The sequence below is a fragment of the Winogradskyella sp. PE311 genome, from assembly GCF_046545555.1.
Taxonomy (GTDB): Bacteria; Bacteroidota; Bacteroidia; order Flavobacteriales; family Flavobacteriaceae; genus Winogradskyella.
Genome location: NZ_JBHZTH010000001.1, coordinates 1,087,181 through 1,144,851 on the forward strand (window position 1 = coordinate 1,087,181; position 57,671 = coordinate 1,144,851).

The 57,671-nt window shown below is 32.2% G+C and carries 56 protein-coding genes and 1 riboswitch (2 of these 57 running past the window's edge); of the genes, 23 read left to right on the forward strand and 33 right to left on the reverse strand.

Annotation, left to right across the window (positions count from 1 at the left end; genetic code table 11):
- The 5 genes from ACFWU4_RS04550 to ACFWU4_RS04570 form a co-directional block, all read left to right on the forward strand.
- Positions 1 to 480, forward strand: the 3' portion of a protein-coding gene (locus ACFWU4_RS04550; protein ID WP_411125311.1) for a mevalonate kinase. It extends 450 nt beyond the left edge of the window; only the last 480 of its 930 coding nucleotides appear in the window; the start codon falls outside the window, past its left edge; it ends in the stop codon at positions 478 to 480.
- A 52-nt stretch (positions 481 to 532) separates the two neighbouring features.
- On the forward strand, positions 533 to 1,435 hold the full coding sequence (locus tag ACFWU4_RS04555; RefSeq protein ID WP_411125313.1) for a geranylgeranylglycerol-phosphate geranylgeranyltransferase: 903 nt from the start codon (positions 533 to 535) through the stop codon (positions 1,433 to 1,435).
- Positions 1,436 to 2,380 (forward strand): carbon-nitrogen hydrolase family protein, encoded by a 945-nt coding sequence (locus ACFWU4_RS04560; RefSeq protein WP_411125315.1) that lies wholly within the window; start codon positions 1,436 to 1,438, stop codon positions 2,378 to 2,380.
- 41 nt (positions 2,381 to 2,421) lie between these two features.
- Entirely contained in the window at positions 2,422 to 3,258 is an 837-nt protein-coding gene (locus ACFWU4_RS04565) for a pseudouridine synthase (RefSeq protein ID WP_411125317.1), read from the forward strand.
- 161 nt (positions 3,259 to 3,419) lie between these two features.
- Entirely contained in the window at positions 3,420 to 5,717 is a 2,298-nt protein-coding gene (locus ACFWU4_RS04570) for a response regulator (protein ID WP_411125318.1), read from the forward strand.
- Positions 5,718 to 5,727: 10 nt separating this feature from the next.
- Here the strand turns inward: ACFWU4_RS04570 and ACFWU4_RS04575 are convergent, their stop codons facing one another.
- Both ACFWU4_RS04575 and ACFWU4_RS04580 read right to left on the reverse strand, forming a co-directional pair.
- The gene (locus ACFWU4_RS04575) at positions 5,728 to 6,738 is read right to left on the reverse strand and encodes a transglutaminase domain-containing protein (RefSeq protein ID WP_411125320.1); all 1,011 of its coding nucleotides are present in this window, start codon (positions 6,736 to 6,738) and stop codon (positions 5,728 to 5,730) included.
- A 116-nt stretch (positions 6,739 to 6,854) separates the two neighbouring features.
- A complete protein-coding gene (locus ACFWU4_RS04580; protein ID WP_411125322.1) occupies positions 6,855 to 7,268 on the reverse strand; it encodes a carboxypeptidase-like regulatory domain-containing protein in 414 nt (137 codons plus the stop codon).
- Between the two features lie 245 nt (positions 7,269 to 7,513).
- Between ACFWU4_RS04580 and ACFWU4_RS04585 the strand changes: the two genes are divergently transcribed.
- Positions 7,514 to 7,837: a hypothetical protein gene (locus ACFWU4_RS04585; protein WP_411125324.1), complete on the forward strand. Its 324-nt coding sequence runs from the start codon at positions 7,514 to 7,516 to the stop codon at positions 7,835 to 7,837.
- Between the two features lie 36 nt (positions 7,838 to 7,873).
- Here the strand turns inward: ACFWU4_RS04585 and ACFWU4_RS04590 are convergent, their stop codons facing one another.
- A complete protein-coding gene (locus ACFWU4_RS04590) occupies positions 7,874 to 9,247 on the reverse strand; it encodes a mannosyltransferase (RefSeq protein ID WP_411125326.1) in 1,374 nt (457 codons plus the stop codon).
- Between the two features lie 85 nt (positions 9,248 to 9,332).
- Here ACFWU4_RS04590 and ACFWU4_RS04595 point away from each other — a divergent pair, with 85 nt between their 5' ends.
- Both ACFWU4_RS04595 and ACFWU4_RS04600 read left to right on the forward strand, forming a co-directional pair.
- Positions 9,333 to 9,761, forward strand: a complete 429-nt coding sequence (locus ACFWU4_RS04595) for an SRPBCC family protein (RefSeq protein ID WP_411125328.1) — start codon at positions 9,333 to 9,335, stop codon at positions 9,759 to 9,761.
- A 188-nt stretch (positions 9,762 to 9,949) separates the two neighbouring features.
- Positions 9,950 to 11,716, forward strand: coding sequence for an adenylate/guanylate cyclase domain-containing protein (locus ACFWU4_RS04600; RefSeq protein WP_411125330.1), 1,767 nt, complete (start codon positions 9,950 to 9,952; stop codon positions 11,714 to 11,716).
- Here the strand turns inward: ACFWU4_RS04600 and ACFWU4_RS04605 are convergent.
- Genes ACFWU4_RS04605 through ACFWU4_RS04625 form a run of 5 tightly spaced genes read right to left on the reverse strand, consistent with a single transcriptional unit; the run spans position 11,706 to position 17,611 of the window.
- Positions 11,706 to 13,139, reverse strand: coding sequence for a cellulose synthase family protein (locus ACFWU4_RS04605; protein WP_411127228.1), 1,434 nt, complete (start codon positions 13,137 to 13,139; stop codon positions 11,706 to 11,708). The two genes, ACFWU4_RS04600 and ACFWU4_RS04605, sit on opposite strands and share 11 nt — an antisense overlap.
- Before the next feature lie 56 nt (positions 13,140 to 13,195).
- On the reverse strand, positions 13,196 to 13,885 hold the full coding sequence (locus tag ACFWU4_RS04610; RefSeq protein ID WP_411125332.1) for a glycosyltransferase family 2 protein: 690 nt from the start codon (positions 13,883 to 13,885) through the stop codon (positions 13,196 to 13,198).
- Positions 13,885 to 14,715, reverse strand: coding sequence for a toxin-antitoxin system YwqK family antitoxin (locus ACFWU4_RS04615; protein WP_411125334.1), 831 nt, complete (start codon positions 14,713 to 14,715; stop codon positions 13,885 to 13,887). Before ACFWU4_RS04615 ends, ACFWU4_RS04610 begins: the two co-directional genes overlap by 1 nt.
- Complete coding sequence (locus ACFWU4_RS04620) at positions 14,715 to 16,304, reverse strand: 4Fe-4S binding protein (RefSeq protein WP_411125336.1); 1,590 nt, start codon at positions 16,302 to 16,304, stop codon at positions 14,715 to 14,717. The genes ACFWU4_RS04615 and ACFWU4_RS04620 overlap by 1 nt, the downstream gene beginning before the upstream one ends.
- Before the next feature lie 2 nt (positions 16,305 to 16,306).
- Positions 16,307 to 17,611, reverse strand: coding sequence for an NAD(P)/FAD-dependent oxidoreductase (locus tag ACFWU4_RS04625; RefSeq protein WP_411125338.1), 1,305 nt, complete (start codon positions 17,609 to 17,611; stop codon positions 16,307 to 16,309).
- A 199-nt stretch (positions 17,612 to 17,810) separates the two neighbouring features.
- Here ACFWU4_RS04625 and ACFWU4_RS04630 point away from each other — a divergent pair, with 199 nt between their 5' ends.
- The 5 genes from ACFWU4_RS04630 (at position 17,811) to ACFWU4_RS04650 (ending at position 22,572) form a co-directional block, all read left to right on the forward strand.
- On the forward strand, positions 17,811 to 18,521 hold the full coding sequence (locus ACFWU4_RS04630) for a DUF547 domain-containing protein (RefSeq protein ID WP_411125340.1): 711 nt from the start codon (positions 17,811 to 17,813) through the stop codon (positions 18,519 to 18,521).
- A 39-nt stretch (positions 18,522 to 18,560) separates the two neighbouring features.
- On the forward strand, positions 18,561 to 19,460 hold the full coding sequence (locus ACFWU4_RS04635; protein WP_411125342.1) for a hypothetical protein: 900 nt from the start codon (positions 18,561 to 18,563) through the stop codon (positions 19,458 to 19,460).
- 34 nt (positions 19,461 to 19,494) lie between these two features.
- Positions 19,495 to 20,502 carry a glycoside hydrolase family 113 gene (locus ACFWU4_RS04640; protein WP_411125344.1) on the forward strand — a complete coding sequence of 336 codons (1,008 nt, stop codon included), beginning with the start codon at positions 19,495 to 19,497 and terminating at the stop codon, positions 20,500 to 20,502.
- Positions 20,502 to 21,245, forward strand: a complete 744-nt coding sequence (locus tag ACFWU4_RS04645; protein WP_411125346.1) for a hypothetical protein — start codon at positions 20,502 to 20,504, stop codon at positions 21,243 to 21,245. The genes ACFWU4_RS04640 and ACFWU4_RS04645 overlap by 1 nt, the downstream gene beginning before the upstream one ends.
- Positions 21,246 to 21,309: 64 nt before the next feature.
- Positions 21,310 to 22,572: a POTRA domain-containing protein gene (locus ACFWU4_RS04650; protein WP_411125348.1), complete on the forward strand. Its 1,263-nt coding sequence runs from the start codon at positions 21,310 to 21,312 to the stop codon at positions 22,570 to 22,572.
- On the opposite strand, the gene ACFWU4_RS04655 is transcribed toward ACFWU4_RS04650, so the two are convergent.
- Positions 22,569 to 24,101, reverse strand: a complete 1,533-nt coding sequence (locus tag ACFWU4_RS04655) for a carboxypeptidase-like regulatory domain-containing protein (RefSeq protein WP_411125350.1) — start codon at positions 24,099 to 24,101, stop codon at positions 22,569 to 22,571. The two genes, ACFWU4_RS04650 and ACFWU4_RS04655, sit on opposite strands and share 4 nt — an antisense overlap.
- Before the next feature lie 166 nt (positions 24,102 to 24,267).
- Between ACFWU4_RS04655 and ACFWU4_RS04660 the strand changes: the two genes are divergently transcribed.
- Complete coding sequence (locus ACFWU4_RS04660; protein ID WP_411125352.1) at positions 24,268 to 24,996, forward strand: metallophosphoesterase family protein; 729 nt, start codon at positions 24,268 to 24,270, stop codon at positions 24,994 to 24,996.
- On the opposite strand, the gene ACFWU4_RS04665 is transcribed toward ACFWU4_RS04660, so the two are convergent.
- The 13 genes from ACFWU4_RS04665 to ACFWU4_RS04725 all read right to left on the reverse strand — a co-directional run bounded on the left by ACFWU4_RS04665 (position 24,997) and on the right by ACFWU4_RS04725 (position 35,029).
- Entirely contained in the window at positions 24,997 to 25,557 is a 561-nt protein-coding gene (locus ACFWU4_RS04665) for a YceI family protein (protein WP_411125354.1), read from the reverse strand.
- A gap of 2 nt (positions 25,558 to 25,559) precedes the next feature.
- Positions 25,560 to 26,051 carry a hypothetical protein gene (locus tag ACFWU4_RS04670; RefSeq protein WP_411125356.1) on the reverse strand — a complete coding sequence of 164 codons (492 nt, stop codon included), beginning with the start codon at positions 26,049 to 26,051 and terminating at the stop codon, positions 25,560 to 25,562.
- A gap of 128 nt (positions 26,052 to 26,179) precedes the next feature.
- On the reverse strand, positions 26,180 to 27,289 hold the full coding sequence (locus tag ACFWU4_RS04675) for a helix-turn-helix domain-containing protein (protein WP_411125358.1): 1,110 nt from the start codon (positions 27,287 to 27,289) through the stop codon (positions 26,180 to 26,182).
- A gap of 24 nt (positions 27,290 to 27,313) precedes the next feature.
- Complete coding sequence (locus ACFWU4_RS04680) at positions 27,314 to 28,006, reverse strand: TIGR04283 family arsenosugar biosynthesis glycosyltransferase (protein ID WP_411125360.1); 693 nt, start codon at positions 28,004 to 28,006, stop codon at positions 27,314 to 27,316.
- A 32-nt stretch (positions 28,007 to 28,038) separates the two neighbouring features.
- Positions 28,039 to 28,926 (reverse strand): DUF547 domain-containing protein, encoded by an 888-nt coding sequence (locus ACFWU4_RS04685; RefSeq protein ID WP_411125362.1) that lies wholly within the window; start codon positions 28,924 to 28,926, stop codon positions 28,039 to 28,041.
- A 47-nt stretch (positions 28,927 to 28,973) separates the two neighbouring features.
- Positions 28,974 to 29,855: a sterol desaturase family protein gene (locus ACFWU4_RS04690; protein WP_411125364.1), complete on the reverse strand. Its 882-nt coding sequence runs from the start codon at positions 29,853 to 29,855 to the stop codon at positions 28,974 to 28,976.
- A gap of 26 nt (positions 29,856 to 29,881) precedes the next feature.
- Complete coding sequence (locus ACFWU4_RS04695) at positions 29,882 to 30,694, reverse strand: purine-nucleoside phosphorylase (RefSeq protein ID WP_411125366.1); 813 nt, start codon at positions 30,692 to 30,694, stop codon at positions 29,882 to 29,884.
- 5 nt (positions 30,695 to 30,699) lie between these two features.
- The gene (locus ACFWU4_RS04700) at positions 30,700 to 31,299 is read right to left on the reverse strand and encodes a TIGR04282 family arsenosugar biosynthesis glycosyltransferase (RefSeq protein ID WP_411125368.1); all 600 of its coding nucleotides are present in this window, start codon (positions 31,297 to 31,299) and stop codon (positions 30,700 to 30,702) included.
- On the reverse strand, positions 31,292 to 31,798 hold the full coding sequence (locus tag ACFWU4_RS04705) for a rhodanese-like domain-containing protein (RefSeq protein ID WP_411125370.1): 507 nt from the start codon (positions 31,796 to 31,798) through the stop codon (positions 31,292 to 31,294). Before ACFWU4_RS04705 ends, ACFWU4_RS04700 begins: the two co-directional genes overlap by 8 nt.
- Positions 31,799 to 31,815: 17 nt before the next feature.
- Entirely contained in the window at positions 31,816 to 32,784 is a 969-nt protein-coding gene (gene arsM / locus ACFWU4_RS04710; RefSeq protein ID WP_411125372.1) for an arsenosugar biosynthesis arsenite methyltransferase ArsM, read from the reverse strand.
- Positions 32,785 to 32,898: 114 nt separating this feature from the next.
- On the reverse strand, positions 32,899 to 33,579 hold the full coding sequence (locus ACFWU4_RS04715) for a DUF2064 domain-containing protein (RefSeq protein ID WP_411125373.1): 681 nt from the start codon (positions 33,577 to 33,579) through the stop codon (positions 32,899 to 32,901).
- 3 nt (positions 33,580 to 33,582) lie between these two features.
- Complete coding sequence (arsS, locus tag ACFWU4_RS04720; RefSeq protein WP_411125375.1) at positions 33,583 to 34,638, reverse strand: arsenosugar biosynthesis radical SAM (seleno)protein ArsS; 1,056 nt, start codon at positions 34,636 to 34,638, stop codon at positions 33,583 to 33,585.
- Between the two features lie 55 nt (positions 34,639 to 34,693).
- A complete protein-coding gene (locus ACFWU4_RS04725; RefSeq protein ID WP_411125377.1) occupies positions 34,694 to 35,029 on the reverse strand; it encodes an arsenosugar biosynthesis-associated peroxidase-like protein in 336 nt (111 codons plus the stop codon).
- A gap of 169 nt (positions 35,030 to 35,198) precedes the next feature.
- On the opposite strand from ACFWU4_RS04725, the gene xdhC reads away from it, so the two are divergent.
- From xdhC to ACFWU4_RS04740, 3 genes are read left to right on the forward strand one after another with little or no spacing between them, the layout of a single operon-like run.
- Positions 35,199 to 35,978: a xanthine dehydrogenase accessory protein XdhC gene (xdhC, locus tag ACFWU4_RS04730; protein ID WP_411125379.1), complete on the forward strand. Its 780-nt coding sequence runs from the start codon at positions 35,199 to 35,201 to the stop codon at positions 35,976 to 35,978.
- A complete protein-coding gene (locus ACFWU4_RS04735) occupies positions 35,978 to 36,982 on the forward strand; it encodes a hypothetical protein (protein ID WP_411125381.1) in 1,005 nt (334 codons plus the stop codon). Before xdhC ends, ACFWU4_RS04735 begins: the two co-directional genes overlap by 1 nt.
- Positions 36,979 to 37,470, forward strand: coding sequence for a nucleoside-triphosphatase (locus ACFWU4_RS04740; protein WP_411125383.1), 492 nt, complete (start codon positions 36,979 to 36,981; stop codon positions 37,468 to 37,470). Before ACFWU4_RS04735 ends, ACFWU4_RS04740 begins: the two co-directional genes overlap by 4 nt.
- On the opposite strand, the gene ACFWU4_RS04745 is transcribed toward ACFWU4_RS04740, so the two are convergent.
- From ACFWU4_RS04745 to ACFWU4_RS04760, 4 genes are all read right to left on the reverse strand, one after another.
- Positions 37,448 to 38,695: an NAD(P)/FAD-dependent oxidoreductase gene (locus tag ACFWU4_RS04745; protein WP_411125385.1), complete on the reverse strand. Its 1,248-nt coding sequence runs from the start codon at positions 38,693 to 38,695 to the stop codon at positions 37,448 to 37,450. The two genes, ACFWU4_RS04740 and ACFWU4_RS04745, sit on opposite strands and share 23 nt — an antisense overlap.
- A 2-nt stretch (positions 38,696 to 38,697) precedes the next feature.
- The gene (locus tag ACFWU4_RS04750; protein WP_411125387.1) at positions 38,698 to 39,708 is read right to left on the reverse strand and encodes a 4-hydroxyproline epimerase; all 1,011 of its coding nucleotides are present in this window, start codon (positions 39,706 to 39,708) and stop codon (positions 38,698 to 38,700) included.
- On the reverse strand, positions 39,709 to 41,292 hold the full coding sequence (locus tag ACFWU4_RS04755; protein WP_411125389.1) for an aldehyde dehydrogenase (NADP(+)): 1,584 nt from the start codon (positions 41,290 to 41,292) through the stop codon (positions 39,709 to 39,711).
- A gap of 73 nt (positions 41,293 to 41,365) precedes the next feature.
- A complete protein-coding gene (locus ACFWU4_RS04760; RefSeq protein ID WP_411125391.1) occupies positions 41,366 to 42,322 on the reverse strand; it encodes a dihydrodipicolinate synthase family protein in 957 nt (318 codons plus the stop codon).
- Positions 42,323 to 42,469: 147 nt separating this feature from the next.
- On the opposite strand from ACFWU4_RS04760, the gene ACFWU4_RS04765 reads away from it, so the two are divergent.
- Positions 42,470 to 43,300 carry an AraC family transcriptional regulator gene (locus tag ACFWU4_RS04765; protein ID WP_411125393.1) on the forward strand — a complete coding sequence of 277 codons (831 nt, stop codon included), beginning with the start codon at positions 42,470 to 42,472 and terminating at the stop codon, positions 43,298 to 43,300.
- Between the two features lie 54 nt (positions 43,301 to 43,354).
- Here ACFWU4_RS04765 and ACFWU4_RS04770 read toward each other — a convergent pair whose 3' ends face one another.
- The 4 genes from ACFWU4_RS04770 to ACFWU4_RS04785 form a co-directional block, all read right to left on the reverse strand.
- Positions 43,355 to 44,362, reverse strand: coding sequence for an alpha/beta fold hydrolase (locus tag ACFWU4_RS04770; RefSeq protein ID WP_411125395.1), 1,008 nt, complete (start codon positions 44,360 to 44,362; stop codon positions 43,355 to 43,357).
- A 9-nt stretch (positions 44,363 to 44,371) separates the two neighbouring features.
- Positions 44,372 to 44,824 (reverse strand): OsmC family protein, encoded by a 453-nt coding sequence (locus ACFWU4_RS04775; protein WP_411125397.1) that lies wholly within the window; start codon positions 44,822 to 44,824, stop codon positions 44,372 to 44,374.
- 33 nt (positions 44,825 to 44,857) lie between these two features.
- On the reverse strand, positions 44,858 to 46,156 hold the full coding sequence (locus ACFWU4_RS04780; RefSeq protein WP_411125399.1) for an O-acetylhomoserine aminocarboxypropyltransferase/cysteine synthase family protein: 1,299 nt from the start codon (positions 46,154 to 46,156) through the stop codon (positions 44,858 to 44,860).
- Positions 46,157 to 46,276: 120 nt separating this feature from the next.
- Positions 46,277 to 46,400: riboswitch (SAM riboswitch) on the reverse strand.
- Positions 46,401 to 46,503: 103 nt separating this feature from the next.
- On the reverse strand, positions 46,504 to 48,054 hold the full coding sequence (locus ACFWU4_RS04785) for a hypothetical protein (protein ID WP_411125401.1): 1,551 nt from the start codon (positions 48,052 to 48,054) through the stop codon (positions 46,504 to 46,506).
- 144 nt (positions 48,055 to 48,198) lie between these two features.
- Here ACFWU4_RS04785 and ACFWU4_RS04790 point away from each other — a divergent pair, with 144 nt between their 5' ends.
- From ACFWU4_RS04790 to ACFWU4_RS04810, 5 genes are read left to right on the forward strand one after another with little or no spacing between them, the layout of a single operon-like run.
- Positions 48,199 to 49,374, forward strand: a complete 1,176-nt coding sequence (locus ACFWU4_RS04790; protein ID WP_411125403.1) for a 2-isopropylmalate synthase — start codon at positions 48,199 to 48,201, stop codon at positions 49,372 to 49,374.
- The gene (leuC, locus tag ACFWU4_RS04795; RefSeq protein ID WP_411125405.1) at positions 49,375 to 50,760 is read left to right on the forward strand and encodes a 3-isopropylmalate dehydratase large subunit; all 1,386 of its coding nucleotides are present in this window, start codon (positions 49,375 to 49,377) and stop codon (positions 50,758 to 50,760) included.
- Positions 50,760 to 51,350, forward strand: a complete 591-nt coding sequence (gene leuD / locus ACFWU4_RS04800) for a 3-isopropylmalate dehydratase small subunit (RefSeq protein WP_411125407.1) — start codon at positions 50,760 to 50,762, stop codon at positions 51,348 to 51,350. Before leuC ends, leuD begins: the two co-directional genes overlap by 1 nt.
- A gap of 10 nt (positions 51,351 to 51,360) precedes the next feature.
- The gene (gene leuB, locus ACFWU4_RS04805; protein WP_411125409.1) at positions 51,361 to 52,479 is read left to right on the forward strand and encodes a 3-isopropylmalate dehydrogenase; all 1,119 of its coding nucleotides are present in this window, start codon (positions 51,361 to 51,363) and stop codon (positions 52,477 to 52,479) included.
- Complete coding sequence (locus ACFWU4_RS04810) at positions 52,479 to 55,061, forward strand: phosphoenolpyruvate carboxylase (protein ID WP_411125410.1); 2,583 nt, start codon at positions 52,479 to 52,481, stop codon at positions 55,059 to 55,061. The genes leuB and ACFWU4_RS04810 overlap by 1 nt, the downstream gene beginning before the upstream one ends.
- A 246-nt stretch (positions 55,062 to 55,307) precedes the next feature.
- Here ACFWU4_RS04810 and ACFWU4_RS04815 read toward each other — a convergent pair whose 3' ends face one another.
- The 3 genes from ACFWU4_RS04815 to ACFWU4_RS04825 form a co-directional block, all read right to left on the reverse strand.
- Complete coding sequence (locus tag ACFWU4_RS04815) at positions 55,308 to 55,643, reverse strand: P-II family nitrogen regulator (protein WP_411125412.1); 336 nt, start codon at positions 55,641 to 55,643, stop codon at positions 55,308 to 55,310.
- Positions 55,644 to 55,732: 89 nt separating this feature from the next.
- On the reverse strand, positions 55,733 to 57,034 hold the full coding sequence (locus ACFWU4_RS04820; protein ID WP_411125414.1) for an ammonium transporter: 1,302 nt from the start codon (positions 57,032 to 57,034) through the stop codon (positions 55,733 to 55,735).
- A gap of 28 nt (positions 57,035 to 57,062) precedes the next feature.
- Positions 57,063 to 57,671, reverse strand: the 3' portion of a protein-coding gene (locus tag ACFWU4_RS04825) for an outer membrane beta-barrel protein (RefSeq protein WP_411125416.1). The gene runs 414 nt beyond the window's last position; 609 of the gene's 1,023 nt are visible here — the last part of the coding sequence; the start codon falls outside the window, past its right edge; its stop codon occupies positions 57,063 to 57,065.

Consider the following 57,671-nt stretch of genomic DNA (forward strand, 5'->3'; position numbering starts at 1 on the left):
AGTTACTTAAGTCTTCCTATTTTAATAAAGTCTAAAAATAATATTGAAGCAACAGGTATTCCTTCGCAAAAGGCTGAAGGGAAAGGAGCTGTCTTTTTATTAGATAGTGGTATTGTCGGTGAGACTGCACCAATGGTTAGTATTTTTATGGAAAACATGAAAAACGAAGGATTCCGTAGTATGCTTAAAGATCAATTTATAAAACATACTGATGCTTGTGTAGATGATTTCCTAAAAGGAGATATTAAATCTTTATTTAAAAATACAAAGCAGTTGTCTAAAATTGTACTTAACAACTTTAAGCCGATGATACCTAAACAATTCCATGAACTTTGGAAAAAAGGTATCGATACCAATGATTACTACCTAAAGCTTTGTGGGTCTGGTGGTGGTGGCTACATTCTTGGTTTTACCGAAAATATTGACCGAGCTAAAGAGGCTTTAAAAGGTCAGAAATTAGAGATTGTATACAACTTCTAAATTTGTAGTGTTGTCACACTGAGCTAGTCGATGTGTATATAAAAATCTTCCAATGCTTTCGAGACGACAGAAACATATTCTTCTTAAATTTTTCAGCCTGTTTTCAGTTGTTAGAGGTTATAATATTCTAGTAGTAGTTATAGCACAATATTTGGCTTCAATCTATATTTTTGCCCCAGATAAAACTATTAAAGCGGTGCTTTTTGATATTAATTTATTAATGCTCGTACTAGCATCTTCAGCAACAATTGCCGCTGGTTATATTATTAACAATTTTTACGATTCGGAGAAGGATTTAATAAATAAACCAAGAAAGACTATGCTAGATCGATTAGTGAGTCAGAATACTAAATTGTCTTTCTATTTCGTTCTTAATTTTTTAGCCATTGTATTTGCCAGTTATGTCTCATTTAAGGCTGTAATATTTTTTGCTATATATATATTCGCTATTTGGTTCTATTCACATCGTTTAAAGAAACAACCCATGGTTGGTAATATCGTTTCTGCAGTATTAACCGTGATTCCATTTTTTGCAATTTTCATTTATTATAAAAATTTTGAATTAGTAGTTTTTGCACATGCCATATTCTTATTCTTATTAGTATCTGCTAGAGAGTTAACAAAGGATTTGGAAAATATAAAAGGAGATTTAACTTTAGGGTATAGAACAGTGCCAGTTGTTTATGGAGAACAGATATCCAAATATATACTTAGTGCAGTCGTTTTCTTAACCATAATTACTGCGGTGCTGCTGATACTATTTTTTAAAATAGGTTATATGTTTTATTTCTTTTATCTAGGTGTAATGTTATTAATTATTTTTCTACTTATACTTTGGAAATCGAATAGAAAAACGCATTATTTAATACTGCATAACATTCTTAAGTTTATAATTGTAGCTGGTGTATTTTCTATTTTATTAATTGATATATCTGTTGTTTTAAATCGAATTTAAATGAATACTTTAAAGATTGCCATGGCTCAAATCTCACCTGTTTGGTTGGATAAAAGTGCTACATTACAGAAAATTGAAAATTCTATTGAACAAGCGTCTATAGAAAATTGTGAACTCATAGTTTTTGGTGAAGCTTTATTACCAGGTTATCCATTCTGGCTTGCTTTAACTGGTGGTGCGGAATGGGATAAAACGGTTAATAAAGAATTACATGCACATTATGTAAGAAATTCAATTTGTATTGAGAAGGATGAGTTAAATTCTGTGTGTCAATTAGCAAAAGAGAATAAGATTGCTATTTATCTAGGAGTTATGGAAAGACCAATTGATAGAGGTGGTCATAGTATTTATGCCTCTCTAGTCTATATTAATGAAGTAGGTAATATTCAATCTGTTCATAGAAAATTACAGCCTACATACGATGAGCGTTTAACTTGGGCACCAGGTGATGGAAATGGTTTAAAGGTTCATCCTTTAAAGGCTTTTACAGTTGGTGGATTAAATTGTTGGGAAAACTGGATGCCATTGCCAAGAACTGCATTATATGGACAAGGTGAAAACTTACATATAGGTGTATGGCCAGGAAGTGACCATAATACTAAAGATATTACGAGGTTTATTGCAAGAGAATCACGTTCTTATGTGGTTTCTGTTTCAAGCTTAATGTCTAAAGTAGATTTTCCAAAAGATACACCACATATAGACGAGATACTAAAAAATGCACCAGACTCCTTAGCCAATGGTGGTAGTTGTATTGCAGGACCAGATGGAGAATGGATCGTAGAGCCTGTTTTATATAAAGAAGGGTTGATAATAGAGACAATAGATTTTAATCGTGTTTTAGAAGAGCGTCAAAATTTCGATCCAGTAGGGCACTATTCTAGACCAGATGTTACTAAATTGATAGTGAACACCGAGCGTCAAACAACTGTTGAAATTAAGTAGTAAATGTTAACTATTGTTATACCTTTGCAAAAAATGAGATTATGAGTAGACAACAAGATAGCAGAGGAAAGGGAAAAACAAATGGAAGAGGTAATGCTAATAAAACTAAAAGTTTTACTAACAGTAATGCTCTTTTTAAAAAGAAATCTAGAGCAGTAAAATCTTCTAATAAGGATGAGATTCGCTTAAATAAATATGTTGCCAATTCTGGTATGTGTTCACGACGAGAAGCTGATGAAAATATAGCTATCGGATTAGTATCTGTAAATGGAAAAGTAATCACAGAGATGGGTTACAAGGTTAAAAGAACTGATGATGTTCGTTTTGATGGGCAACGTATTATGCCAGAGGCTAAAGTTTATGTGCTACTAAATAAGCCAAAAGGATTTGCTACAACAACTTCAGAAGGTAAAGGAAGAACTGTAATGGATTTAGTGGCAAATGCAACTAACGCTAATATAAAACCAATTGGACGCTTAGGTAGAAACTCTTTAGGATTATTGCTGTTTACTAATGATGACCAAGTTGTTCAGAAATTTACGAATTCTAAAAATGGTGTGGCTAGGTTATTTCAAGTGGAGCTAGATAAGAATTTAAAGTTTGAAGATTTAAAAAAGGTTCAAGAAGGGTTTAAAGTAGACGGTAAATTAATCACAGTAGAGGAGATAAGTTATATCCAAAGGGAATCTAAGAACCAAGTCGGAATCAAAATTAAGAATACAGGGAATACTATCTTACGTACTATTTTTGATACTCTCAATTATGATATTGTTAAGATAGATTGTGTTGCTATCGGCCATTTAACTAAAAAGGATATCCCAAGAGGACATTGGAAACATTTAACCGAGCAAGAGGTTAATACTTTAAATATGTTATAGTTAGGAGACTTAATAATTTAGTATCAAATATTCTTTATAAGCTTACTTTTTCAATACCAATCAGTGGTTTAAATATCGGTTAAAACGCATATTTTTTCGATATCTTACTGATTATAAGCATATAATGTTTATATTGCTGTCCCAAATTATCATAACCTAACATGAAATTCCTGAACAAAACGCTAATTTTAGTGACTTGTCTTATCGGTCTCTATTCATACAGTCAAGAGAAAGCAATTGATATAGATATCAATCCGTCTTATTTTAATTCAATTATAGAAAAATTGCCAAAAATTTCAAAAGACTCAACGTCTGTGGAAATAACTGCACATGTGCAAGCAATGTTAGAATGGATGACAGAAGAGCATTACAAATCTAGTTTTGTGCCAATTTTAATTTATGCAGATAAAGGACTTTCGTTAGCTAAAAAAAGTGAAAATCAAAACCATATACATGATATTAGATCTGTTATAGGTAACACCTTAATAAGAATTAAGGATACAGTAAGTGCTAAAAAGTTATTCCTAAAATCATTAGCAGAAGCAGAAAAGAATAAGGATAGCTCACTCTTACTAAGGTCTAAAGGAAACCTTGCAAATATTTATTATTATACAAAAGGTTATAAGGGTAGAACTATAAAGGCCTATCTCGAAAATATTGAAATAGCTTTAAAATTAAAGGATACCACTAGATTATTTATTTTACATCATAATTTGTGTAGAGCTTTTAATGAAACTCAGAAGCCAGAAAGAAGTGCTTACCATATAGAAAAAACAGAACACTATTTAAATCTTCTTGGCAATCCACCACATTACCAAGCAAGTCATTTTCATAATATAGGCAGGATGCATCTCTTACTTAATCAACCAAATGAGGCTATAGAAAATTTTCAAAAAACAATAAACCTTTGTAAAAACACTGAATTTACGGATGCTTTACTCGAAGGTTATATTGGCTTTAAGGAAGCCTTAGCTATGAAAAAAGATTATAAAGGTGTTTACGAAGTGGCCAATATATTAGAGACTTATGAAGAAGAAAAGGATAAAACTGAAGCCAAAAGTATTATAGAATCTGTAAGTGCAAAACTAAATGTAGAGCGTTTTAAAGATCAGATAAAATCTGAAGAGTTAGAGAAAAAATTATTAGTACAAGAAGCAGAACGGAAAAATATTCTTTTGATTTTAGTTGTTGGAATCGGTTTGTTTCTCGGTGTGATTTTATGTGTAACCTATTACGCTAATAAAAGACGTAAAGTACTTGTCAATGATTTACAAGCAAAGAATAAGCAGTATTTATTAGCAAAACAAGAAAGTGACGAATTAACAAAGGCAAAGGCTAAGTTTTTTGCAACAGTTAGCCACGAGCTGAGAACACCATTATATGGTGTTATAGGTCTAAGTTCTATTTTGTTAGAGACTAACGAATTAAAAAAGCACGAAACCGATTTAAAATCATTAAAATTTTCTGCTAATTATTTATTAGCACTAATTAACGATTTATTACATATTAATAAGATTGAAAATAATAGCTTTTCAGATGAAGAGACTACCTTTAATATAATAGAACTCATAAATACAATAGTCTCTTCTTTTGAATATATTAGATTACAACATCAAAATAAGATTAAAATAAACGTCGATAAAAAAGTACCAAATTTACTTAAAGGAAATTCTGTGAGACTTTCTCAAATTTTAATGAATCTAATTGGGAACGCATGTAAGTTTACGGAAAAAGGAGTCATAGAATTAAATATTCTTACTTTAGAAAATTTAGATAATAAGGTAAAACTTCAGTTTTTAGTTAAGGATACAGGGCCAGGAATTGAGCAAAATAAAATAAGCCAAATATTTAATGAATTTACACAAATTGATTCATCTTCATCTAACTATCAAGGAACAGGTTTAGGCTTGCCAATTGTAAAGAAATTAGTAGAGCAAGCAAATGGAACAATATCCGTAGATAGTGAGCTTGGAAAAGGTACTATGTTTAAATTTACCTTAGAAATCTCTATAGCATCAGAATCAGAACAACTTACAAAAACACCTATTCTAGATTTTAAGCAATTAGCAGAAAAACGTATCTTAATTGTTGAAGATAACCGCATAAATCAAACAGTTACTAAACGCATATTAGAAAATTCTGATGTGATTTGCGATATCGCACAAAATGGGGAAGAGGCAATAACCTTAGTTAAAAATAAGGAGTTTGATTTAATTTTAATGGATATTAATATGCCAGTTAAAAATGGAATTGATGCTACTAAAGAAATTAGAACTTTTAACAAATTTATACCAATAATTGCCTTAACTGCTGTAGAAATAGAAGAACAGAAATATCAAATTTTTGACTGTGGTATGAATGATGTTATTTTAAAACCCTATGATATAGATCAATTTAAAAAGACCATTATCGCTAATATATCTCCAAAAGAAATAGATGGCCTAAAAAAAATGGCTTAGCTAATTGTTGTCATTCGACTTTAACGGTATAGGTAGAAATGAGGTCTTCATCAATATACAAATGAACATCATAGAAGCCCTTTTTATTAAACTGATGCTCTAAAGACATTAGTTTTCCCTTTATTGCTGTATGAGTTGGTTCTGTCTTCCATTGCTTATATCCGCTATCTATATAAAATTTAATATCATTTTTAGAAATTGGTTGATGAAGCTCATACCTAAAAATAACCTTTTCAGTTTCTTTTATAATATGATGCATCTTTACAGGAAGGTAGTGTGTAGCTAAATTTTTATACGCTTTACCATATATTATAGGCGAGGCTAGAAAGTTTTCAAAAGTTGGAATACGATCATCCATTAGCCACCATTTATCTTCTATAGGAAAGTGGTTAATTGCAAATAATGCTGGGTTTGCTAAAAAAAAGCCATCATTGTAGTTAAAAGTGAAGATATTACTTTCTGGATCAGGAATACCACTTGCCCAAGTTGGATCGCATAAATACCATTTATTATTTAATTTTATGGCATTCCATGAGTGATTTGGCAATTCTAAATTTTCAATATCTGTGGTGCTTACTCTGCCATAACCTTGAACAATTTCACATTCTAAATTGGCAAAACGGGCTAATTCTTTAACTAAATAGGCATAACCAGTACAAATTGTTCGTTGGTCTTTTAAAAGTTTTCTAAATAGTTTTTTTCTAAAGATAGCATTCCAATTCGTAAATTTAAGAGAGTCATTTTTAAAACGATCGCGTTTGCGTTTGTTCTGAAAGTATAAGTTATAGTCATTTGCAATATTCTCGCAAACCCACTTATATATAGACCTAAATTGTTCTACTTCAGAATCTAATTCGGCAGTAAGTTTATAAGACAGATTAGGGAGGTTAGAAAGGTTTTCACCTTTTAGTGAAGCGGCAATTTTATCTGCTTTATTAAAATTAATATGAGCAAAATCATCTCTTTGAGCATGAGTATCATATAGACATAAAATAAGGAGTATGAAAAAGAATAATCTCAATATTTAAGTAAAGTTTAGTAAATATAAGTTAGAATGATTTTGATACTACAAAGCACAATCGAATGAATGTATTAATCTTCAATTGTGCTTTTAAAGTTTTAAATCTGATGTAAAGCCTAATTTTTTTTACGTTTAGATTTATATGGTTTTGCTGTGTCTAAGGCGCCAATCATTTCAATCATATCCGTAGTTAATTCTAATTTTATGAATGTTGTATTTGCTGCAATTTTCATTTTTTGGGTTTCATAACCTAAATAACTAAAAATTAAAGTATTTCCAGTTTTAAGCTTTTTGGGAAATGTAAATTTACCATCCTCGTTAGTAACAGCTCCAATTCTAGTACCTTCTAAAGTAATATTTACACCAGGCAGAGGTCCATCTTCGTTAACAATCAGACCTGTAACTGTCCGTTCGTTATTAGAAGAATCTGCTTGTGCGCCAACAGTATTAAAAGTCATAAATACCATTATCACTAAACTCATTAAGCTTAGTGCGCTAATTTTTTTTGGTAATGCTAATTTTAGTTTCATAATATCTCTGTTTTGTTTAGTCTAAATTAATCATGTCATATAAAGATATAAAATATGATTGAGTTATCTCAATGTTTCGATGAGTAAAGTACTGGGTTTAATGAGTAAAGAGGTTTAGATAATTTAAGAATGCGTATTAATTCATTGAAGTAATACTAAAAATAAAATATGCTTGAGATGTGATTTGTGTAAAGGAATAAGTATTATATTTAAAAAAAAATAAGCTCCAAAAAACAGTAAATTAAATGAAGCCAAAAGATGCACATCTAAAAAGAATAATTGTTGATTTTAAAAAATTAACGCCAGAAATTTTAGCACTCTTAGTTGAAAAATATCCGGATGGTTATGATGATGATCAGATAGTGAAATTTAAAAACCTAAAGAATGAACTTATAGAAGCAGTAGAGGTTACCACAGAGGATACTAAATATCTCGTAAAAGTGAGCTCTAAGTTGGAGCAAACGATGGAAAACTATGATGAAGAAGATTATGAGGATTTTGCTGATGATGACCCAGATGCAGTAAGAGATCCTGAGTTAGAGCCTGGAGCGGAAGATGAAGATTTTTAATACTGAATTTATTATAATAAGATTTGAAAAAGACTACTATAAAAATGGTAGTCTTTTTTTTAGTATAACTTCCCAAATAAAAGCCGAAAAGACTAAAAAATATTCTAGACCTATAATCCATAAATTTTCTGATTTGTCTGAAGTTCCTATTCCGCTATAAGACAAATAACTTAGAATAATCACTAAGCTCCAAATTAGAGGAAACCTGTAGTTTGTAAAGACGCAAAGTGCTACTAATGTGCCAACGTACCATGGGTGAACAGTAGTACTTAAAAATAAATAACAAGTAAAAGCTAATAATATTGAAGTAACTAATTTAGGGATAGTGATATTCTTTTTAAATAACGAAAAACCTAATATGATGAGTACTGAAATAATGGGTAAGAATCTAGTGATAATTGCTATTTCATTATAGCCAGTAATACTGTATCCAATACCGCGAGCTATATAATAAATACTAGCATTAAATTCAAAGTTACCAAACCAAAGTCCAACAGTTTTAGAATAGTTATTTATAAATTCCATTGAGAAGAATGGAAGGAAAAAAACTAAAACAGTAAAGATTGTAATTGCGTAAAACAATATAAGTTTTTTGATACTGGCAACAAGCTCCTGTTTCTTTGTAAACCACCAAAAAAACAAAGGCAAAAACATTAACGGAATTAATTTTACAGATATAGAACAGGAGAAAATAACCGCAGCCCATTGCCAGTTTTTAGAGTAAAGCAAATAGAGGCTCCAAACTAAGAAGAAAATCATAACTCCTTCATAGTGAAGATTTCCTGTAAATTCTATAATAATAAAAGGGTTTAGTATATACCAAAAGATTCTATTTGAAGGTAATTTTAATCGCTCTAAAAGTTTTTTACCAAAATATAATGTGCCCAAATCAGCTGCAATAATTAATAATCTCATACCAATTACAGAACTTAAGATACTTTTGCCTGGGAAAAGATTTCCAATTACAAAGCAAAGTTGGTTAATTGGTGGGTAATTTGTAAAATGAGAAGAGCTTAAAGAACCCATGCCCTTATATAATTCTTGCGCATGAGCTACAGGAAATTCATTATTATTAATAAATGAATCTGGTGTAAATAGATAAGGGTTAAAGCCTTCTAAAATCATACGACCATCCCATATAAAGCGATAAAAATCTTGAGATAGATTAGGTATAGCGAATAAAAATAGAAGCCTAAAGAGTATAGCAGTAATAACTAATATTCTAAAGTAGAAACCTGAAGTCTTAATTATTCTAAAGGCAAAAATGAATAATGCGATATAAAGTAATACTAGTTTTAAAATATCAGTTCTAACCAGATCGTAAGCAAACCATAGATAAAAAATAGCGCTTACTAAGATAAAAAGTAAGGTTGATTTCTTGTATTTAAAAATATTAGTGAGTCCTAGCATAAAATCAAATATAAAGTTATTTAGAGTTGATAGGTAGTCGCATAAAAAAAAGATTAATAACTTTAATGAAACGAAAGTTTAAAATATGAGCCATTCCATATATTTCAATTTTATAATCAAAAGTGATAAGTTTAGTGTTTACAGAGCGATTTCACAACCCGAACATTTAGAGAAATGGTGGCCTCTAAAATGTTCAGGTATTCCGGAATTGGGTGAAGAATATAATTTTAATTTTACAGATGAGTATAATTGGTTTGCTGAAGTAAAAAGCTGTAAGCAATGGGAACATATTCATTTTAAAATGACAAAATCTGATGCTGATTGGGATCCAACAACTTTTGGTTTTAACCTAAAAGTAAAAGATAAAGGTACCTGTCTTAATTTTTTTCATAAGGATTGGCCCGAACTTAATAACCATTTTAAGCATTCTTCATTTTGTTGGGCTATGTTACTAAAAGGCTTAAAGGATTATTTAGAAAAGGGGATTGTTATACCTTTTGAAGATAGAAGCTAAGTTTACTAACTATTTAAAATTTGGAATTTTAAGATAAATCTTCTAACTTAAGTGTTTCTTTTATTACAGCCCTAACTGTATCCTAGACATTTTATACCTGCTTCTAATAAGTAAATATGCGGTATTTATTTGTGCCTCTATTTTTTTTAGTATTTGTTTTTAATTTTTCCTTTTCTCAACAGGAAAAAATGCTAGATTCGTTGTATCTCACTTGGGAAAATGAGAGTCTAAATAATTTAGATAGGGTTTTAGCTTATGATAAATTTATTTGGAATAACTACATAGATGCTAAACCAGATAGCGCTCTATTATTGTCGAAAAAATTAATAAAATTTTCAGAGGATAATAATTTTATTAAAGCCAAAGCATTAGCATTATCCACTCAAGGACAAATATTTTATAATCAAAGTAATTTTCCAAAGTCTATAGATTTACTGAAGGAAAGTTTAGAAATAAATAGGAAGTTGAATGACAAAAAGGGAATTGCTAGTGTTTTGAATAAAATTGGAAACGTGCACAAAAGCAACAATGAATATGAAATTGCGCTTGAGTTTTATGAAGAAAGTGAAACACTTTTTAGGGGTATAAATTATAATCAAGGATTAGCTGATGTTCTAGAGAATATAGGTTCTACAAACATTTATCTTGGTAATTACGAAAAGTCCTTAGTATTTCATAAAAAAAGTTTAAGGCTTGAAAGAGAGCTTGGAAATAAAAAAGGTGAAGCAACTTCATTGAATAATATTGGAATAAACTATGGAGTTCAGGGTAAGTATGATTTAGCTTTGGAATATTTTATAAAATCCTATGAAATAGAAAAGCAGTTAAATAATTATAAGTCACAAGCTTTAAGTCTGTATAGTATCGGGATGGTCCATTTAAGAAAGAACAAGAATGAGAAAAGTATAGAGTTATGTACTGAAGGATTAGAGCTAATAAAAAACACTAAATTAGTTTATGAGAAAGAATCTATGTGCTATTGTTTATACGAGGCATATAAAGCAAAAGGTGATGGGAATAAGGCTTTGTTATTTCACGAACAAATGCTTCAATATAATCAAAGTTTAAAATCAGAAGAAACAGTAAAGAAACTCCAGCAAATGGAGTTCGAAAAACAAGTTCTAGCAGATAGTTTACTTCAAGTTGAAAAAGATCTTAAGAAAGAATTTGAGTACAATACTGAAGTCAAGAAACAAAAAGATAATAGAAACTACGCTTTAGCAGGTGGTATTTTCTTTTTACTCTTATCAGGTGGTCTTTACGGAAGATGGAAGTATGTAAAAAAATCTAAAGCAATAATTGAAAAAGAAAAAGACCGTTCAGATAATTTATTACTAAATATTCTCCCATCTGAAATTGCGGAAGAACTAAAAGCAAAAGGCAGTGCAGATGCCAGAGATTTTGATTTGGTTTCTATATTGTTTACTGATTTTAAAGGGTTTACTGAGGCTTCTGAAAAGATGACGGCCAAAGAGTTGATTGCAGAAATCAACACTTGTTTTAAAGCTTTTGACCATATTTGCGAATCTCATGGAATAGAAAAAATAAAAACAATAGGAGATGCTTACATGGCAGCAGGTGGTTTGCCAGTGCCTTCAAAAGCTGCCGCTAAGGATACGGTATTGGCCGCTTTAGAAATGCAACAGTTTATATGTGATAGATACGATGATAAAACTGCACAAGGCGAAACTGCTTTTAAAATGCGAGTAGGAATCCATACAGGTCCTGTTGTTGCAGGTATAGTAGGTGTAAAGAAATTTCAATATGATATTTGGGGAGATACTGTTAATACGGCTTCTCGAATGGAAAGTAGTGGAGAAGTTGATAAGATCAATATCTCTGAAGTAACTTATAAACTTTTAAAAGATGATTCTGATTTTAAATTTGAATCACGCGGCAAAGTTAAAGCTAAAGGAAAAGGTGAAATAGAAATGTTCTTTGTGTCTAAACTTTAGAACTTAACGACTTAAAAAACACGTAGCCAAAACCAATAAAAAGCATAAGGTGAAATGGGAATAAACCAAAATCACCACCTTGGTCTCCTACAACAAAAGCACTATACATACCAAAACCAAAATAGATCATCAATAGACCTTCGATTATAACATTTGATGATATGTTTTTACGTAGGTATTTGTTGTTTTTCCAGTTGTCTTTGTACTTGCTTAAATTAAATTTTGGTGTACGTACAAAATCACTACGTTTACCTGCATGACCTTCTAATACAGCAATAGAATTATGTAACGAAAACCCCATTGCTATTGAAAAGAAGGTAAAAAACATACCTACATAACTGAAGAATTTTTTAAAACCACTTCCATAAATATTACGATACATAAACCAATAACATACAAAGAAAATTAAAGTGCTTATTATAAAGAAACTCATAATGTAGAAGTAGTCTCTTAGATGTGCATACTCGTTCTTAATATAAAGCATCGGAATACTTAAAATAGCAACTGTAAAAATGCTTAAAAACATAGTACTATTTAGTAAATGAAGTAAACCGTGAATTTTTGTTTTAGTCGATATATTATCGGACTTAACAACACGCCAAAGCATTTTCCTAAAATTTTCCGCACCACCTTTATTCCAACGAAATTGCTGCGATCTTGCAGCGCTAATAACTACGGGTAATTCTGCAGGAGTTTCTACATCTTCAAGGTATTTAAATTCCCAATTTTTTAATTGTGCTCTGTAACTTAAATCTAAGTCTTCCGTAAGTGTATCACCTTCCCAATTTCCTGCATCAATAATGCAGTCTTTTCTCCATACACCAGCTGTTCCATTAAAATTAATAAAGTGGCCTTTACTGTTTCTCCCTACTTGTTCTAAGGTAAAGTGGGCATCTAAGGCAAAAGCTTGTATTTTTGTTAATAAGGAATAATTTCTGTTAATGTGCCCCCATCGCGTTTGCACAACACCAATTTTTTCATTCTTAAAATAAGGAATTGTACGCTTTAACCAGTTGGGTTGCGGTAAAAAATCTGCATCAAAAATGGCGATGAACTCACCTTTAGCTATTTCTAAACCTTCTTTGAGTGCTCCAGCCTTAAAGCCGCTTCTGTCAGTTCTTGTAATATGTTTTATGTCTAATCCTGATGCTGCAATTTTTTCTATGTGCGCTTTTGTTGTAGCTACAGTTTCGTCAGTAGAATCGTCTAAAACCTGAATCTCTAATTTGTCCTTAGGATAGTCAATTAATGCAATATTGTCTAAGAGACGATCCATAACATACATTTCATTGAATACTGGGAGTTGTATAGTTACGTAAGGAATTTCATCTGGATTAGACAAATCAAATATGTCACAATCTTCCCTTTTCTTTTTTGACGATAAATAATTGTAAAGCAGATTTAATTGCGCTAAGGCGTACATAAAAATGAGCACTATGGCAATGGTGTAAACAACTATAATGAAATATTGTAAATAAATCACTTAAAACTATATTTAAAGATCCATGTAAGGATTTTAACGCCAGCAAAGATAGCACCTTTTACCGTACCTGAAACTTTTGAGACACCTATTCTGTTTCTATAATTAACTGGTATTTCTCTGTAACTCAATTTTTGTTTTAATGCTTTGAGTTGCATTTCTACCGTCCAGCCATAAGTCTTATCTTCCATTTTTAAGCCTAATAGTTTGTCGTATTTGATAGCTCTAAATGGTCCTAAATCTGTAAATGTTGAACGGAAAAATAACTTCATTAAACTAGTTGCTAACCAATTACCAAAAATTTGTGGACCTGTCATAGAGCCTTCTTCTCTGAGTTTTTTGTCCCGAGCACCAATTACAAAGTCGATATTCTCTTCAATTATAGGTTGTACTATTTTTGTTAATTCTTCCGGAAAATCACTATAGTCACCATCTAAAAAAACAATAATATCTGGCTTATCTTTTTGTTTAGAGATATAATCCATACCCTTTAGACAAGCATAACCATAACCTTTTCGATGTTCTTTTAAAACAGTTGCTCCAGCGTTTTTAGCATTGATCTCAGTATTATCTGTAGAATTATTACTAACAACAATAACCTCATCAACAATTTGAGGGATATCTTTAATGACAAGAGGAATAGATTCTTCTTCATTAAAAGCAGGAATGATGACTTTAATTTTGGCCATTAACTTTTTAAATCTGATAATTTGTTTTCTTTCTTAAATGACTTTAAGTCTGTCCATTCTTTTATGCGTTCACCTTTAGAATATTTTACAGCAGAAGTTAACTTTTCGTTTGTATACTTTAAGCAATAGCCATTTTTTTGATTGTTGCTTAACTGGCATTTATGATTAATCTTCCCATTTGTATCATAAAATAGCCACCAGTTAGATCTCTTTCCGTTTACAAAATGACCTTCCGACGCTTTATTTCCATTTGGTTGATAATATTGCCAATAGCCAACAAATGTATCTAATTTAAACTCACCATCTTTTTCTAATGCGCCATTTTCAAAATAAAATTTCCAGTAGCCTGAGGCTTTACCATTAATAAAATGACCTTCATCTTTTACAATTCCTGTAGAATAATACGATTTCCAAAATCCTACTTTTAAACCATTTTTGTAATGTCCGTCTGATTTTAAGTTCCCGTTAGAATTATATATCTCCCAGTAATCCGTGCGTTTGTCATTACTGTAATTTCCTTTTTCGATATTATAAATACTATTGTTAATAACCCAATAACCAGTTTTTAACCCATTAGTATAATGGCCTTCTTTAATTAGTTTGCCCTTTGTATTGTAAAATTCCCAGAATCCATCGCGCTTACCATTTTTAAAATGGCCTGCCTCAGAAAGTTGTCCATTTTGGTGATAAGACTTCCAAAAGTCTGTTTTAATCGTGTTTTCAATCCATCCTTCAGATTCTAGTTTTCCATTTTCAAAAGGAATCTTCTGGTAAACCTTCTGTGCAAAGGCATAAGTAGAACATAAAAAAAGAAGAATAATTATTCGCATTATTTTTGATTTACAAGTTCCATTAGGTCAACATCGTTGCCTAATAAAACTTCAGTCGGATTTATTCGTCCTTTCATACTATCATTCTCTAATTTTAATACACCTCTTGGGCAAACTGCAGAACAAATACCGCAGCCAACGCAGCTAGAGCGTACAATGTTTTCACCTTTTTGAGCATAATGTCTTACATCAATGCCCATTTCGCAACTGTTAGAACAATTACCACAAGAAATACATTGTCCTCCATTTGTTGTGATTCTAAATTTAGAAAATAAACGTTGTTGAAATCCTAGAATAGCTGCCATAGGACAACCAAAACGACACCAAGAACGACTTCCTAATATTGGGTAGAAACCCGTTCCGATAACTCCAGAAAATATAGATCCAATATAAATGCCATAAGCAGATCGTAATGCACCTCCTTTAATATAGAACACATTATCTGTTGTTCCTGTAAAATGCATAATTAGTAATAACGCTATGACTGTAAAGAATCCAATAGCTCCGTATTTTGCATCCTTTCCAAGTTCTTGCCTTTTAAAATACATAACTCCTGCAAATACTAAAGTCAAAAATCCTATGACCAGAGAAATAAATACACCTCTTGTGAGCCAAAAATCATTTTTATCATAGCCTAAATAGGTGTAAATCATCGCAGTTGTCATTACTACAGAAAAGACTAAAACTAAATGAATTAACCAACGTTCTATTTTCCAAGCCGACATTTTTTTAGATGATAAATGTCTAAAAGAGTCACCAGCAGTTTCTGCCAATCCTCCGCAACCACAAACCCATGAACAATACCAACGCTTACCGAATTTATAGGTTAAAATTGGTGATATAACAAAGATGGTTATGATACCAAAAAGGATTAATGCTAATCCAATATTTCCATTAGATAGAAATCCATTTACAGACCATTCATCAAAAATATAATAGTTAAGCGGCCACATTGATTTTAAATCATAGTAAGGTAAATCGTTATTCATTACATACATGAATTCAGGAATCAAAAAGGCAAAACCTAATTGAAAAAACATTACTGAAACCGTACGAATTTGCTGGTAACGGTTGTGCCTGTATTTAAGAATGAATTTATAGCCAAAAGCTAAAATTGCAACCGTGTAAAGCGTTCCATATACAAACCATTGACTTGCGTTTCTTCCGCTTAATAATTGACTTAGAGGATCAAATAAACTTATTAGACCTGTATTAGCAGATCCATCTGCCGCTAATCCTAAGTATTGTGGATAAAAGTAAAGTACAATATAAAAACCTGTTAGAATAACACCAACTATCCAGCCCCAAACTCCACGCGAAGAAATAGATTTAAACCATTGACCATCGTTTTTTACCCCTTCAAGTTTTGTTAAATAAGCTTCTCTAGAGTATACTAAGATACCTAAGGCAATAAAGCTAAGCGATAGTGATAAAAACAATCCTTTATTTGGGAAATTTGTATTGAAAAGTGCTAATGTTAATATAAATAGACCAACAACTCCAATTGCTAAAGCTACTTTCTGTTTTGTGGTAATATCTAAAGCATCTGGTTTTGCTAAAGACATACTGTGATTTAATTTATTACTCATTTTTAGACGGTTTGTAGTTGGTTATTGTATGCAGAAAGAATATTAGTTTCAAATTTTGAATAAAATTCAGGGTCAAAATTAGCTTCAGATAAATGATTCATTACGTAATCTATATCTCGTTTCTCAGTTAACCAGTTATCAAAAGTTTCATGACGCATTCTAATTCCGAAGGTATTAATGCCTAAGAATTCATTTGTGTCTTTATGATATGCTACTGTGATACATTTAGTGTCATCTGCGTGTTTCCAATGAAAATGTTGCTCGTGCTCTGGTCTGCCTTTAGCTCCAAATACCCAACCATAGGTTTGATATTCTATATCCATAAACTTGGCAGAGTTAAACCAATGACCTGGTTTATATTCAATGCGATTACCACAAATGGTTTGCGCTAAAGTTTCCCCCATCATTCGGCCAGTGTACCATACTGCTTCAATTGGTCTTCGGTTACCAATGGCTTCGTGTTGTTCTGCGCAATCACCAATGGCATAAACATTAGGAATATTAGTTTCTAAGAAACGATTTACTTTGACTCCGCGACCTGTTTCAATATCTGAATCTTTTATAAAATCAATATTTGGGGAAACACCTGCCGTCAATCCAACAACATTACATGGTAATTCTTCTCCTGTTTCTTCAATAATTACTGATTTAACCTTTCCGTTTTTGTCAGACTTTATTTCTTTTAGATTGGTTGATAATCGTAAATCAATATGATGATTATTAATATGTCTATTAATCATTTCACTTTCACCTTCAGGTAAAACACCATTCCAAAAACTAGATTCACGTACTAAAAATGTCACAGGAATACTTCTCGAATTTAACATTTCGGCAAGCTCAATACCTATTAAACCACCACCAACAATAACTGCACGTTTACAGACATCTTTATTGGGAGCATGCTTTTCAAGATTTTCTAAATCCTGTTTATGATACATCCCCATAACACCATCCAAGTCTTGACCTGGCCAACCAAATTTGTTTGGTTTACTTCCTGTAGCAATGACTAATTTGTCATAGGTTAATAAATCTCCTTCAGCGAAATGCAGTTTTTTAGATTTTGTTTCAACTTTTTTGACATAACCTTTTTTCAGTTCTATTCTGTTCTTTTTCCAGAACCAATCTTCGTAAGGTTGTGTATGCTCAAACTTCATGTGTCCCATATAGACATACATCAATGCAGTACGAGAAAAGAAATAATCTGTTTCGGCTGAAACTATAGTTATCTTTTTGTCTGATAATTTTCTAATATGTCTGGCCAATGTAACTCCAGAAATACCGTTTCCAATTATAACTATGTGCTCCATATGATTGTGGTTGTTAGTTAGTACTATGTCGAAACTAAAGGTAATAACTTAATTGGGTATTCTTATTTATATCAGTTTTAAATTAAAAAATAGTGTAAGGTTTTTTTACAAAGAGAGACGCTAAAAATCTTTTTAAATTCTTGTAAGTCCATGATTTTAAGTACGACATAAGTGCCAAGAAATAACGAAAATCAACATTATGAAATTATATAGCTTTTGCTTAACCGTATTATTAACCTTTAGTTTAAGTGGGCAGAATTTAGAAAATTTCTTTTCTAAGACAGATTCTTTTATGAGCGATCATGTTAAGGATGGGAAAGTAGCTTATAAGGCTATTGATAAAGATCAAACTTCATTAAATGAACTTCTTAAAATTGCTGAAGAAGTTTCAGTTAAAGTAGCGGATGCAAATAATTATCAAGCTTTTTGGATTAATGCCTACAATCTATCTGTTATAAAAGGAATTATAGAGAACTACCCAACTAAGTCACCATTGGATAATAAAGGCTTTTTTGATAAAACAACTTATAATTTGGGCGGAAAAACTATTACTCTAAATGATATTGAACACAAACTACTAAGAGGAAACTTTAAAGATGCACGTTTTCACTTTGTATTAGTTTGCGGTGCAGTTGGTTGTCCACCATTAATAAATAAGGCATATCTGCCAGAATCTTTAGATGTACAATTAGAAAACCAAACTAAGCTAGCACTAAACGGATCTTTCTTAAAAGTAAATGCAAAAAAGAAAAGAGTTGAAGCTTCTGAAATTATGAAGTGGTACAAAGAAGATTTTACAATGAATAATAAATCAGAAATTGATTTTATAAACGAATACAGAATTGAAAAACTGTCAAAAGATTTTAAGCTTAGTTATTTCTCATATAACTGGAGTTTGAACAAACAATAACTGAACAATAAATAATATAAACAACCAAATAAGTTAGTAATGAAAAAATTAAATATAGTATTAGTGGCAGTTATGATCTCTTTCTTGGGATTTGCTCAAGAGGATGAAGATGCACAGAGGAGTGTTATACAAGAATACACTCCCTCAAAACTCCTAAATAAAGGACAATGGGATATTAAATGGTTTAATAATCTTTATACACAAACTGAGAGTACATTTAGCGAAGGAACAGAACCTAGACAGACATTTTTTACCTCTACAGTAGATGTTTTTACAGGAGTATCTGAGAGTAATAGATTTAATATTGGGTTGCTATTAGAGTTTAGATCTAATGTTATTAATGACAGAAATGCATTAGATGTATTTTCTTTTGATGGAGAATCTGGCACAGCACGTTCAGGTTTTACATCTTTTGCGCCAGCAGTAAAGTTTAATCCCTTAAAGAACGTATCAAACTTTACAATACAGACAGCTTTTCATATTCCGTTAATTGATCAGGAAACTGATGGCGGTGTGTTTTTAGATCAGAAAGGATTTATTTTTCAGAATCGATTTTTTTATGATTATACCTTTCCGAGTGGAAACTGGCAAATTTTCACAGAGTTAAATACGGAGTATAATTTTGGAAAAAAATCTGAGCAAGATAGCAATTTTGATACCATAGAAGGAAGTTTTGCTAACAACAGTTTGCTTTTAACGCCAGGTGTATTTTTAAGTTACTTTCCGAGTAGTAAATTTACTATTCTTGGATTAATGCAACATCAACAACGTATAGATACTGGTAATAATTTCGAACAAGATTTTACTGCTATTGGAGGCGGAGTAAAATACCAATTAACTAAGGTTTTAAATATAGAGACTTTATACACAAACTTTGTAAGAGGAAATAATACAGGATTAGGACAAACTTTTAATATAGGATTAAGAGCATTGTTTTAAGATTTACATAAATTAGGCACTTATTACGATTCATATGAGAATTTTTAAGTGCTTAATTATTGGAGTTTTACTTATAGCGTTATCAGCGTGTAACGGTCAGGTAGAAAAAATAAATGGTGTTAGTTTTGTCGCATCAGGTGGTTCAATAGATCAAACAAACGTGCAGCCTGTAGTAAATGTCAATGCTAATTATGCAGCTATAATGCCATTTGGGTTTATGAGAAGCTTAGATCATGCTGAAATTATTCATAATACAGAGCGGCAATGGTTCGGTGAAACGAGAGCTGGTGCAAAACAATATATAGATGAGCTTCGAAAGAAGCAAATTAAGATAATGGTAAAGCCTCAAATTTGGGTTAGAAGAGGAGAGTTCACAGGACTCATTGAAATGGCAGATGAAACTAATTGGAAACTTTTAGAGAAATCTTACACTAGTTTTATTATTGAGTACGCTGAGCTTGCAGAGGAAGTGAATGCTGAAATTTTATGTATTGGTACGGAACTTGAAAATTTTGTAAAAAACCGACCAGAATATTGGAATACTTTAATTACCAAGATTAAAACTATTTATAAGGGTAAATTGACTTATGCAGCAAATTGGGATGAATATAAACGGACACCATTTTGGGATCAATTAGATTACTTAGGTGTAGATGCTTATTTTCCAGTAAGTGATAAACAAACACCGAGTTTTGAAGATTGTATGGAGGGATGGAAAAAGCACAAGCCAGTGATAAAAGATATGTCCATAAAGTATGAGAAGCCAATTTTATTTACAGAGTATGGTTATAGAAGTGTAGATTATTCAGGTAAAAAGCCATGGGTTTCTGATCGAAGCATGAATAAAGTAAATCTAGATGCTCAAGTCAATACAACTAAGGCGTTGTATGAAACTTTTTGGAAGGAAGATTGGTTTGCAGGTGGTTTTATCTGGAAATGGTTTAACAGCTATGAAAAAAGTGGTGGTATAGACAACCCAATGTTTACACCGCAAAATAAACCGGTAGAAAGTACAATTAAAAGTTATTATAAAAACGAGTGATGAAGGTAATTAAGTGTCTATTTTTTCTATTATGTCTAAGTTCATGTATTGTAGATGATCCTGTAAAACTTATTTTAAATGATAATATTACATTATTAGATGAGTTAGAAGGGAAGAACTTTATTACTGATGCTGTAATTGCATGCGCAGCAAATGATATTGATAATACGGATTTACTTAACGTATATTTTTACCCAGAAACTGGTGCAACTAACTTTAAGTTTTATGAAACAAATATCTTTAATGTAGATCCTAATAATTTTGAAAACTACGTTCTACTAAATATTGAAGATGAACCTTTTTTAGATGGTACCCTTAGACAATTTAAGAGAAGTTTTAATAGAGAGCAATGGATCATAGTGACTTACGAACTCAATGATCGTATTAATATTTCTACACCTATCCGTACAAAAAATGTGCTTCAACCAACATTATGGACTGATGAAGTTATGATTAATCAAGACCAAACAGGAATGCCTAGTTTTGATTGGACGGCACATTCTGAAGCTAATAATGCTATATTTTTTGAGATAGTCACTACAGTAAATGATACAGTATTATCTGCTACTTATACTAACGATAGTGAATTTCAATATTATAATTTAAATAACGTTGTTCTAAATATTACAGAAGGTACACCAGAAGGACTAGAACCAGGAGAAATTTTTAATATTACTATAATGGATGTTAGTATAGATAATTGGGTAAATACAGTCTATAAACGTGAGTTTATAGCTGAATAATAATATACCATAAAATTAGTAAGTTTATTAATTGAAGACGACCAAAGAGTCAATTAACCATTACATGAAACGTATACTTCTTTTACTAATTCTAGTCTCTAGTTATATAAATGCGCAAAACTTTAAGGTAGCAGATTTAAAAATACAGGGTAATAAAAAATTGAAATCTTCTTTTATTAAGAAGGTGTCTAATGTAAAACCTGGAGTGGTATTAGATTCATCAATAATTGAGGAGGACATAAGACTTTTAAAACGTTTACCTTCAATTGCACATGCCTACTATCAAGTTTTTCCGGCTGAATCACCAAATGAATATAACGTGTTTTATAACATTGAAGAAAATTTCACAATTATTCCTTCTGCGAATGTTTATACCACAAATGATGATGAATTTGCATATCGATTAGGCTTGTATGAATTTAATTTATTTGGTCAGAATATTACATTTGGTGGTTTTTATCAAAAAGATATTTATGATTCTTATGCCTTTAATTTAAGAGCTCCATTTCTATTTTCTCGAAAATTAGGTTTGGCCATAAACTTCCAGAATTTAACCACACAAGAACCTGTCTTTTTTGACAATACGACTGCCGATTATAAATATAATAATGAGTCGATAGAAGTTTTGGGTTTATATCAAATTGACTTTAATAATAGAATTGAAGCGGGACTCAATTTTTTTACAGAAGATTATGAGTACAAATCTGGGGCTACAAATCCAAATATTCCACAGGCATTACGTGTAAAAAAGATGCTTTATAAGTTAATTTATGAATATAATAACCTCAACTACGATTATCAGTATATTGAAGGCTTTAGGAGTATTTTCAATTTTCAATATGTACATTCAACAGATGATGCTCAGCTACCAGATTTTTTAATTGGATGGAATGATTTTCAATATTTTAAACGTTTCGGAAAAAGGGGAAACTGGGCAAATAGATTACGATTAGGAATAGCGACCAATGATGAAACACCGTTTGCACCATTTGCCGTAGATAATAATCTGAATATTAGAGGTGTAGGTAACATTATAGATAGAGGTACTGCTGCAATTGTTTTAAACACAGAATATCGTCATACGCTATATGAAAAAGGTTGGTTTGCCTTACAAGGGAATGCTTTTATTGATGCCGGTAGTTGGAGAAACCCTGGTGGTGATCTTGGCGATTTTGGTGACTCTCAAAACTTGCGTGTTTACCCAGGTTTAGGTCTTCGTTTCATTCATAAAAAAATATTCAACGCTATTTTTAGAATAGATTATGGAATTGGTATTACACCAGATTCTACACAAGGACTAGTATTTGGAATTGGTCAGTATTTTTAATCGCCTATTTCAATGGCTTTAAAATCTTTAATGGCTTGATTAGGTTCTATAATATTATAGCCTTTCCAAAAATTAGGATCATATTGCTTTAGATATATTGGTGTTACCAGTGCATTTTCTTTAAAGGTTTTAAAGTCAGATTCTGAAATTATTTCTGTTTCAAAAATCACGAGTTCTGTTTTTTCAATATTTCTAACTACAAAATTAATATCACCTTTTAGTTCATTTTGTTTACGACGTCCACTAACATTTTTGTTTTTTTCAATAACCTTAAAAGGACGTCTTACGCCAACTTGTTCTCCAAATGTCTCATCTATATATTTTAGAGCATATTTATCATTACTGTTTTTTTCAAAAATGATAGTCCCTTCTTTTAAATACTTTTTCATTGATATACCGAGCAAGGCAAAACGACTTAGAGGTTTTACATTTTTATAATCAACTCTTAAAATGGCAAAGTCGGCCGTGTTTACATAAATGGTGCCAGCAAAATCTTCACTGCGCTTTGGTTTAAAGGTTATGACGTAAACAAACATATTATTGATATATGCATAATCTGATATTTCAAATTCGTAACGTCTAGATTTATGAATAAAGTTGAGGTCATTTTCTTCATCAATGAAGTTGTTGTTTTCAAAATTGTGTATCATCATTTTGCGCCAGCGTAAGAAACCAAGTTTTCTAATGGAGTCTTTTTTCTTTTTTTCAGCGATAATGGCTTCAGTAACTTTATTTTCTTTCTCTTTTTTATCACCAAACATTGAAGAATCCATTTCTTCTTTAACACTAAACCATCCCGATTTTATTTTAAAGTAAGAATCGCGCTTTACATACTTTTTAAAGATATCATTAAATCGTTTTTCATAATTATCTAAATTAATTTCAGAGGACTGGTCATTTAAACGGCATGCTTTTAAGATTTCCATTTTCTGATATTGCTTAGGTTCAATCTTCCCGTACAATTCGCCTAAGATTTCCGTGTGATTGCTATTGCTTTTTGGTACAATATCTAATAAACTATCAATCAGTTGCTGATTAATTTCTGGAATGGATGATTTCCCTAACGTTACATCATATTTATCCATTTTGGTATAATACGATTCTCTAAAAAATAATTTGCGCTTGGCATATTCAAATTCGTAATTAGTGGCTAAACCTTCTTTAATTTTATTGAGGATTTCGTCAATAGTATATTCTTTATTTGTGACTAAAACTTCATCTAGACTAAAGGTTTTAGGTTTTAAATAAATGATTTCACTATTAAAGTCAAACAATAGGACTTGCTTTTGCTCATAACCCAAACAGCTAATAACTAATGCGTCGTCAGATCTTATCTTACGTTTTATAGTAATATTAAACTCACCATTGTCGTTACTAATAACTCCAGATTTTGAATTGAATTGAATCGAAGCAAATGGAATAGGTTCTTTTGTAATAGAATCTAAAAGTTTTGAAGAAAACGTTTCTTGGCCATAAGTGATTGATGTTAAAATAAAAGTGAGGCTGATTAGAATGTGATTGATTTTCATTTTGATTGATTTTGACGGCAAAGTATTAGATTGAAACAATTATGAAGCCTATTTTAAATCTTTGTTAAGTAAGATTTATCTTAAGTTTAACAACTTTAAGAATAATTAAGAATCTTAGTTTATCCATACTTTATACCTTAATTTTAGCATAGGAAAAAAATAAAAAATGAGAATATTAGCGATTGGTGATATCCATGGAGGGTTAAAAGCTTTGGTACAAGTTCTAGAAAATGCCAAAGTTACTAATGAAGATACACTTATTTTTATGGGTGATTACGTAGATGGCTGGAGTGAATCTGCCCAAGTTATTCAGTATTTAATTGAGTTATCAAAGATTAATACATGCATATTTATAAAAGGCAATCATGATGTGTGGTGTGAGCAATGGTTAGCGGAAGATTTTGTAAATGAAACTTGGTACATGCATGGCGGTAAAGAGACTATTGAAAGTTATGCTGGCTTCTCCAACGAACAGAAAAAGACGCATCTTCATTTTTTTGAGAGCATGCCTTTATATTACCTAGATGATAAAAAACGTTTATTTGTACATGCAGGTTTTACATCAATGCAAGGTGTGGAACGTGAGTTTCAAGTTCAAAGTTTTTATTTTGACCGTACACTTTGGGAAATGGCATTAACTATGGATAGCCGAATAAAAAGAGATTCAAAACGTTATCCAAATAGACTTAAACATTATTCAGAAATTTACATTGGTCATACACCAACCATAAACTATTTTAAAATGCATCCTATGAACGCAGTAAATGTTTGGAACATTGATACTGGTGCGGCTTTTACAGGTAGATTATCTGCAATAGATATAGAGACAAAAGAAATCTTTCAAAGTGATATTTTGAAAGATTTGTATCCTAACGAAAAAGGTAGAAATAAATAACTAATTTAATTTAAGACTTCCCTTTAATTTAAAGTCATCTGCAATAGCATTTTCTTTCATTTTTTTGAAAAAACTAGGTGAGTTAAATTTTACACCATAATCAGTGCGATCAATGGTGATATCAAAGGTTAATTCTGAATAAACTTCATCTAACTTTATCGTGAACGTCTCGGTTTTTGTAATATCTTTTATAGTCAGCTTACCTCTTAATTTGGCAGTTCTATTTTGTATTCTTACAGCGTCCTCTAACAAAAAAATGGCTTTTGTGTAAGTCTTCACTTCAAAAAAATCTTTGCCTCTTAAATGACTTTTTAAATCTTTGTTTTCGTGGTTTAAGCTTTTCATGTCTATGACTATTTTAAGTGTTTTAATTGAGTCATTCTCAATGAGAATTTCTCCACTTTTTGCTTTTAATGTTCCTGAAAGAGCGTATGCATTAAAAGCGGCTTTACCTGTCCATTCTAAAGTGCTTTTTTTTGTGTCGATTGATTTACTCTGCCCAAACGTAAGTATTGATATTAGGGAGCATATGAATAGGGTTGTAATATTTTTAATTCTCATAATTATTGGTTTAAAAGATTAGATGTTGTGTTAATAGTTTCGTAGCCGCATACAGTATCTCCGTTTTCATTGATTCCAATAAAGTACCACATGGCCCAACCTCCAAAGAGCCTTTTGTCTACACGCCAATTTTTAGACCATACATAGGGTTCGCCTTGTAGCAAGATTTGTTTTTTTGTCCCAAAGTTTTTGTCTAAATCTTTTAGACCATAGGATTTACGGAGATGCCATTGGTTGTTGTAAAATAAGTAGGCGCCATACTCTATTATTTTAACGGCACTATTTTTAGATAAAATGGCAGTGGCATGCTTCCAATAGTATTTGTCTTTTATTTTAATAGGATCATTTTCTTTAGGAAAATGTATCACTTCAATTGCGACTTCTAAATTTTTCAACTTTTCAGGTATAGTTTCATTTTCCGGTGTTCCGTAATCTACTTGTCCTGTAGCAAGTTGAATAAGAAAGCATAAAGCGAATGTGAAGTTTGTTTTCATCTTTATAAGATTTTTTAATTGATGAAACAAAGATGCTGTAATACCTAACGCAAGTCGACTCGATTAAAGATTTGAGACCTTTTTTAGAAATAATATAGGTTTCAATTAAGAAGATGAGACCAGCTTTATTAAGCTTTTAGGGCACTTGGTGGTTTACCTGTTAATTTCTTTACAGCACGATTAAATGAGGCTTTTGAGTTAAAACCAGCTTCAAATGCCAAACTTAATAATGTAAAATTGCTGTTTTTCGGATCTTTTAAAAGCCTTTTTAATTCTTCAATGCGATATTGATTAATAAAATCATTGAATTTTTTTTCGAATATAGTATTAAGGCACCTTGTAGTTAAATACGATTTTTCGTTAAGTTGCTTAGAAAAACTAGAAAGCGTAATATCGGGATTTTTATAGGCTTTCTTTTCCTTCATTAAAATTGTGATTTTTGATGCTATGTTTTCTAATTGTAGCTTTTCTTTAGGATCTAAAACCGTCTTTAACCTTATAACCTCATTGTCTTTTTTATTAAACCCAGCGATACCTAACCAATATGTAATTAATGCCATACCGATAAAAATAGGATAGTGATAAAAACGATTGAAAGCATAATTAAAGAACAAATAATCTATCATTACTATTACAATAACACCGATCGCATAGTACTTCATGATTTTTAATAATCGTTTTATCCACTTTGTGTTTTCAACAATTATCATATAGCCTTGAGAATTTGTTTTTTGCAGTAATTTTTCAGATTTATGGATGTAGAATGCAATGAGCGCTGCACTTATAAGATATTGCGTTGGTAACTGCATCCAAACAATATAGCCCCAATATCCAAGCCAAGAGAGACTCTCACGACTACCATCCCAAAAGAAATTTTGTGATTTAATAAAGTTACTCCAAACGAATTCTATAATTACTGGAACAAAATGAATCAAGTCTTTATTGAAATTAATTTTAAATTTTGGTGTTACATAAGCTTTAATAAAAAAGAAAATTAGAGCACCATAAATCCAATTATACTCTAATAATATATGATACCAAGTGTCATAGTAACCAACACCAAATAATTTGAGGACTTCCACTAAAAGTCTATATGCAAAAAACCAAAGAATTACTGCTAAAAATTTATTAGCAGTTTGATTTATGTTTTTGTTTCTCCATAAAATAAACCCATAAATAATACCTTGAATAGCTCCAATAGATAAAAGAATGACAAGAAAAATCTCAAGAGGTTTCATCTCTCTAAAGATACATAAGATGATTTAGGATGCAATAGTCTTTTTATAGTATCGGTGTAAATCTTCGGCTGAAGCACCAAACCATTTTCTTATGTAAATAGTCCAAAAGTGGTATTGTACTTTCCATACTCCATGCTTTTTATACAGCCGCGCTGAAGTTTTTAGTTTTTTATTTATGACTACAAATTCATCTCGAGAATAGAGTTCGTTTATTAAAATATTGTCTTCATAGATGATGTAACGCTCGTCATAGCCACCAATTTCATTAAAAAGTCCTTTAGTTATAAATTGACTTTGATCTCCACCTCTGCAAGCGCGCCAACTAAATTGTGTTAACCAACTTGCCAGACGCAACCACCAATGGTTACTGTCAAATTGCATTCTAAAACAGCCTGCATTATTGCCATTTTTTACTTCATTTAGTATTAATGTATCGTACCTGTTTGGCGGAAAAGAATCGGCGTGTAAAAAGTAGAGGATACGCCCTTTCGCTATTTTTGCACCAGCATTCATTTGTTTAGCTCTTCCTTTTTCAGAATTTATGAGAACTATATCTAAATTTAAATCTTTAACTATCGCAAGTGTTGCGTCTGTGCTGCCTCCATCAACAACAATAATCTCGGATATTGAATTTAATGAAGTATTATCAATGAGATAAAAGATCAACTCTTTAATTGTTGCAGACTCATTTAAAACGGGTATTATAATACTTATCATACACTACTTACGAAAAAACTATGCCGTGAGTTTTAATTGTTTAGTTCCCAACTGTAATCTTTAAAGTTCTTTTTTGCTTTATCAGAAATAGTTATCTCAGAATATTGATTTATAAAGTCGATAAGAGATCCGTTTTGTTCAAAATCCTTTTTAAACCATTTAAAGATTTTGGATAGTTTTACATTATTTTGAGAAATCTCATTTTTTGAAGTATCAGAGAGAAATTCTTTAGTAGCATTGGTAAGTTGTTCTTCTAAATTCTCAGCATTGAAGGCTTCGTTTTGTAATTTAGGACAAGATTCTGAAGCACAAACGATTGCAAAATGAATTCGTGGTTCGTCCATTTTTCGTAGGATCTTATGTTCAATATCATTAAGATTAAGCCATTTATCACCAAATTTCCAAAGTCGTTGATCCCAAGGATCTTTAATGTCTTTGATGCTTTTTAGTGGGTAATTCCGAATTATTAAATCTATCGTTAGAGCATTGTAGGCGTTAATCCAATAGGCGAGTAATTCGTTTTGCGGTCTTTTGGTGACTAAATTTCTTTTTTCGTAAGAAATTTTTAAAAGCTTAATATATCCCAACAACTCTATATGTTCTTCTTTAAAACTATCGTAGTTAACGTCTCCATTTTCAGAAACGTGTTTTTGAAGAAGTTCATCCCAAAGTTGGTGTTCTGTTAGGATTCGTTTACTTAATATTTGATTGAATCCTAATGAATCATTTTCACTAATAATATTTTCCTCTATTATTTCAGTATTCTCAGCTTTAATATCATCTTTTTTTTCAGTCAAATCAGGAACTTCAGTCACTATTAAAGCTTTGTTTTTTGGTATTTTTTGTTTTTCAATCGTATTTTTTGTTCCTGAGCACGAACTTAGAAACAAGATTAATACTATGATTGCTATATGTTTCATATATATTTATTCTTTGAAGAGATTACTGCCTTCACAGCAATGACAACTTATTTTTTTAATGGATATAATTCCTGACTTACAAAATCTTTTGGAAACGTTTCATCACCTTCAAAACCTAATTCTATATCTCTACCACTGTGCGGTATATAGTTTGTTTTAAAAATGTAATCCCAAAGACTTAATGTTAGTCCAAAATTAACACCATACCTTACATGTTGAGGAAGATCTTTAGCATGATGCCAAATGTGCATTTTCGGATTATTGAAAATGTATTTTAGAAATCCATAATCCCATCCTAAGTTCGCATGGTTAAGATGACCTATTGCGATACTGAAGAAATAAACAATAGCAACATCTTGTGCATCAAAACCACCTATAATAGCAATCGGAATATATAGAAGTGATTTATAAACTACAGGTTCCATCCAATGGTAACGTAGATGTGCGGCAAAGCCCATTTCTTTAACTGAGTGATGTACTTTATGAAAATTCCAAAGCCACTCAAATCGGTGTAATAAACGATGCGTATTCCATTGTACAAAATCTGAAACTATAAAGAAAATAGTTAAACCTATCCATTTTGGTAGATCATCCACATCAAATACTTGAAGGCCAGAAATTGTTAATCCTAAACTTGATAAAATATCGCTAAAAAACGCTGCAACCGTATTTGATAAGGCAATAAGAATTATAAGATTGAGTATAAAAAAGTTGAAAAACATGTAAAAAGTGTCTAACCAAAAGTCCTTTCTAAATATAGATTGATTTTTTCGCCATGGAAACACAATTTCTAACAACCAAACGATAAGTGATATAGCAATAAGACCATAAAAATAATTATCCCAATGATTGAGATCAATGAGTTCGTATTTAAGATAGTTCCAGTATCCCGAATATGAATTTTTTATTATGTCTATGTACTTTTCCATGTGTAATTTAAACGTGGGACTCTACTTTAAAGTTGTTCAATTAATTCTGTAAATAGCTTAATCATATCTGGTTCTGCTTTTGCAGCCATTGCAATTATTTCTCCAATATCAACAGGTTTTAGATTATCAGGATCACACTCATCAGTTAATACTGAAACAGCGGATACTCTTAAGCCTAAATGGTTAGCAACTATGATTTCTGGAACAGTGCTCATACCAACAGCATCAGCGCCAATAATTTTAAGCATTCGGTACTCAGCACGCGTTTCTAATTGAGGACCAACAACACTTGCGTAAACTCCTTTGTGTAACGTTACATTGTGCTTGTTTGCTATAGTTTCAATTTTAGAATTAATTTCTGCATCATAAGGGGCGCTCATGTCTGTGAAGCGTTCTCCTAATTCAGACACGCCTTTAAATGCTAGTGGTGAGTTACCTTGTAGATTAATATGGTCATCAATTAGCATTAATTCACCTTTCTTAAAATCTAAGTTTATTGCACCAGCGGCATTAGAGACTAAAAGTGTTTTGATGCCTAGTTTTTCCATAATTCTTACAGGAAATGTTACATCCTGTAACGTATAACCTTCATAAACATGGAAGCGTCCTTGCATAACAACAACTTTTTTACCTCCAAGAATACCGTAAATAAGCTTTCCTTTATGGAATTCTACCGTTGCAGTTGGGAAATTTGGAATGTGATTATAGCTCGCCTCCGCAATAATATCAATTTCACTAATAAGTTGCCCTAATCCTGTGCCTAAAATGATGCCAACCTCTGGGTTATCAAAACCCTTATTTTTTAAATATTCAGTACTTTCCGTAATGTATTTAATCATGATGTTTAGTAATATTTTTTAAGTTCTTCATAATGCTTCATGTCTTCAAAGGTATCGATATCATTTAAAACTTTTAACAAATGTACATTGCTGTTTTCTAAGTCCTTCAAGGTTGCCATTCTTACGGTTTCGGTTCCCCATTTTTTGTTTTCAAAAATACTACTATGAATTTTCTTTGAGCCTAGAAGATAATAACCTCCGTCTTCTGCAGGCCCTATAACAACATCATTATGGTCTAATTCTCTAAAGGCTTTTTCAATAAGCGAAGCATTTAAGTCTAATAAATCGCTCCCGATTATAATTGCTTTTTGGTAACCGGATTTAAACAACTCTGAAAACGCATTTTTCATACGTTCACCTAGGTCTTCTCCTTTTTGTAATTTTTTGTAGTATGTATTTGAATCCCATATGTCATAATGGTTTATTGTTTCAGAATAAAATACATAGCGACTGGCCTTAACTTCTTTAGATACTGTAGCCGTATGTTTTAGTAAATGGTTGTATATATCTAAAGTTGATTTATCTCCAAGGGTTTTAGCAAGTCGTGTCTTACACTTACCCAATTCAGGATTTCTAGTAAAAATGATTAGTGCTTTTTTACCCATTCTTTTTACCGTAAACTTTTTTGCCTTTTTTTAGCCACTTGCTCCAAGCTTTAGAAAAAGTATGTACTTTTTTAGTTTCTTTATTTTCTGAATCATATACGGTAAACCCTTTATTTTTCCATTCAAAAATGCCACCAAAAAGATTATAAACATTTGTATAACCTGCATCTTTGAGTTTTTCACCAATATCTTCAGAACGAATACCAACTGAACAATACACCACAATAACCTTGGATTTATCTTTTACTACATTCTGTATAGCATTTATATCAAAATGATCATATCCTACGTTAATCGCATTTGAGATATGACTTACTTCATACTCTTTTGGTTCTCTCGAATCTAAAATAACAGCATCAGTTTTAGGCATTGCCAATTCCTGTACGGTCATATATGGCACCGATTCTGTATTGTAAGATTTGAGCAACTCATCAATTGAGTTTTGAGCCTCGATTGAAAATGATGCAAAGAAAATAGCAAGTAATACTAATTTTTTCATAATACTAAATTTGTTGTTTAGCAGCAACCTCCACCATCATAATGGTAAGTAGATTCGCTAATAAAAATATCTCCTCTATTTAAATCAGCCAAAGCACCAGCAGTCTTATCACAAATGGCCAATGGTTGATTTTTAAGTAAAATATGCCCTTTTTTATCATCTACATAGTCTTCGTCTCCAAAGTAAATTGCAGCTTTACCTGTAAAGATACATGGTCCATCTTCTGGCATTGGATCTTTAATAGCTGCTACTTCAATAGATTCGATGTAAATTAATTCGTCTGTATTATAGTGTTTAGGATCTAAGATTCTATAGGGTTTACGTGCTCTAATTTCTATTGTACCAAAACCAGCATCGGTTAATGCTTTTACATATTCGGCTATTGGTAAACTACCACTGAGGCAAAGCGCTCTTAGTCGTTCGTCATTTCTTAATTCATCATTCATTGGTTGCTCACATGTTGGGTCACTCATAACTAAACGTCCATGAGGTTTTAATACACGATACATTTCGTTAATTGCTTTTTTAAGGTCATCTGCTTTAAAGATATTAAACAAACAATTTTGAGCTGCTACATCTATACTATTATCTTCAACTGGAAGATTTAGTGCATCCCCTTTTTTTAGTTCAACAAAATCACTTTTAAACCAATCGTTTTGTTCTTCAGCAATTTTAAAATTTTGCTTAGAAGCTTCTAACATTTCATCAACAACATCAACACCTACAACACCGCTTTTCTGACGATTAAAATATGAGAATTGTAATAACTCCATACCACCTCCAACTCCGACATATAACATTTTCGGGTTATTAGTTAAGTCTCTTGCATGTACTGTAGAACCACAACCGTAATTCATCTCTTGCATTATTTTTGGGATTTTTAAACCTGGTAATTCCCAAATTGGGTTTGTAGTACAGCATAGTCCTACATCTGGTGTTAATGCTGCTTCTTTATATACATCGTGTGTGGTTTCTAGATAACTCATAGTCTTTTAATATTTTTTAGGAAGTATTTTATCCTAGATGTTTAATTGTGATTAGGTAAAGTTGATTCACTTGTATTAACAAGCTACTTAAAGCATTTAATTGTAGTTGTAATTTTAAGATAATAGTGGAGAACCCTTATTAAAATAAAATTTGAGAACTCTTGTAGTGTTTAAATTAAAAGGTCTTGATTGATTATCCTTTTTAATAATAATTAAGGTCAGTAATAGACATTTAATTTTTTTTGTTAGTGCTTTATAGCTTTGAATAATAGTCTTAACATCACTAATTGAATCGATATCTGTCAGTCTTTCCAGATATAAAACTTCGTTATTATTTGAATGCTCATATGCTAACAAACACTGATTTAACTGTCGTGTTTGCCATGGTAACTGCTGAAATTGTTGAAAATTAAAAGCTGATTTTTTTATTCCTAATAAATAAAAACCACCATCTTTAGATGGGCCAATCACAGTTTTATTCTGTTCTAAAAGGTTTGAAGCTTTTAAAATATGATAAGCTTTTAAATGTGGTGTGTCATTACCAACGGTAATTACTTGGCCGTAACCCATTTTAAATACTGCTGCAATAGCATTACTAAAACGTTCTGCAAATGTGGTGCCTATTTGTTCTTTTTCAGAAAAATGATAATAAGGTAAGCCAGTTTCATTTACAATTTTTAATATTTGGGTATTTAATTTATCAAATAACATTTTGGAAGAAGGAAATGCCTTTTGCTCCGCTTCAAATTGAGCAGTATTCGCAAAGATTAATATGGCAGTTCTTTCTTTATTCATAATTTAAGCAACAACACCTTGGCAACTACTTCCTGCACCAGCGGTGCAGCCATAACAGTGTTGCGAAATTACGATGTTACGTCCTTCTAATAATTCTTCATTAAATTCTGAAATGTGCTTTGCTTTACTATTTACTGGTAACTTTAACATCTGATTGAAATCGCAATCAAACAAATAACCGTCCCAACTTACAGAAAGTGTATTAGTACACATCACATTTGCTACAGCAGCAGGATTGTATGCTTCGACTAATGCATACATATAATCTTCATAATTTTCCGATGCAATTAAATAGTCTAAGAAGCGCGCAATTGGCAAATTGGTAATTGCAAACAGGTTATGAAATTGGATATCAAAATCTTCCATTAATGCTTTTTTGAAGTCTTTTTCCATAGCAGCTTGGTCTCCTGGTAAAAAAGCACCTGAAGGATTATAAACTAAGTCTAGTCTTAAGTCACTATCTGGCATTCCGTAGCCACGTGCATTAAGTTCTTGTAAAGCTTTAATAGATTTATCAAAAACACCGTCACCACGTTGTTTGTCAGTTTTTCCTCTAGTCCAATGCGGCATTGAACTTACAACATGCACGTTGTGCTTTTTAAAGAAATCGGGTAAGTCATGATATTTTTTATTCGCGCGAATAATCGTTAGATTAGAGCGTACTATAAAATCTTTAATTCCAACTTTTGCAGCCTCTTCTACAAACCATCTAAAATCTGGGTTCATTTCTGGAGCTCCACCAGTTAAATCTAAGGTATGTGCACCAGAATTTTTTATAACTTCAAGGCATTGGTGCATGGTATCACGTGTCATTATTTCCTTACGGTCTGGTCCTGCATCCACATGGCAATGATCACAAACTTGATTGCACATATAACCTACATTAATTTGTAGAATCTCTAATTTTTTTGCTTTAAGCGGAAACTGATTCGATTCTGAAATTTTATTTTTGAATGTTGGTAATTCTCCATTTTGAAAAATACCATTAGATAAAATTTCGAGTTGTTTATTACTTTGCGCTAAATCGCTTCCTAGCTTCTTTAGGGATTTTGTTGCCATTAATCAGTTATCTTATAAATATTCTTACGAAATAAATTAGACTATGGTTTTAGTATTAACCATCTAACTTATTTACTTTATTCATCATTTGTACACCATGTACTAGAGTTGCTCCACTTTTAATTGCAGCACCAACGTGAATAGCTTCCATCATCTCTTCTTTTGTTACACCGCGTTGCAAACCGTCTTTTGTATAGGCATCTATACAATAAGGACATTGTTCTGTATGTGCTACAGCAAGTGCAATCAAAGATTTTTCGCGAGCGGTAAGCGCTCCTTCTTCAAAAACTTTTCCGTAGTATTCAAAAAATTTATTCCCTAATTCTTCACTCCATTCAGTAATTTTTCCAAATTTCCTTAAGTCTGCGGCATCGTAATAATTTTTTGACATATTTTTTAATTTCAAAATTAGTTTGTCGAAGATAGAACTTAAAGATTACAGAAAAAAATTAGAAATTTAAATTTTAAGCTTTGTGTTTTAAAACTCAAATCGATGAATGTTATTTTTGATATATAGTTTCTCTTAAAAGTCTTACATTTAAGTATTGATATAACTTTGCATGAAGAATTGGATAGAACTCCTATCAGAATTTAAATCTAAACGTCAGCCTGTAGCTTTAGTTACTGTTACTAAATGTTCTGGCTCTGCACCTTGTGTAGTATCCTCGAGAATGATTGTAACTGAAGACAAAACTAGTTATGGTACTATTGGAGGTGGAAAGCTTGAATATAATGCCATTGATGAAGCAATAAATGCTCTTAAAGAAAATAAGATCATTGAATCCTCTTATACTTTAGGTCCTGATTTTGCCCAATGTTGTGGTGGAAAGGTCGAATTTATTATTGAACCCATGAATCAATCTCCAGAATTATTTTTATTTGGCGCTGGCCATATCGGAACCGAGATCGCGAAACTTTTAATAGACACACCTTTTAAAGTGACACTTATAGATTCTCGTGAGCATTGGTTAGCCGAAGTTAATTTAGATGAAAGTATCGTTAAATGTCAAGTCAAGGAAAATGATTTTAAAACTTTTAGGGATGCTGTAAATTGGGGGAAGAATTGTTATGTTTTAGTACTTACACATAACCATTTAATTGACTTTGATGTTGTGGCCATGGCTTTAGAAAATGAAACTAAATATTTAGGATTAATAGGCAGTAAAACGAAGAAGGCAAGATTTAATAAGATGCTCATTTCCGAAATGAATATTAAGGATGGTATGAAAAATGTAACTTGTCCAATAGGTTTACCAATAGGTGGTGACACGCCAAAAGAAATAGCAATTAGTGTTGTTGCCCAATTACTTCAAGTGCATTATCAAGCTATTGCCCAATAATGAAAAAGAACAAACTTGTAATTGATAGACTCACAGCGCTTTGGGCGTTAAATGAATCTGGTTTAGGTGGTTTTCTTCATGTCTTTAATACTCCTTTTACAGGCTTAATTGTTGGCGGAGTGGCGATTTTACTAATCAGTTTAATTGCTTTTTATGCCGAAAATAAATGGCAAGCAATTTTAAAAGCTTTAATTATTGTGCTTATTATAAAAATGGCGGTTAGCCCATATTCTCCATTTGGTGCTTATGTTGCGGTTAGTTTTCAAGCGCTATTTTCGGCTTTTTTATTTTCGAAATTTTCTTGGAGAGGATCTCTTATCGCAGTTATAGGTTTTGTAACGTTTCTAGAGTCAGCACTTCAGAAATTATTGATTCTTACGGTTGTTTACGGAACAGGATTTTGGGATGCTATTAATATATACGGTCTTTGGGTTCAGAAGAAATTAAATTTCATTTCAGAAACGACTACTACATCTTTTTTAATCACAATATATCTTATTGTCTATGGAGCTTGTGGCATATTAGCAGGTGTTTTTATTAAAAAAATAATTAGACTTATTGCAGATAAAAAAGATACAGATTTTTATCTCAATGATGCTGTTTATAAAACGGAAGAACAAAAAAAGAAAGTATCTTTTAGGGCAAAAATTATTTGGGTTTGGTTAATTACAGTTTCAATTATTGTCTTGGCATTTTCATTTTTTGATCATTTATTTGGTTGGCAAAAGGCCATTTATATCTTATTACGAAGCTTTTTAATTTTAATGTTATGGTATTTAGTTATAGGACCTTTATTATTAAAAATGATTCGAAAGTATTTGAATAAAAAAGAGTCACGGTATAAAGAAGATATCACTAATGCGATGGATTTATTTCCATATTTCAGGAAAATTTTAGCATTTACGTGGCAAGAAACAAAACATTTAAAAGGCTATAAACGTTTTAAATTCTTTATCGCGAATAGTGTTTTCAATTGCATTCATTTTAAAACCTCTTTAGAATGATATATATTCTCACAGGTAATATTAGAACAGGTAAAACAACTGCCTTATTAAACTGGGCTGAAAATCGTAATGATGTTGATGGTTTACTATGTCCTGATAACGAAAATGGGAAGCGGTATTTTTTAAAAGTGAAATCTCTAAAAAATATTCAACTTGAAGTTGAAAACGAATCTGAAGAAACTATTGCAATTGGGCGTTTTAATTTTTTGAAATCAGCTTTTGATGAAGCCAACAAGTTTCTTATAAATCTTAATTTTAAAAAAGAAAGTAGATATATCATTATTGATGAACTCGGTAAACTTGAATTGAAAAATGAAGGATTACATAAAGCCACGGATTACTTAATTTCAAAGCATAAAAATCATTCTAAACAAAGTTTAATTCTTGTCGTAAGATTATCTTTATTACAGGAAGTTCTTAAGCATTTCCAAATAACAAACTATAAATTATTGGAATTAAATCGATTTAAAATTTCCGGTCTGGATTAAAACCATCTAAGCATAAGGCAGTTTTTTTGTCAGAAATAACTTGTGAAACTAATAGTCCTGTTGCAGTTCCCATGCTCCATCCCATCATAGCATGTCCTGTAGCGATAGTTAAGTTTTTACATTTATGAGATTTACCTATATATGGCAAGCCATCAGGTGAGACAGGTCTTAAACCACATGCAGCATTGTCTTTTTCTAATTCAGTTATTTCAAAGCTAGGGTAGTAGTTGCGAGCTGCATTTGCAATAGCTTGGACTCTAGTCATATTAATGTTATGATTGATACCAGCAATTTCCATAGTGCCAGCTAATCTTGTAAATCCATTCATAGGTGTTATCGCAGTTTTAGCTTCAGATAATATGGCAGGTATTGTTATTTCAGTATTTTGTTTTGTGTTTATGCAGTAACCCTTTCCGGCTTGTATTAATAAATTTAAACCTAGTTTTTTGCTCAATAATGAACTCCATGAACCAGCGGCTAATACAATTTCATCAGCGATTAGAGTTTGCTTATTAGTTTTTAATTCAGTTATATTTAGATTACTTATTTCGAGGTCTTCAACTTTTTCATTGGTATAAAAAGTAACTCCATTGTTTTCTAAATACCCTTTCATTTCAGACATAAATTCCTGCGGAGTAGAATGGTGATCACATTTAAAATAGGTTCCGCCAATGGTGTTTATTTCTATATTAGGTTCTAATTGTTCTATTTCAGTAGGAGTGACTCCTTTGGCATCCAAACCTAAATCAACCGCTACATCAACCATTTTTAACTCCTCGTCTAACATTTTCTCAGTCTGACAAAGCATTAAAAGTCCTTTCTTTTCATAATGTGCAGAAAAGTTCTCTTTGGTTTTTATATCTTCATATAACTGCTGACTTAAAACAGAAATATCTCTTATTATCGGTGCAGCACGCTCTACATGGTTTGATGTACAAGATTTATTAAATGCCCAAGTCCATTTTAAAAAGTTAATATCTAATCTTGGTTTTATATATAAAGGGCTAGTCGTATCAAACATCCATTTTATGCCTTTTTTCATAACACCTGGTGCAGACAATGGAATGATATGACTAGGACATAAATAACCAGCATTAACATAAGAGGCGCCCGAATCTAAATTAGATTGATCAACAATAGTAACTTGATGACCTTCTTTTTGAAGATAATACGCAGAACATAAGCCTATAATTCCACCTCCGATTATGATAACGTTTTTACTCATAATTAAATGACTTGAAATCCATAAGCATAAGGATCATCTTCCGGATCAATGGTTATTGTATTTTGTCCATATATTTTCGCCCAGCCTTTAATACTTGGTACAATAGCTGGTCTATTTCCAATCGTAGTTTCTTTTTCAATACAACCAATAAATGTACTTCCGATATAACTCTCATGAATGTAATTATCATCAACTTTTAGCTTTCCTTTTGCATGTAATTGTGCTAATCTAGCTGATGTACCTGTTCCGCAAGGACTTCGATCTATAGCTTTATCTCCATAAAATACAGCATTTCTACCATCAGATTTTTTGTCAATTGGATGACCTGTCCATAGCATATGTGTAACATCTTTGATTGTGTTGTTTTCAATATGAATAAACTGATTAGGATACTTTGTATTAATACGATCTCTTACAACTTGGGATAATTGTATAATCTTATTAGCTGTGAAATTATGTATGCCAGAAAAATTTTGTTGCGGATCTACAATAGCATAAAAATTTCCTCCATAGGCGACATCAAATTTTATGTCACCAAGTTCGGGACATTCAATAGTAAGACCTTCAGCTGCTAAATAACTTTTCACATTTATTAGCTTTACCCAATCGACTTTATTGTTGGTTTTCTGGTATTCAATTTCAACTAAGCCAGCAGGAGCTTCCATTTTTATCTTTCCAGGTATTTTAGGAGTTATAAGACCTTCTTCTATTGCAATAGTAATAGTGCCAATAGTGCCATGTCCACACATTGGTAAACAACCAGAAGTTTCAATAAAAAGTATCGCAAAATCATTCTCTGGATTGTGGGGTGGATATAAAATACTACCACTCATCATATCATGACCACGAGGTTCAAACATTAAACCTTTGCGAATCCAATCATATTCTTTTAAAAAATGCTGACGTTTTTCACTCATTGTTTTACCAATGAGTTTTGGACCACCTTCCTTGATAACTCTTACTGGATTACCGCAAGTGTGTGCATCAATACAAACAAAAGTATGTGCAGCCATTTATAATTTATCTGAGGTTTGTTTCTTGTTTACTAATCTTGAAACACCTAGTGGATTTTCATTTTTCAATTCTATTGGAAGTAAATCATTAGGCCAATCTTGATAACTAAAAGGACGTACCCAACGTTTTATAGAGTGAATACCAACGGCCGTAAATCGGCTATCTGTAGATGAAGGATATGGTCCTCCGTGCACCATAGATGGACATACTTCAACTCCTGTTGGTACGCCGTTATAAATAATGCGACCAACACGATTTTGTAATGCTGAAATGACCTTGGAATAGTTTGAAGCTTCATTGTTATCTGCAATCAATGTTCCTGTTAACTGACCGTCAAGATTAGAAATTATGGCTTCTAATTGTCCTTTGTTTTCACATTGAACAACTATTGAATAAGGCCCAAATACTTCTTGATGTAGCGTTTGGTTTTCCATAAATGTTTTCCCTTCTACAGTTGCAATAGCTTGTCTGGCATAGTTGGTTTGCACTTCAGAATCGTAATCTGCAGTAACTGTAAGACTAGATTGAGAAATTGCTTTTTGTTTCTTGTTTTCGTAGGCTCCAATAATATTTGGATGGAGCATACAAGAAGGTTCTATGTTAATAATTTCATTCGATAAATTTTCAATAAAATTTGATAATCCTTCACTTTTCAATCCTAATAATAACCCTGGATTTGTACAAAATTGTCCTGTACCTAATGTTATGGAACCTGCATAAGTTTTTGCTAAACTTCCGCTTCTGTTTTTTAGAGCTTCCGGAAGAACTACAACAGGGTTTATACTACCCATTTCAGCAAAAACAGGAATTGGCTCTTCGCGTTGTGCAGCTAAATTATATAATGCTCGTCCACCTTTAATACTTCCTGTGAAACCGACTGCTTTTACACCAGAGTGTTTTACTAATTGTGTTCCGACGGCTATTCCGCTAGAATTTATATTTGAAAACACACCATTTGGCATATTTGTTTTTTCTGCTGCTTTTACAATTGCAGAAGCAACTAATTCGCCAGTTCCTGAATGCATAGGATGAGATTTTACAATAACCGGACAGCCAGAAGCTAATGCAGCAGCAGTATCTCCACCAGCAGTAGAGTATGCTAATGGAAAATTGCTAGCTCCAAATACCACAATAGGTCCTAATGGTACTAACATTTTTCTAATATCAGATCTAGGCATTGGTTCTCGATTAGGTAGGGCTGTATCGATAGTTGCCTCTACCCAAGATCCTTCTTCAATTAAATTCGCAAACATGCGGAGTTGTCCAACCGTTCTTCCACGTTCACCCTTTGCTCTACCTTCAGGCAACCCTGTTTCTGAGCAATAGGTCTTAATAAGTGCATCATCAAGAGCTAAAATTTCATCTGCGATGGTATTCAAAAATTCTGCTTTTTGTTTACCTGAAATTGTTCTATACACTTTAAATGCTTCAGAAGCTAATGCAACTGCTTCGTCAATTTCTTCAGAAGTAGCTTCTGTATAAGTAGAATCGTTTTCAATATTTAATTGCGGATTAAAGGTCTTGTAGGTTTTTGAGCCTTTAGCTGATAATTGATTTCCTATGTAATTCTTTCCTGTGATCATCCTTACTTATTTTTTAAATGTTTTTTTTAAGTTTACTGGTTTGTAAACTACTTTTTTTAAATATTTGAAAAGCTTAACCTATTAAGTCTAGAACTTCAAGTCTTTCTTTTGCCAGAATATATCTTGCACGGACATCATCAATTTGCTGTTGAGTTAATTTCTTACCAAAAGTACGAAGCCCTCCAGCAACATCATTATGATGAATTCCCATAGCAAGTTTAAGATATTCCATAAGCAGTGGCTGAGCATCAAGATAGGATAATGAATTTAAAGCCTGAGAAATTTTGTTTGCCTCAGCCCATTCTCCATTTAAAACATACTCCTGCATCGTAACACTAGCTTTTGGGAAGACACAACCTACACCTGTAATTCCACCACATGCTCCGGCTAATCCTGCATGTACAGTAACTGTATCGACACCTGCTAAAATTTTTAAATCTTTGTTTTCTAACATCAGCGTTTCTATAATTGAAACATCTATAGTCGATATTTTAAGAGCAGTTACATTAGGGAGAACAGAGAGTCTTTTAAGAAGGTTTGTTGAGAGCGCATGATAACCTGCTGCATCAGGATTGTTATAAGGCATAACTGTTAAGCCTGCATCTTTTGCAGTTGCTTCAGAAAGTGCATAGTACTCATACATTTCTTTTTCAGAAGGAACCTCCTTAGTTTTTGGTGGCATAACCATGACTGTATCAACTCCAACTGTTGCAAGTCCTTCAACAATTTCAGCAAGTTCTTCCTTAGTTTCTGCTGCTGCTCCGCTAATCAACGGGACATTATATTCTTTAGCAACCTCAGAAAGGGATTTAAGTAAAGAAAGACGCTGCTTGCTGTTCAGGTAGCTATTCTCACCCAGAGTTCCAGAACCGACAAGTCCGCTCATTCTGCTTCCGCCCTTTCCTTGGGCTTTTAAAATATCTGCTGCCTGTTTTTGTGTTATATCAAAGTCAATTTCAAGAGAGCCTGATTTTGATTCTTTCAACCATGTAAACACGGCTGGCATTACGCCATTCCATTGCATGCTCATAAGAATTTATTTTGTTAAATAACTTTTAGTGTAAAATTAATTGAGCTGTGAAAGAACAAATAATGTTTTTTTATTCTATAATGATATTATATTATCCATTTTCTATTTAATTAATATTATTTTTGAGTAGTATATAATTAATTTACTTTGAAAGTATTACCATTTGTTATTCCGAAGCCTGAAAGAGGAGGTTTGATTTATCAGGTTGACAAAGTAAATTTGTTTTATGATAAATTGCATCAGCACGAAGAAATTCAATTGAGTTTTATCGTTGAAGGCAACGGAACTTTAGTTGTTGGTGATGCCATAAATAATTATACTAAAGGTGAAGTTTTAGTCATTGGAAGTAATATTCCACATGTGTTTAAGAGTGATAAAAGTTCGCAAGAATCACATATGCTAACCTTGTTTTTTACAGAGCAATCTTTTGGTGAGTCGTTTTTTAATCTTGAAGAGTTAAAACAAATTCAATCTTTTTTTGAGCGTTCTAAATATGGGTTTAAGCCTCAGTCTTATATTGAAGAAATGAAGAAGCTTTTCCTTAAGCTTGGAAAAGCTTCAAAGCTAAATCGATTTGTAATTTTATTACAGTTATTGAATTATATGGTACGTTCAGACTATACAAGTTTATCGTCATTTGTATATGATAAAAAGTACAGTTTGGTTGAAGGTGATCGTATGCGAAATGTTTTTGAATTTACTTTAAATAAATATAGTGAGGAAATAACTTTAGATGAAGTTGCTCAAGTTGCTAATATGACCAAGAATGCCTTTTGTAAATACTTTAAAAAGCGAACTAATAAAACCTATATTCAATTTCTAAATGAGTTTAGAATTGAAAAGGCTATTAAATTATTATTAGAAAAAAGCGATTTCAGTATTGCTGAGGTTGCCTATATATCTGGGTTTAGGAATATTTCTAACTTTAATAGAGTGTTTAAAAATGTAAAAGATGGAACGCCTTCTCAATTTAAATAGATAAAAAAAACCCAAACATACAGTTTGGGTTTTTATGATTAATAGCGCATTAGTTTAGGCAACACATTTGGAAACTTGTTCAATTGAATTTACCTTAACTTTAAAGATAGGTTTCAAGAATCTTGCCAATTGATCAAACTCAATTAAAAAAGCATCATGTCCATGTATAGATTTTATTTCATGGATATAGATATTCTCTTTTACACCTTTTAACTCAACATAAGTATTCCAATTTTCTTCAGGTTTAAAAAATAAATCCGAATTTATAGTAATAATATGTATGCATGACGAAATTTTAGATGCTACTTCTATGAAATTAGAACGCTCTGCAGTGATATCTATAGTACGTAATATCTGATTCATTAATTTGTAGGCTGAAAGATTAAAACGGTTACTTAAGTTGTCACCATGATAATTTAGCCAAGATTCTATATTAAAAAGTAAATCATCTCTTTTTGTTCTTTTAAATTTTTGAGTTAACGATTCTGGCGTACGGTAAAGCGTCATAGCATGCATTCTTGCATCAGACAATGGTTCATTAGAATGGTTTAATATCGCATCTTGTATATGACAATTAGCAATAAGCCAATCTGTAGATTTCCAATCGGTTGCAATGGGTATTAAATGCTTAACTAAATCTGGTTTTAAAGCTGCTAATTCCCAGGCAATACCTCCTCCAACAGAACCACCAATTACCGCGAAAAGTTGTTTGATTTTTAAATTCTCTAATCCTAAAGAAAATAGTTTAGCAATATCTCTGGCTGTAAAATCTCTATAATTGTCAATTAAATTTTCAGATTTATTGTCATATCCATTTCCTGGAATATTGAAGGCTAAAATCGTATACTCATTAATGTTAATACATTTGTCTTCTCCGATTAAATCATTCCACCATCCATTCTCACCTATAACATTTGAGTTACCAGTAAGTGCGTGATTAACCAAAACAATCGGACCATCTCCAATAGAAACTCCAAAAGTTTGGTAGGACAATGAAATGTCAATTGTCCTACCATTTTGAGTTTTATAATCTGAAATTGTGATATATTTTATTGCACTCATTATAATAATTTATAAAACGTTGTACTCCTTCTCAACAGCTATAGAAATAGGTGTTTTATTTTGTAGATTATCTTTAACAGGGCAACGATCTTCCACAATTTCTAACCATTTTGCTAAGATTTCTATACTAGCATCAGTTTCTGGTATTAAGTTTAACTTAATAGCGTTGAAACCTGCACGTTCATCTTTAGATGCTCCTAAAAAACGGTTTGGATTTAAATCGCCAGTAACATCAATTTTTAGAGACTTTATCTTAAAGCCTAATTCTTTTGCTACTATATGTCCGACAACATTAATACACCCTGCAAAACCTGCTAAAATGTATTCTACAGGGTTTGGATATGCATCGGTGCCTCCTAAAGCTTCAGGTTCATCAACAGTTAAGGTAAACTGTCTTGTTTGTCCTACGAATTTTGTTTCGGAAACATTTTCTCCCGAAATACTAAATTGTAAATTACTCATGATTCTTTTTTTAAAATATTAAATAATTACAATCTAATTATGAAGTGTTTGCTTTTGTTTCACTACAGCAAAGGCTTCTTTTAAATCGGCTTTTAAATCTTCAATATTTTCTATTCCGACAGAAAGACGAATAAGATCTTTAGTAACACCTGTAGTCTCTTGCGCATCATCACTTAATTGTTGATGCGTTGTACTTGCAGGATGAATAATTAGTGATTTTGTATCTCCAATATTAGCCAATAGAGAAAAAACTTTCGTTGTATCAGCAATAGTCTTTGCGGCATCAAAACCACCATCTGCACCAAAAGTTACGATACCACTTTGTCCTTTTGGTAAGTATTTCTTAGCGAGATCGTTGTATTTGCTCGTTTCTAAACCTGGATAGTTTACCCATTTTACTTCTGGTTGTGCTTGTAACCATTGCGCCAATTCAAGTGCATTTTCACTATGCTTTTGAATACGTAATTCTAAAGTTTCTAAACCTTGAATAATTTGAAAACCATTAAATGGACTTAAAGCTCCTCCATAATCTCGCAAACCTTCAATTCTAATTTTTGCAATGAATGCAGCTGGTCCAATAGCTTCGCTGTAAACCAATCCGTGGTAGCCAGCAGATGGTTCTGTAAATTCTGGAAACTTTCCGTTGGTCCAATCAAAAGTACCAGCATCAATAATAATTCCTCCCAAAGAAGTCCCATTTCCATTGATATACTTTGTTAAAGAATGGATCACAATATTAGCGCCATGCTCAATAGGGTTTAATAAATATGGTGTTGCTACTGTATTATCTACTATTAAAGGCACTTTGTGTGCTTTAGCTGCTACCGAAATAGCTTCGATATCTAGCACATCTAATTTAGGATTACCCAAGGATTCAATGAAAATTGCTCTGGTATTCTCCTGAGTAGCTTTTGCGAAATTTTCTGGATTAGAAGCATCTACAAATGTTGTTGTAATACCATGTCTTGGCAACGTAACACTCAATAAATTATAGGTTCCTCCATACAAACTACTAGAAGCAACGATATGATCTCCTGCTCTTAAAAGTGTTAGTAAGGTTGTAGAAATAGCTGCTGTTCCAGAAGCTGTGGCTACTGCCGCAATACCTCCTTCTAAAGCTGCTAAACGTTGTTCTAAAATGTCGTTGGTAGGATTATTTAAACGTGTGTAAATAAAACCTGGAACAGATAGATTAAATCGCCCTGCTGCGTCGTCTGAATCATCGAAAACATAGGCTGTAGATTGATAAATAGGAACAGCTCTTGTTCCTCCTGTTTGACTAACGTCATGTCCTGCGTGCAACGCTTTTGTTGCAAATTTTTGTGTACTCATTTTTCTAGTTTTTTGAGTTAAAATAAATTAATTCAAAAGCCAAATAAGCTTCTTTTAGAAGCATACTTAATAGAAAAATGTTATAAAGAAAATGCTAATTACAGATGGGTAATTAGTCTTGAGTTATCTATCTAAAATTGCGAAAAATGACTCGCGCTTTCAAGTAGAATTTAGCACCTTCTTAGTAAATCTAAGGGTTGCTAAGGCTTCATCGGGTCTATCCCTCCACCTTTCTTGATAACATTTCAGTAAGTTATTGAACTTTATGAATACAAATATTGCAATACAAAAACTTAATTTCCAAATTTATTTTCAGTTTTTATGCTTTTTTTATGAATTCACTAAAATCAATGCGCATATTTTGTTAAGTATTTAGTCTTAATTATCTCTCCTACTGGTTTATTTTCAATTTTACTTTCTAACCATGAAATAATATCTAAGTATAAAAATGCTCTACGCTCAAATGGATGGTCTTCAAAAGTTTTCAGAGTTTTAAGTAAATCTTTAAAAGCATTTTTTAGATCATGTGGATAAATATCTTGGAGCCCTCTAATAAACTTTATCATTTCTTTTTGTACTTCATGCAAATCATTCATTTTTATTAAGAATTTATAGGTGCTTCTCAATAATGTTTCTAAATGATAATCTAAACCTGCTTCATAATGCGCAACAAGATTCAATACTCTCGAGAAGCAGAGTAGATCTTCGCGCATAGAAAGCGATTTGTTTGATATGATTTTGTCGAGGTACTTAATACATTCTTTATTATTTCCTACTCCAAAATGCATACTTGCAAATTTGTAATAGAAAATTAATTTATGATGAGGGTCAATTCTGTCTTTATAATCTAAAAGTTCCTTTTCAATTTGTGGAATTAACTCTAAACCTTCTTCAAAACTACCATCAATAAAGTGTTGATTTATGCTATGGAAATTTGTGTAGAGGAAAATTAAAGTAGAAACATTTTCATCTTTGTTAAACTTGGTGTTATTGACTGTAGTTGTAAAATGATCTAATTTTTTAACAAATTTCGGTTTGTTCCTAATAAAATATATAGATTCAAGTAGATAATTATTTCCTTTTAAATAAAACACTGGATTTAAGTTAATCATACTTGGATTTTGATGAAATAAATCAACCCATTTTGAAGCATATTTATAACAGTTTAAGAAATCTTGCATCAAAAAACTGTACCATAAATGCGCTTTATACAGCCATAGTTTTTCTCTGAAACCAACTTTTTTAAGATTGAGTTTAGGAAGTCTATCATTAAAATATTTGGTAACCATTTTACTCTCTTTTTCATTCTTTACATAACCAGTTTTAAGAATGATACTGTAGAGTTGAAGTGATAAATTAGAGAGTTTGCTAGCGATAACGTTTAGTGCACTTAAGTTTTTGGCTTGTACAGCGAGTTCATCCGCTCGTGTACTTATACTGCGTGTTATGTATTGTGCTTCTATAATTTTTTCTAACTCAATAATTTCAAAAGCAGAATTTTTTTCTTCGTTAGAAATTGCCAAATCTTTAGCTTTATCAAGGATTTTTAAACTTTGTTTATATAGGCCTTTGTGATACAAAATTGAAGCAAAGTCTAATTGTTCTCTAATCTGTAAACGTATATTTTGGTGAGAAGGATTTAGTTTTAAACTGATAAGGATTTGTTTATATAGATGTGCTTTTACATTTGCAAGCTGTGACTTTTTTACAATACCAGATTTTAAAATTGAACCTTCATTATAACTTTTGGCCTTATCTAAAAGATTAAAAAGTTTTAAAAATTTAGAATCAGAATTCACACCTAATCTCCCAACATAAAGTTTGAATTGTCGTTTTTCAGACTTTGTCAATGACTTTACAAGTGAAAATAAATTATCTTTTTGGCCTTTAGTTGTCAAAAGAAAATGGTTTTATGTTGTTGATTATAAGATAATTAAGTTATAAAATTACATTTGAACGTCGTAAACATAAATAAATATTAGAGATTTAGAAAAATTCAAAAATTTAACTTCGTTAAGCAATACTAATCTATATTTTGATAAATGTCAAATAACAATATTCAAATCTTCGATACAACACTTCGCGATGGTGAACAGGTTCCGGGTTGTAAGTTAAACACAGAACAAAAAGTTATCATTGCTGAAAAATTAGATGAGTTGGGTGTAGATGTCATTGAAGCAGGTTTTCCAGTATCAAGTCCTGGAGATTTTAAATCAGTTGAAGCAATTTCAAAAATTGTAAAAAATGCAACTGTTTGTGGTTTAACACGTTCTGTAGAAAATGATATTAAAGTGGCTGCTGAAGCTTTAAAGTATGCTGTAAAACCAAGAATACATACAGGTATTGGAACTTCAGAATCTCATATTGTTCATAAATTTAAAACAACGCAAGAAGATATTTTGGAGCGTGCTTATGCAGCAGTAAAATACGCGAAGTCTTTTGTTGAAGATGTTGAATTTTATGCTGAGGATGCTGGTAGAACAGATAATGAGTATTTGGCAAGAGTTTGTGAGGCAGCCATAAAAGCTGGTGCAACAGTTTTAAATATTCCTGACACAACTGGATATTGTTTACCAAGTGAGTATGGTGCAAAAATTAAGTACCTCCAAGAGAATGTAAAAGGTATCGAAAAAGCGATTTTATCATGTCATTGTCATAATGATTTAGGTTTAGCAACAGCCAATTCTATTGAAGGAGTGATTAACGGGGCACGACAAATTGAATGTACAATCAACGGTATCGGTGAACGCGCAGGAAATACAGCTTTAGAGGAAGTAGTGATGGTATTGAAACAACATCCTTACCTCAATTTAGATACAAATATAAATACATCGATGCTCTACGGAATGAGTCAATTGGTGAGTGATAGCATGGGTATTTATACCCAGCCAAATAAAGCAATTGTTGGTGCAAATGCATTTGCTCACAGCTCTGGGATTCATCAAGATGGTGTGATAAAAAATCGTGAAACTTACGAAATCATAGACCCTAAAGATGTTGGTGTTACCGAATCTGCAATTGTATTAACTGCGAGAAGTGGTAGGGCAGCATTAGCATATAGAGCCAAAAATGTTGGTTACGAATTAACGAAGTTACAATTAGACGATGTATATGCTAACTTTTTGAGTTTTGCAGACAGAAAAAAAGAAATCAATGATAATGATATTCATCAAATCATTGAGACAAGTAAAGTATACGAACAAATCATTTCAGCATAGATGTCAAAGAAAACGTTATTCGACAAAGTCTGGGATTCACATGTGGTCAGTAGTATAGATAACGGTCCGCAGATATTGTATATAGATAAACATTTAATACACGAGGTTACAAGTCCGCAAGCTTTCAATGAATTGGAAGATCGCGGAATTCCTGTTTTTAGACCTAATCAAATTGTAGCTACAGCAGATCATAATACTCCTACGTTAAATCAGGATCAGCCAATTAAAGATGATTTGTCTAGAAATCAACTAGAACAGTTGTCAGAAAATTGTAAAAAAAACAATATTACACTATATGAGTTAGGACATAAGTATAATGGTATAGTGCATGTAATGGCTCCAGAGTTGGGCGTGACACAACCAGGCTTGACCATGGTCTGCGGTGATAGTCACACTTCAACGCATGGTGCCTTCGGAGCCATTGCATTTGGCATAGGTACAAGTCAAGTCGCCCAAGTTTTTGCGAGTCAGTGTTTGTTATTAACTAAACCCAAAAGTCTCAGAGTTACTGTTAATGGGAAATTAAAAAATGGTGTCTTACCAAAAGATGTCATTCTTTATATTATTTCAAAATTAGGAACTAATTCTGGTACAGGATATTTCTGTGAATATGCAGGAAGTGTATTTGAAGAGATGAGTATGGAAGGTCGTATGACGGTTTGTAACATGAGTATTGAAATGGGAGCTCGTGGTGGTATGATTGCACCAGATGAAACAACCTTTGAATATGTGAAAGGAAGAAAATTTGCACCTCAGGGTGAAGCTTTTGATAAGAAAGTTGCGTATTGGAAAACGTTACCAACTGACGAAGGTGCTGAGTTTGATCAAGAATACAGCTTTAACGCAGAGGATATAGAGCCAATGATTACCTATGGAACTAATCCTGGAATGGGAATTAAGATTTCTGATACAATTCCCGTAGATGAGAATCCTTCATTTAAAAAGTCATTAGCTTATATGAATTTTGAAGCTGGTGAGAGCCTAATTAATAAACCAATTAATTTTGTATTCATCGGGAGTTGCACCAATTCTAGGATTGAAGATTTTAGAGTCGCAGCAAAGTTTATCAAAGGAAAGAAAAAAGCTGATAACGTTACAGCATGGTTAGTGCCAGGCAGTAAGCAAGTAGAAGCTCAAATAATTGAAGAGGGTCTGAAAACAGTTTTTGATGAAGCTGGTTTTGAATTACGTCAGCCAGGTTGTTCTGCGTGTTTAGCGATGAATGACGATAAGATTCCTCAAGGAGAATATTGTGTGTCAACTTCAAATAGAAATTTTGAAGGGCGACAAGGGCAAGGTTCGAGGACTATATTAGCAAGTCCATTAGTGGCTGCAGCCACAGCCGTTGAAGGTAAAATTATAGATATTTCAAAACATTTAAATTAATGGAAAAGTTTACAACATTGCAATCTAGAGCCATTCCGTTAAATATTGAGAATGTAGATACAGACCAAATTATACCAGCACGTTTTTTAAAAGCTACAGATCGTAAAGGTTTCGGTGATAATGTATTTAGAGATTGGAGATATCATAAAGATGGTTCAGTTAATTCTGATTTTGTACTTAATGATTCTAAATATTCTGGTAAAATATTGGTAGCAGGAGATAATTTTGGATGCGGATCGAGTAGAGAACATGCAGCTTGGGCAATTACAGATTTTGGTTTTAAAGTGGTTGTTTCGAGTTTTTTTGCAGATATATTTAAAGGTAATGCACTGAATAATGGTTTATTACCTGTGCAAGTTTCAGCAACATTTTTGAGTGACTTACTTCAACAAATTGAGTCCAATCCACAAACAGAATTAGAGGTTAATCTCGAGAACCAAACGATCTCGGTAAAGGATTCAGATTTATCTGAGGGTTTTGAAATAGATGCTTATAAAAAAACGTGCATGACTAATGGTTATGATGATATCGATTATCTAGTCAATAATAAAGAACAAATTGAGGCTTTTGAAGCTAAAAAAATATACTAATAAATTTTAGATGAAGTTAAATATTGCCGTATTACCAGGTGATGGTATAGGTCCAGAAGTTACTGCTCAAGCAATTAAAACGTTGAAAGCGATTGCTTCAGAATTCAATCATAATTTTAAATTTACAAATGCAGATGTAGGTGCCATAGCTATAGATAAGCACAACGATCCTTTACCAGAGAAAACTTTAGATTTATGTAAATCTACTGATGCTATTTTATTTGGTGCTATTGGGCATCCGAAGTATGATAATGATCCATCAGCAAAAATACGTCCAGAACAAGGACTTCTAAAGTTGAGAAAGGAGTTAGGTTTATTTGCGAATATTAGACCGGTAAAAGCTTATGAAACATTATTAGATAAATCTCCTTTAAAAAAACATATAATTGAAGGAACTGATATAAGTATTTACAGAGAATTGACTGGAGGGATCTATTTTGGTGAAAAATTTTTGAGTGAAGATGGCAATGTGGCTTCAGATCTTTGTTTGTATTCACGTGAAGAAATTGAGCGTATAGCTCATTTAGCATTTCAGAGAGCTCAAACCAGAAAAAATAAAGTGACTTTGGTGGATAAAGCTAACGTTTTGGAAAGCTCAAGACTTTGGAGAAAAGTTGTTACTGAAATTTCTGAGCGATATAAAGATGTTGAATTAGATTTCTTATTTGTCGATAATGCAGCCATGCAAATGATATTAAATCCAAAACAATTCGACGTCATTTTAACTGAAAATTTATTTGGTGATGTAATAAGTGATGAAGCTAGTGTTATAGGTGGTTCCATCGGATTATTAGCGTCTGCTTCCGTTGGGAAGAAATATGCTATGTTTGAGCCAATTCACGGATCGTTTCCTCAGGCAACAGGAAAAGGAATTGCTAATCCAATTGCATCTATTTTATCTGCCGCAATGTTGTTAGAACATTTTGATTTACATGCTGAGGCTGAATTAATAAAGCAAGCGGTTGAGAAATCATTAAAACTTAACATTTCAACACCAGATATTAATTCAAAATATGATAATATTACAACAAGTAAAGTTGGGGAATTTATTGAAGATTTCATAAGTAATCCTAACGATACTAATATGAATTTTACAAACATCCATTTAGGACAATCCACAATTATATAATGCCAACACAGCCAAAACTTACAAGATTCAATCAAAACGTCATGTCAAAGTATCAGATATACAACAGTATATTTATGACTTTGCCATTTGATACTACAAGAAAAACTGGTGCATTATTACCATTGTTTCATGAGACTTGTCAAAAAGGATTTGCTAATAAGGACAATCCAACAACTATTGTTGAGACATTCTTTAAAAAATACCAAGCAAGACGTTCGCCTCAGAGCCAGATAAATTTATTGTTCAGGTTTATTCAATATATAGAGCGTCAGGTTGTTTTGTTTGATGCCATCGAGGATGCTGCTTTCCCTGTAGTTAACAATATGGATGGTATTGGTACGTTAAGAAGTTTAAAAGAAGCTGCAACTGCTGATAATAAAATGGAAACTCTTCAGAAATACCTTGAAGAATTTAAAGTGCGTATTGTGTTAACAGCTCACCCAACACAGTTTTATCCAGGTTCGGTTCTTGGAATAATTACAGATTTAACTGAAGCTATTCGTGAGAATGATTTATTAAAGATTAATGATTTACTAGCGCAGTTAGGAAAAACACCATTTTTTAAACATAAAAAACCGTCGCCCTATGATGAGGCCGTGAGTTTAATCTGGTATTTAGAAAATGTGTTTTATAAATCTTTCGGAACCATATATGATTATATTCAGCAAAATATATTCGATGGTAAACATGTAGAAAATGATATTATAAATATTGGATTTTGGCCGGGAGGAGATAGAGATGGAAATCCCTTTGTTACTCCAGAAATAACATTAAATGTTGCTGACCGTTTACGTGCAACAGTCGTGAAAAATTATTATAGAGATGCACGTCGATTAAGAAGAAAATTAACTTTTGAAGGTGTTGAAGAGCGTATCGTTGTTTTAGAAACAGAACTCTGGAAAATTATTACTAATAAGAATTCTAACTTAACAGCAGAAAGTTTTGCTTCAGAATTAGAATTAATAAAAAGTGTTATTGTAAACGAGCATCAATCGCTTTATGTCAACGAAGTAAATAGTCTTTTGAACAAAATTCATTTGTTTGGTTTTCACTTTGCCAACTTAGATATTAGGCAAGACAGTCGCAAGCACGCACAATTTTTTAATGATATGGTAAATGCTTTGATTGAAAGTGGTAGTGGTATCTTTCCAAAAAGTTACCACAAGCTAACAGAAAAAGAGCAAATCCAAATTTTATCTAAAGTTGAAGGCGAGGTTGATTTAGCTTTAATAAAAGATGAAGAAACGCTAAAGGCACTAAAAACAATGAAGGTTATTAAAACCATTCAAAGCACAAATGGTGAGAAAGCTGCAAATCGTTATATTATAAGTAATAATCAAACAACATTGCATGTAATGCAGTTATTTGCAATGCTAAAGTTGGTTGCCTTTCAAGATAAATTGACTGTAGATATAGGTCCGCTTTTTGAAACAATTACAGACTTAGAAAATGCGCCTAGAGTGATGGAAGATTTATATACAAATCCAGAGTATGCTGCGCACCTTAAATCTAGAGGTAACAAACAAACAATAATGCTTGGTTTTAGTGATGGTACCAAAGATGGTGGTTATTTAATGGCAAACTGGGCAATTTATAAAGCAAAAGAGAATTTAACAAGAGTGTCTCGAGAATACGGCATCAAAGTCATTTTCTTTGATGGTCGTGGTGGACCTCCTGCCCGTGGTGGTGGAAAAACACATAATTTCTATGCGTCTCTTGGGCCTACTATTGAAGACAAAGAAGTGCAGTTGACTATTCAAGGGCAAACCATTAGTTCTAATTTTGGGACATTAGATTCGTCTCAATATAATCTCGAACAATTAATAAGTTCTGGTATTCGAAATAGTTTTAGCGACTCTGATTTGAGTATGCTTCCAGAAAACAGAAAAGTAATGACAGATTTGTCTCAACGCAGTTATAAAGCCTATTCAGATTTTAAAGCACATCCAAAATTTATTTCGTATTTAGAGCATATGAGTACATTAAAGTACTATGCTAAGACCAATATAGGAAGTAGACCATCTAAACGTGGTAAAGCTAAAGGTTTGGTATTCGAAGATTTAAGAGCAATACCTTTTGTAGGCTCATGGAGTCAATTGAAGCAAAACGTACCTGGCTTTTTTGGTGTTGGGACAGCTTTAAAACATTACGAGGATGCTGGTGAGTTTGAAAAAGTTCAAACCTTATTTAAAACATCAGACTTCTTTAAAACTCTTATTGAAAATAGTATGATGTCCTTATCTAAGTCATTCTTTGATTTAACAAGATATATGGCAGAAGATGAAGAGTATGGGGAATTTTGGACAATAATTCATGATGAATACGAGACATCAAAACGTTTAATTCTAAAGTTAACAGGTTACAAAGAATTAATGCAAGAAGAACCTGCTGGTAAAGCATCAATTGCAGTGAGAGAGTCTATTGTATTGCCCTTGTTAACGATTCAGCAGTATGCTTTAAAGAAGATTCAAGAGCTCGAAAAAGCTGGTGTAAAACCAGATAATGAGCAAATGAAAGTTTTTGCTAGTATGGTAACGCGATCTTTATTCGGTAATATTAATGCTAGTCGTAATTCAGCTTAAGTATTTCAAATCTGTATTTGTAATAATGACCTGTAAGTTTGAAAAACCTGCTGGTTTTTTACTTCTTTACTTTTTAGGTTGTTTTTATTATTAGAGGGCAATATTTTATAAAATAAAAACCCTCTAAGCGCATTAAGCTTAAAGGGTCTTTTCTAACAACTAAAAAATCTAATAAACAATCAATTTTAAACTTTGTGTTATGGTTAAAATTCATTTTAGCATGGGAATCTTTAATTTTTTATAATCTTATCTTAGTGTTCTTGGTCCTTTTTCCTTAGTTCTTATTTTATATATTTCATTAATTGAAGAGATGAAAATTCTTCCATCCCCATTTTCGCCAGTAACTGCTGAATCTAATATTGCTTTAATGGTTACGTCTTCAAAATCGTCATTTACTAGTATTGATAAATAACACTTTTTTATAGTATCCTGTTTGTCATTTACAATTAATGATGCACTTTCATTTTCAGTGTTTACTGAATTTACATCCCAATAAGAGAAAAAATTAACACCAACATTATTTAATGCGGTCTTAACTTCAGAAAATTTAGATTCTCTTATTATTGCTTCTATTTTTTTCATTAATTGATTTAGATATTGTAAGCAATGAAATCATAGTTCTTGAAAATGGATTTCAAGAACTATGATATTTTTTTCTTTTTCTTCAAATTTTAACCTCTATCTCTTTTTCCAGGGTAAGCAATTTCGCCATGCTCTGAAAGGTCAAGACCTAATGTTTCTTCTTCTTCTGTTACACGAAGACCCATTGTAGATTTTAATATTTTGAATACTATGAAGGATAAAGCAACTGCCCAAACCGCATATGCTAAACTCCCTAAAGCCTGAACACCTAGTTGTTCTGCACCTCCACCATTAAATAGTCCAATACCAGTGTCACCATCTACGCCCCAGAGACCTATAACAACAGTTCCCCAAACTCCTGCAACACCATGCACAGATACCGCACCAATAGCATCATCAATTTTAAGTTTTTTCTCAATAAACTCAATTGAGAATACTACGATTATACCACCTATTAGACCTGCTACTACAGCACCTACAGCTGTCATATTACCACAGCCTGCAGTAATACTTACTAAACCTGCTAAAGCACCGTTTAAGGTTTGAGGTAAATTAGGTTTACCATACCAAATCCAAGTTGTTACTAAGGCACCTAATCCACCAGCTGCTGCTGCTAAATTTGTAATTAATACAACATTTGAAGCGCCAATTGCATCTGCTCCTCCCCAAGCTAATTGAGAACCGCCATTAAATCCAAACCATCCTAACCAAAGGATAAAAACACCTAAAGTTGCTAAGATTTGATTATGACCTGGGATTGGCAATACTTTGCCATCTACAAATTTTCCTATTCTTGGTCCTACCATAATTGCGGCAACTAATGCAGCCCATCCACCAACAGAATGTACAATTGAAGATCCTGCAAAATCAATAAATCCGAGTTCGGTTAACCAACCTGAACCTTGCCATTGCCATCCACCTGCAATAGGATATATCAAAGCGGTCATTACAATAGAGAAAATTGCATATGTTGAATATTTAGTTCTTCCTGCTATTGCACCAGAAACTATAGTTGCTGCTGTAGCGGCAAACATTGTTTGGAAAAATAAATCTGCACCTTCACCTTGCATTAATCCACTCCAGAAGAACCATCCATTTGACGTGTCACCGTACATTAACGAGTATCCTACTAACCAATAAGTTAGTGAACCGACACATATGTCTAAAAGATTCTTCATTGCTATATTGGCGGCATTTTTGGAGCGTGTCATACCTGTTTCTACTAATGTAAAACCAGCTTGCATAAAGAATACAAGAATACCGGAAAGTAGCATCCAAAGCATTCCCATATCACCATTGATAGCGGCAACAGCGGCTTCTATTTCGGTAGGATCTGTCGCATCTTGTATTACGACTAGACTTGGGATAAGTGTTGATAAAATAGATAACATATTTTTTTATTTTAGTTAGTGTTTTTAATTAAAACGAATATATAGCAGCTAATGTAAATGCACTTAAGCTACTCGCTGCTGCACCATCATTATCTATTACTAAACCGTAAATTCCTCCGTCTGCATCAGTCAATGAATCTAGTCTAAACTCTGGCTTTATAATTAAGTTACTTTCAACCGTGTAGCTTCCTGTTAATGTTAATCCTAATACACTTTCGTCGTTATTAGCATCACCATGTAGTGCAAAGTACTCACCTCTTAAGCCAATACTGAAATCATCAGATGTTGCTAATTGAGGGTAAAGTGCAGCACCATAAAAACCACTTCCATCATTATCATTATAAGCAGCGTTTATTCCTAAGAAAAAATCATCTGAAAGGTCAAAACCACCAGTGTAATCAATTTCAAATCCTAAACCTCCGTTATTTCCACTGTCATAGTATAAATTTAAAAACTGACCAGAATAGCCTAGTTGGGCACCAAAAGAATATTCACCCGTTGTAGATGTATTATTAGTGTCCCATGGATTCATTACAGCAAGCATTAAGCTAAAATCATCAGATAAAGCAAAATCTGCTTTTAAACCAACATGTGAGAAAGGTCCGCTAGAAAATAAATAAGAAGTACTATAGTTAAA

What these genes read in the sequence shown, in the direction of transcription:
- ACFWU4_RS04555 (WP_411125313.1), top strand. Translation starts at nt 533, where the DNA reads ATGCTTTCGAGACGACAGAAACATATTCTTCTTAAATTTTTCAGCCTG.
- ACFWU4_RS04560 (WP_411125315.1), top strand. Translation starts at nt 1,436, where the DNA reads ATGAATACTTTAAAGATTGCCATGGCTCAAATCTCACCTGTTTGGTTG.
- ACFWU4_RS04565 (WP_411125317.1), top strand. Translation starts at nt 2,422, where the DNA reads ATGAGTAGACAACAAGATAGCAGAGGAAAGGGAAAAACAAATGGAAGA.
- ACFWU4_RS04570 (WP_411125318.1), top strand. Translation starts at nt 3,420, where the DNA reads ATGAAATTCCTGAACAAAACGCTAATTTTAGTGACTTGTCTTATCGGT.
- ACFWU4_RS04580 (WP_411125322.1), bottom strand. Translation starts at nt 7,268, where the DNA reads ATGAAACTAAAATTAGCATTACCAAAAAAAATTAGCGCACTAAGCTTA.
- ACFWU4_RS04585 (WP_411125324.1), top strand. Translation starts at nt 7,514, where the DNA reads ATGAAGCCAAAAGATGCACATCTAAAAAGAATAATTGTTGATTTTAAA.
- ACFWU4_RS04590 (WP_411125326.1), bottom strand. Translation starts at nt 9,247, where the DNA reads ATGCTAGGACTCACTAATATTTTTAAATACAAGAAATCAACCTTACTT.
- ACFWU4_RS04595 (WP_411125328.1), top strand. Translation starts at nt 9,333, where the DNA reads ATGAGCCATTCCATATATTTCAATTTTATAATCAAAAGTGATAAGTTT.
- ACFWU4_RS04600 (WP_411125330.1), top strand. Translation starts at nt 9,950, where the DNA reads ATGCTAGATTCGTTGTATCTCACTTGGGAAAATGAGAGTCTAAATAAT.
- ACFWU4_RS04605 (WP_411127228.1), bottom strand. Translation starts at nt 13,139, where the DNA reads ATGTACGCCTTAGCGCAATTAAATCTGCTTTACAATTATTTATCGTCA.
- ACFWU4_RS04610 (WP_411125332.1), bottom strand. Translation starts at nt 13,885, where the DNA reads ATGGCCAAAATTAAAGTCATCATTCCTGCTTTTAATGAAGAAGAATCT.
- ACFWU4_RS04615 (WP_411125334.1), bottom strand. Translation starts at nt 14,715, where the DNA reads ATGCGAATAATTATTCTTCTTTTTTTATGTTCTACTTATGCCTTTGCA.
- ACFWU4_RS04620 (WP_411125336.1), bottom strand. Translation starts at nt 16,304, where the DNA reads ATGAGTAATAAATTAAATCACAGTATGTCTTTAGCAAAACCAGATGCT.
- ACFWU4_RS04625 (WP_411125338.1), bottom strand. Translation starts at nt 17,611, where the DNA reads ATGGAGCACATAGTTATAATTGGAAACGGTATTTCTGGAGTTACATTG.
- ACFWU4_RS04630 (WP_411125340.1), top strand. Translation starts at nt 17,811, where the DNA reads ATGAAATTATATAGCTTTTGCTTAACCGTATTATTAACCTTTAGTTTA.
- ACFWU4_RS04635 (WP_411125342.1), top strand. Translation starts at nt 18,561, where the DNA reads ATGAAAAAATTAAATATAGTATTAGTGGCAGTTATGATCTCTTTCTTG.
- ACFWU4_RS04640 (WP_411125344.1), top strand. Translation starts at nt 19,495, where the DNA reads ATGAGAATTTTTAAGTGCTTAATTATTGGAGTTTTACTTATAGCGTTA.
- ACFWU4_RS04645 (WP_411125346.1), top strand. Translation starts at nt 20,502, where the DNA reads ATGAAGGTAATTAAGTGTCTATTTTTTCTATTATGTCTAAGTTCATGT.
- ACFWU4_RS04650 (WP_411125348.1), top strand. Translation starts at nt 21,310, where the DNA reads ATGAAACGTATACTTCTTTTACTAATTCTAGTCTCTAGTTATATAAAT.
- ACFWU4_RS04655 (WP_411125350.1), bottom strand. Translation starts at nt 24,101, where the DNA reads ATGAAAATCAATCACATTCTAATCAGCCTCACTTTTATTTTAACATCA.
- ACFWU4_RS04660 (WP_411125352.1), top strand. Translation starts at nt 24,268, where the DNA reads ATGAGAATATTAGCGATTGGTGATATCCATGGAGGGTTAAAAGCTTTG.
- ACFWU4_RS04665 (WP_411125354.1), bottom strand. Translation starts at nt 25,557, where the DNA reads ATGAGAATTAAAAATATTACAACCCTATTCATATGCTCCCTAATATCA.
- ACFWU4_RS04670 (WP_411125356.1), bottom strand. Translation starts at nt 26,051, where the DNA reads ATGAAAACAAACTTCACATTCGCTTTATGCTTTCTTATTCAACTTGCT.
- ACFWU4_RS04675 (WP_411125358.1), bottom strand. Translation starts at nt 27,289, where the DNA reads ATGAAACCTCTTGAGATTTTTCTTGTCATTCTTTTATCTATTGGAGCT.
- ACFWU4_RS04680 (WP_411125360.1), bottom strand. Translation starts at nt 28,006, where the DNA reads ATGATAAGTATTATAATACCCGTTTTAAATGAGTCTGCAACAATTAAA.
- ACFWU4_RS04685 (WP_411125362.1), bottom strand. Translation starts at nt 28,926, where the DNA reads ATGAAACATATAGCAATCATAGTATTAATCTTGTTTCTAAGTTCGTGC.
- ACFWU4_RS04690 (WP_411125364.1), bottom strand. Translation starts at nt 29,855, where the DNA reads ATGGAAAAGTACATAGACATAATAAAAAATTCATATTCGGGATACTGG.
- ACFWU4_RS04695 (WP_411125366.1), bottom strand. Translation starts at nt 30,694, where the DNA reads ATGATTAAATACATTACGGAAAGTACTGAATATTTAAAAAATAAGGGT.
- ACFWU4_RS04700 (WP_411125368.1), bottom strand. Translation starts at nt 31,299, where the DNA reads ATGGGTAAAAAAGCACTAATCATTTTTACTAGAAATCCTGAATTGGGT.
- ACFWU4_RS04705 (WP_411125370.1), bottom strand. Translation starts at nt 31,798, where the DNA reads ATGAAAAAATTAGTATTACTTGCTATTTTCTTTGCATCATTTTCAATC.
- arsM (WP_411125372.1), bottom strand. Translation starts at nt 32,784, where the DNA reads ATGAGTTATCTAGAAACCACACACGATGTATATAAAGAAGCAGCATTA.
- ACFWU4_RS04715 (WP_411125373.1), bottom strand. Translation starts at nt 33,579, where the DNA reads ATGAATAAAGAAAGAACTGCCATATTAATCTTTGCGAATACTGCTCAA.
- arsS (WP_411125375.1), bottom strand. Translation starts at nt 34,638, where the DNA reads ATGGCAACAAAATCCCTAAAGAAGCTAGGAAGCGATTTAGCGCAAAGT.
- ACFWU4_RS04725 (WP_411125377.1), bottom strand. Translation starts at nt 35,029, where the DNA reads ATGTCAAAAAATTATTACGATGCCGCAGACTTAAGGAAATTTGGAAAA.
- xdhC (WP_411125379.1), top strand. Translation starts at nt 35,199, where the DNA reads ATGAAGAATTGGATAGAACTCCTATCAGAATTTAAATCTAAACGTCAG.
- ACFWU4_RS04735 (WP_411125381.1), top strand. Translation starts at nt 35,978, where the DNA reads ATGAAAAAGAACAAACTTGTAATTGATAGACTCACAGCGCTTTGGGCG.
- ACFWU4_RS04740 (WP_411125383.1), top strand. Translation starts at nt 36,979, where the DNA reads ATGATATATATTCTCACAGGTAATATTAGAACAGGTAAAACAACTGCC.
- ACFWU4_RS04745 (WP_411125385.1), bottom strand. Translation starts at nt 38,695, where the DNA reads ATGAGTAAAAACGTTATCATAATCGGAGGTGGAATTATAGGCTTATGT.
- ACFWU4_RS04750 (WP_411125387.1), bottom strand. Translation starts at nt 39,708, where the DNA reads ATGGCTGCACATACTTTTGTTTGTATTGATGCACACACTTGCGGTAAT.
- ACFWU4_RS04755 (WP_411125389.1), bottom strand. Translation starts at nt 41,292, where the DNA reads ATGATCACAGGAAAGAATTACATAGGAAATCAATTATCAGCTAAAGGC.
- ACFWU4_RS04760 (WP_411125391.1), bottom strand. Translation starts at nt 42,322, where the DNA reads ATGAGCATGCAATGGAATGGCGTAATGCCAGCCGTGTTTACATGGTTG.
- ACFWU4_RS04770 (WP_411125395.1), bottom strand. Translation starts at nt 44,362, where the DNA reads ATGAGTGCAATAAAATATATCACAATTTCAGATTATAAAACTCAAAAT.
- ACFWU4_RS04775 (WP_411125397.1), bottom strand. Translation starts at nt 44,824, where the DNA reads ATGAGTAATTTACAATTTAGTATTTCGGGAGAAAATGTTTCCGAAACA.
- ACFWU4_RS04780 (WP_411125399.1), bottom strand. Translation starts at nt 46,156, where the DNA reads ATGAGTACACAAAAATTTGCAACAAAAGCGTTGCACGCAGGACATGAC.
- ACFWU4_RS04790 (WP_411125403.1), top strand. Translation starts at nt 48,199, where the DNA reads ATGTCAAATAACAATATTCAAATCTTCGATACAACACTTCGCGATGGT.
- leuC (WP_411125405.1), top strand. Translation starts at nt 49,375, where the DNA reads ATGTCAAAGAAAACGTTATTCGACAAAGTCTGGGATTCACATGTGGTC.
- leuD (WP_411125407.1), top strand. Translation starts at nt 50,760, where the DNA reads ATGGAAAAGTTTACAACATTGCAATCTAGAGCCATTCCGTTAAATATT.
- leuB (WP_411125409.1), top strand. Translation starts at nt 51,361, where the DNA reads ATGAAGTTAAATATTGCCGTATTACCAGGTGATGGTATAGGTCCAGAA.
- ACFWU4_RS04810 (WP_411125410.1), top strand. Translation starts at nt 52,479, where the DNA reads ATGCCAACACAGCCAAAACTTACAAGATTCAATCAAAACGTCATGTCA.
- ACFWU4_RS04815 (WP_411125412.1), bottom strand. Translation starts at nt 55,643, where the DNA reads ATGAAAAAAATAGAAGCAATAATAAGAGAATCTAAATTTTCTGAAGTT.
- ACFWU4_RS04820 (WP_411125414.1), bottom strand. Translation starts at nt 57,034, where the DNA reads ATGTTATCTATTTTATCAACACTTATCCCAAGTCTAGTCGTAATACAA.